Origin of the sequence: Anaerococcus tetradius ATCC 35098, from assembly GCF_000159095.1 — a bacterium.
GTDB classification, from domain to species: Bacteria; Bacillota; Clostridia; order Tissierellales; family Peptoniphilaceae; genus Anaerococcus; species Anaerococcus tetradius.
Map to the genome: position 1 here is coordinate 24,355 of NZ_GG666297.1, position 57,671 is coordinate 82,025.

Genomic DNA, 57,671 nt, shown 5'->3' on the forward strand with positions numbered 1-57,671 from the left:
CGAATACAAACTCTCTCTAACAAACATAAAAGAAGAAAACACAGAAATCTATCTCGACTACTACAAGGCAAGCGACAAAGGCTTTGCCCTCCAAAAAGAATACTCAACAAAAATCCCTTACCAAGAAAAACTAGACCTAGACCTACCAGCTTCCTACATCCTAAAACTAACAGTAAGAAGCAAGGTAAACAAAAAAGATACGAGCATAGAAAAATACGCTATAAACTCCAGAGAAGTTAAAAGCCCACGCTTCGTAAAAGAAGAAGATTCAGATGTTAGCAAGTATGCCTTAAAAAAATTTCCCTATATTAAGGGCTTTAATTTTTTTGTGATAAATTCTAGATCAAGTAAGCTAGTTTGGGAGATTGATGAAATATATAGGAACTTTACTTGGAATTATTCTTTCGAGCCTGATGTAGACATACAGATAAAGGCAGATGATGTAGATATTAGAACTGGCGATAGGAGGATAAATATTTCTATTAGTCCTAAGCTAAAAACAGATTCATCTTATGCGAGTAGGCAAGATTACTTAGTCGAAGATGGAGAATTTACTTTTCCATTAACGAGATATCTTGAATTCGTTAAGCTTAGGGCAAAGATAGGGGATGAAATTTTGACCCCTTCCATAGAAATAAATCCCCTTATAAAGGCTGCCACTTTAAAACTTACTAATATTAATCTAAAAGAGGGAGATAAATTAAATATAAGCTTTATCGTAAGATTGAAAAACCCTAGGAGGGAAGAAGGCTGGAAAGTATGGGTTAATGATGACATAGTATTTAAAACTTCTAGTAATGTTTATAGAATCACAGATAGGATACATACTAAGAAGATTAGGAATACGCAAATTCCAATAGATGATGACTACACTCTTGTTGCAAACTTCGTATATAAAAATTTTAAGGATGGTAATGAAGATTCTACACCGCCTCCAAGTGTGGGCGATACAGGAAGTATAAGTCTTCAAATTAAAGGGACTGATGGCAAATGGATTGATGTAGATCCTTCTTTTTCTGCCAAATATAGGGGGCCTGTGACATTTGATAAGCTCAAGTCGAATCTTGAATATAGGCTCAAATACAAAGTTTATGAGAAGCTCGCAAAAGAATGGGGAACAGATCAAGTAAGAATTATTCCCTTTGATATCAAAAAAGCGGATAGAAAAACTAAAAGCCTAACAGTGGATATAGTAAATGGAAATGTACTTGGTATTTTTAATAATAATAAGTTAGGTTTTAAGATTCCCCTAAGGATTAGCAAGGTTAATGAAAAGGGCTTGCCATTAAATGGTTCGAGATTTCATGCTAGAAAGATTATAAATGGAGAACCTCTTCTTATGCTAGATGAACAAGGAAAGCCAACTGGTGAACAATACTATCCCAAATACTACAAGGAGAAATTTGACGCTAGCTCACAAGCAAGTTCCAAGCCAGGCGATAACTACTTTAGAGGACTAAGCCCTGGAATTTATGAACTCTGGGAAGAAAAGACTCCGGATGAAAGCTATATAAAACCGTTAGATGAGGACGGCAAGGCTTTGAGATGGTATTTCAAAGTCCAAGCTAGAAAAGATAGGAATGGCAAGGAAAAAAAACCATCAGATGATAATTATCTGGAGATTGAATTTGATTTTGACCATAAATTTAAAGAAAGTGATGCTTGGAATACAGATTATCCAGAGGCTGATAGGGAAAAACTAATTGGAAAAACCATAAAGGGTATAGGAAGGGCTAGGAAAGATAAGGATAGAAAATTTTACAAATATATTGAAATTGTATCTGATGATGGACGTTCTAAACCAGCTGAGCCAGATTTACCCTACAAGAAGATTGATGAGCTTAGGGTAAGAAATTATAGGAAGAAGGCTAGGCTAAAGTTTTTCAAAATAGACGGAAAAAGCCACAAAAATATTAAAGATGCTGAGTTTACTTTAAGAAAGATTCAAAGTGAAGAAGTCGAAAAAGACGGCAAAAAAGTTGTCGAAGTTAAAGTTGATGCTAATAACAAACCGTTCTATGAATCAGTAAAAACGATAGATGAAGATAGAAGAGAGTCTACTGATGACAAGGTTAAAGAATATGCCCTAGCTAAATCAAGCGAAAATCTTGGTGTCGAATTTACGGGCATAGAAGAAGGGACTTATATCCTTGAAGAAGTAAGGGCAGCTGATGGCTACAAGCTAAGGGATTTTTTCTTAACCATAAGCTTTAGTCAAGACCAAGACGGTTCGTGGAAAGAACTTGTCAAGGGCTACAAGAAAGATGAGAATGGTAAATACATAGAAATGGATGAATCGGATGGCTTCTTTAATGTAGATAGGCAAGGAAACTTAGTAAGCATTGCCAACGAAAAGGAAAATATCGACTTCAAATTCAGAAAGCTATCAGACCAAAAAGATGAAGTAGGGGAGCAAATTCCCCTAAAGGGTGCAGGCTTTGTTTTAAAAAAAGTTAGGGATTCAATGAATGCCAATGCCAAAGCCTATGAATATTACGAAGATGACCTTGACGCTAAGGCTAAGGGGGCTTTGAAGAAATACTCTCATAATGGAGAAGCAATCGAATTTTATAAGTCGGGTTTGGTTCGAAAATTGAGCGATGCTTGTAAAGTCTATGATTTTGATGAAGCTGGGCAATTAATTAAACTTGATGGAAAAGATGCCAGTGAGAAAGATAAAAAAGATATAAGGGATAAACTTATACAAAAAGACTTAGGAGCAGCTACGATGGGAAAATACTACCAAACAGCTTCTTCCCAAGCTGATGGTAGTGTAAGCTTTAGCGATTTAGGAGAAGGTATCTATGAACTTATTGAAAATCAAATACCCACCGCTTACCTTGGTGCCAATAGACAATATTCATGGATTTTTAAGGTTGAGAAGAAAGATAAGGGGCTAGAAATAAAACATGACCTTAAAGTAGAAAAAGACTACTACCGACAATTTCCTAAGCTAGATTCCCAAATATCCTACAAGGAAGCCTATACTGATAATTCAAATGTTAAGGAGTCTTTGAATGATAAATTTTCCTACGAGATAACAAATACCAAGCTAAACAAAGACGAAAAGCCCATAGATGGGACAGAAAATGAAAACCAAGCTTTTAGCTATCCGTCTACAGGAGGACTTGGCACAAGCCCAGCCTTTACTATAATAGGACTAGCTATGATGACAGCAGGAGCGATTTACTTGGCAAGAAAGAAATTATAAAGAAAAAACTAGGAGTTTTCCTTCTGGAAATTCTCCTAGTTTTTTTAGAATAAGGTACTGTCGTGAGTTTCATCTCTCTTTTTGCCGAAGCCTAGCTTGCCTAAGATTAGTCCAAGGATGAAACAGACTAGGGATGGCAAGAACCATGTGAAGCCGAATTGAGCGAGGGGTAGGTTTTTGATTGCAGCTACTAGACCTCCTAGGCCAAAACTTTTGCCGAAGGTTTCGATTATTGCTGTGATTATTACCCCAGCTGCCATTAGGATGTAGGCCATATTGTAAGGCACTCTCTTTTCGAAGGACATATAAAATACTAGGGCTATGATTAGGGGATAGCCTATGTATAATACAGGAACTGCAAGGTTTATGATGGCATCTACTCCTAGGGATGATAGGAGGAAGCTTGATATTGTAACGAAAATAACAGTGTAATCGTATTTGATTTTGCCATTACTTAATTCTTCGATGAAATTACCTGCTGATGAGGTTAGGCCAACTGCTGTTGTAAGACAGGCTAGGCTTACTGCAAAGCTTAGGGCTATCTTTCCAAAGTTACCTAAAAGAAGGTCGACAAGTTTGATTAGAATTTCTACACGAGAATCATTCATACCAAAGATTGAGCTTGCACTAGCTCCAAGATATGTTAATCCGCCATAAACTATAGCAAGGGCTATAGAAGCAACAATGCCTACTGAGATTATGAAGCTTCTTCTTTCTTCTTTGCTAACTTTGCCATAACCCTTTCTCAATAAATCAGCTACTACTATTCCTGCAAAAAGGGGTGAGGCAAAGGCATCGAGGGTTTGATAGCCTTCGTAGAATCCTTTTACGAAAAATCCTTTTTTGATTTCTGTTTGGACAGGCGTGCCAATAGGAGTAATAATCGCCTTTACTATTAGTACAAAGAGGAAAAATAAGAGGGCGGGAGTTATGTACTTGCCTATAATTGTAACTACGTTACTTTCCCTATATGAAAGTGCGAAGGTTATTGCAAAAAATACGAAAGTTACAAGCCAGATTGAAACATTTGGTAGAAATGGCTTGAAGCCGACTTCATAAGTTGTCGCTGCTGTTCTTGGAATCGCAAAGGCAGGGCCAATACAAATTATTGCAGCAAGGGTTAGAATTTTAGAAAATCTTGGGCCTACACGTTTGCCTATATCGACCGCACGACCACCAGCCAAAGCTGTTATAAATACTGTTAAAATTGGAATGACAGGGTCCGCCAATAGAAAGCCTATCATAGTAGAAAGCCAACCGCTACCGGTGATTACTCCTAAATAGGGAGGGAAAATCAAATTTCCAGCACCAAAAAAAATAGCGAAAAGCGCTAATCCACTGACAAGAATGTCTTGTTTTCTTTTGTTCAAATTACTCTCCTTTATATTTATTCAAAACGGTGTAGTATTTATTATACCATCAAAATCTGAATGTACACTAGTAAATTACATTATTTTAACAAAAAATTTTTATTATTGCAGGAAAAAGGATTTAGGAGGATCTTAAGAAAATAAAAAATTATTGTTTAGAAAAATATAGATTTATTTGACATAGGATTTACTAGCTACAAATTTTCTGGCCTTTGAATTTAGGTTTTGCCCCTGTGGATTTGCATTAACTTATATTTAGAATAAATATTCGTAAATATAGCTAAAGATTTATAAAACAATAAAGGATAAAGTTTCTTTAAATTGCATATATATATCGATAAAAATACATAAAAAGTTGTTGCCATTATTGGCTAGTGCTATAATGATTTTGTTATTATTAAGACAAAGGGGCTGTTGCAGAATGAATAAATCGTCCCAATATCATTAGAAGAACCTCCAAGGAAAGTCTCACCTTGCCGACGGGCTAAATGCCTCCATCATCCGGAAGGCACTAATATGCCCACCGGCAAGGAGAGGCAAAAATTCCTAAGAGAACTTTCTAATGATGGGACGATGATTATTCATAATTCTGCAACAGCCCCTTTTTGGATGTAGGAAATTATTTATTAGGAAGAATGGCCTTGATTTAAGGCTCCATCGACGTTAGTTTGCAGATTAGAGCTTGAGATTTCCATCTCGCAAGGACTCGATTAAGCTCTGCCATTAATTTGCTTCGTTAATTGTGGGCAGACCATTAGAAATGACAGGGAAATACCATAGTGAGACAATAGAGTGGCGATTGCCATGCATCCTTAATGGAATGTTATAGGGAGCAATGAGATAATTTATTATAAGGGCCGACGCAAACGACGTAAAACCGACGCAAATTTTTGCGTCGGTTTTGTCTTTTTCTATATTTTCTTTTTTAGGATTCTCATTGCCCAAAGAATTGATATTATTGAGACTCCTACATCTCCAAATACTGCTAGCCACATATTTGCTAAGCCTAGGAGGCCTAGGATTAGGATTATGATTTTTATTAGCATTATGAAGATTACGTTTTGTTTTACTGTTGAGTTGGTTAGTTTTGCGATTTTCATTAGTTTTGCCATTTGCGAAAATTCACCATTTGCTATTAGGATATCGGAGGATTCTATGGCGAGATCTGATGCAGTTTCTCCCATGGATATGCCTACGTTGGCATTTTTTAGGACGGGTGCATCATTTATTCCATCTCCTACAAAGACAGTTGTTTCTCCTTGGTCTTGGTAGGATTTCATTATCCTAAGTTTTTCATCTGGCATTATTTCTGCATAGTAGTTTGTAAGATTGAGTTTTTTTGATGTCTCTGCTACAGCTTGGCGGCTATCGCCTGATACTATGGCGATTTCCTTGAAGTCTTCTTTTAGAGCCTTTATTGTTTCCTCACTTCTATCCTTGATGTCATCTTCTATATAGATGCTTGCTTGAAGTTTTTCGTCTACGGCAAGGTAGATGGCTCTTTCGTTTTTGTCTGAAAGACCAAGGTACTTATTAGATCCTACCTTGATTGTTTTTCCATCTTTGCTCTTTGCCACAAGACCCAGACCTTTTTCATTCTTGATTTCTAGGAAGAGGTCTTTTTCTTTTCTGTCTAGTTCATCTACAATGGCTTTTGCTATAGGGTGAGTGGACATGTTTTCTATGTTGTAGAGATAGTCGAGGATTTCTTCTTCTTTTAGGCCTTTTTCGATTTTGATTTCTTTTATTTTAAATTTACCTGTGGTAAGGGTTCCTGTCTTATCTGTTAGGAGGACATCTGCCTTGCCGAGACTTTCGAAGTATTGGCTGCCCTTAACTAGGATGCCATTTTTGCTTGCTAGTCCAAGTCCCGACATAAAGGATAGGGGAACTGATAATACTAGGGCACATGGGCAGGATAGGACTAGGAAGGTTGCTGCACGAAGAAAATAGTCTTGCCAGCTTCCGCCCAAAAATAGGGGAGGAATTATAGCAACAGCTAGGGCGAGACCCACTACTATCGGTGTGTAAACTCTTGCAAAGCGGGAGATGAATTTCTCGCTGTTAGATTTGCTTGAGGCTGAGTCTTCTATTAACTCCATAATCTTGGCTGCTACTGAGTCATCAAATTCTTTTTCGGCACGAATTTTGATTATTCCTTCTACTACTAGTGAAGAGGATATGGCTTCATCGCCTACTTCTACGGCTACTGGCATTGATTCGCCTGTAACTGATGATGTATCGAGGATAGCAGATCCTTCTATGACCTTGCCATCTACGCCGATTTTTTCACCATCACGAACGAGGATTATATCTCCTATTTCTATATCATCTAGGTCGACTTCTTCTGTTGAGCCATCAGGAAGAACTTTGTTAGCTATCTCTGGCACTAGGTCAAGAAGATTCTTGATGTTATCTCTTGATCTTTGGGTTGCTATTTCTTCGAAAAGTTCACCAAATGAGTAAAAGAGAATAACTGCGACTGCCTCTATGTATTCACCTATAATAAAGGCTGTAATAGTAGCAAGGGCCATGAGGAAGTTCTCATCTAGGGCCGAGCCCTTTTTTATACCTTGAAAGGCCTTATATATTACTTCTTTAGAAGCTAGGAGGTAGAGGATAAGAAAAGCCCACATCCTAAAACGTCCCAAAAAGTAAAACTTGCTCATAGCTTGAAGAAAGACTGTCAATAGGGCAAGGGCTATAAGTTTTAGGAAGGTGTCCCTATGCTTATCTGTAATATTGTTAAACATTTTTCCCTACCTCAAAAGGAGTTTGCAACCTGGCTCGATCCTATCTGCTATTTCATTAACTTTTGCCAAAATTTCATTTGCCATATTGTCATCTGCTATTTCTATTTTTGCTTTTTCAGTTAGGAATGATAGGCTTGCATCTATAACGCCTTCGATTTTTTTGATTTCGTTTTCTATTTTGTTGCCGCAGTTGGCACAGTCTAATCCTTGGATTTTTAATTTCATTTTCATAATTTACTCCTCTATATGTTCTAAACCTGTTTTTATAATTATTTTTACGTGATTGTCTGCTAATTCGTAGATGATGGACTTGCCATCTCTTTCACCTTTTACTAGGTTGGTCTCTTTGAGATATTTTAGTTGGTGGGAAATAGCTGATTGGCTCATGTCGATAGCTTCTGCTATGTCTCCTACGCTCATTGGTCCATCAAAGAGCCTGTACATTATCTTCATCCTTGTCGAATCTGAGAAGACTTTGAATAAGTCTGCTAAGTCGATTAGGGTGGTGTCGTCTATGTTTTTTAGTGAATTTCCCATGAGCCTCCTTTCATATGAATAGCTGTTCATATGAGTATTATATCATATATAAAAGCGATGTCAATAGGCTTATTGAATTTTTTATGAAAGTTGTCAAAAGGCTAGATGGATTGAAATGTAAAAGATTTTCAGTATATTTATATAGCAAGAAAGACGGATTTATATAAAAAGGAATCTTATATGAAATTTAATTTACAATCAAATTATAAGCCTAGAGGCGATCAGCCTATAGCTATAGATAAATTAACAAAGGGCATAGAGGATGGCAAGCATCACCAAATCCTAAGAGGGGTTACAGGTTCGGGTAAGACTTTTACCATGGCTAACATCATCCAAAATGTCCAAAGACCTACTTTGGTCCTTGCCCACAACAAGACCCTAGCCTACCAGCTTTTTACGGAGTTTAAGGAGTTTTTTCCAGACAATGCTGTAGAGTATTTTGTTTCTTATTACGATTACTACCAACCAGAAGCCTATGTTGCAGCTACTGATACCTACATAGCCAAGGATTCATCTATAAATGATGAGATTGACAAGATGAGGCATTCTGCGACTATGGCTCTTTTTGAAAGACGAGATGTTATAATAGTTGCTAGTGTGTCTTGTATTTACGGTTTGGGAGATCCTATAGAGTACCAAAAGCTTGTAGTTTCTCTAAGGCCTAGTCAGGAGATTAGCCCAGAGGATGTTATGAGGAAGCTAATTGATGTCCAATATGTTAGAAATGATGTGGATTTTTCTCGTGGAACTTTTAGGCGTAGGGGGGATATACTCGACATTTTCCCAGCTGGTTTTGATCAAAAGGCTATTAGGATAGAGTTTTTTGGAGATGAGATTGACGAGATAAGCGAGTTTGACGCTCTTACAGGTAAGGTTACTGCAAAAATTAGCCACGCCTATATTTATCCTGCCAGCCACTATGCAACTTCAAGTGAAAAGACCGAAAAGGCGATTGTTTCTATAGAAGAAGAGTTAGAAGAAAGACTTTTTGAACTTAATAGGGAAAATAAGCTTCTTGAAGCCCAAAGGCTTGAGCAAAGGACCAAGTATGATATAGAGATGCTTAGGGAGATTGGTTTTTGTTCAGGAATTGAGAATTATTCAAGACATTTAAGCCAAAGACCAGCAGGGTCTAGGCCTTATACTCTTATAGATTATTTCCCAGAAGACTTTATCCTTATGGTTGACGAATCCCACGTTTCTATTCCTCAAGTAGGGGGAATGTATGAGGGGGATAGATCCCGTAAGCAAAACTTGGTCGACTATGGCTTTAGGCTTCCTTCAGCCCTAGACAACAGACCCCTAAAGTTTTTTGAGTTTGAAGATTTAATCAAGCAAGCAATCTATGTTTCAGCAACACCTGGCCCTTATGAGTTGGAAAAGACCCATGGTCAGATGGTCGATCAGATTATAAGACCTACCGGCCTACTAGATCCATTAATCGAGGTAAGGCCAACCAAAAATCAGATTGATGATCTTATAGAAGAAGTTCACAAGACTATAGAGAAAAAGGAAAGAGTCCTTGTTACTACCCTTACCAAGAAGATGGCAGAAGACCTTACGACCTATCTTACAGAAAATGGCATCAAGGTTAGGTATCTTCATTCTGATATTAAGACTATCGAAAGAAGTGAGATTATTAGAGAGCTTCGCCTAGGAGAGTTTGACGTATTAGTTGGAATTAACCTCCTTCGTGAGGGACTAGATATACCAGAAGTATCTCTTATAGCAATTCTTGATGCGGACAAGGAGGGCTTCCTTCGTTCAGAAACTTCTCTTATCCAAACCATAGGTAGGGCTGCGAGAAACTCTGAGGGCAGGGTAATCATGTATGCTGACACTATTACCAAGTCCATGAAAAAGGCTATAGACGAAACTGAACGCCGTAGGAAGATTCAAGAGGACTTTAACAAGGTCCATGGCATAGTTCCAACTACAATTAAGAAAAATATTGCTGAAATCATCCAAATCACCAAGAAGAAGGAAGAAGAGGAGATTGAAGAGTTTAGCAAGGACGATATAGAAACAATATTAATCAACATGGAAAGCGAGATGTATAAGGCAGCTGAGGAGCTAGACTTTGAGCGTGCAGCAGCCCTTCGTGATCAGATTAAGGCTATGAAAGATAATTTTACAGGAGTGATTAATTGACAGAGATTAAAATAAAGGGAGCGAGGACTAACAATCTAAAAAATGTAGATATAAACTTGCCAAGGGATAAGATGATTGTCTTTACCGGTCTTTCTGGCTCAGGCAAGTCTACCCTCGCCTTTGATACTATATATGCAGAAGGACAGAGACGTTATGTAGAAAGTCTTTCCTCCTATGCTAGGCAATTTTTGGGGAATTTGGATAAGCCTGATGTGGATTCGATCGAAGGTCTTTCCCCATCCATATCCATTGACCAAAAGACGACTAATAGAAATCCAAGGTCTACTGTAGCGACAGTTACAGAAATCTATGATTATTATAGGCTTCTCTATGCCAGAGTAGGAGATGCCTATTGCCCAGTTTGTGGCAAGGCTATTGAGGCCCAGACCATAGATCAGATGGTTGATAGGGTAAAATCTTTAGCTGATAGAACTAGGATTCAAATTCTTGCTCCGGTTATTAGGGCTAAAAAGGGAACTCACAAGAAGGCCCTCGAAAATATCCAAAAGGACGGCTATGTGAGAGTTGTTATAGATGGAGAAAAGTACGAACTTTCAGATGAAATTGAGCTTTCCAAGACCAAGAAGCACGACATATCGGTAGTAGTCGATAGGATTGTAATTAAAGAAGGAATTGAGGCAAGACTAGCTGATTCTATAGAGACTGCCTTGGCTCTTTCTGACGGACTTGTGATAATTGATGTGATAGACGGAGAAGATATTCTCCTTTCATCAAAACTTGCTTGCCCAGAAGGTCATATAAGCCTTCCTGAGCTTACACCCAATATGTTCTCCTTCAATGCTCCAATAGGGATGTGTTCTGATTGCAATGGTTTGGGCTTTCATTTGCAAATCGATCCAGACCTAGTCTTGCCAGATCACAAGCTATCCATAAATGAGGGAGCTGTGGATTGCTATGCTACATCAACTAAGGGTTCTTACTATTATGAAATTATAAGAGCCATAGCAGACCATTACAAATTCCCTCACGATAAGCCGATAAAGGATGCTCCAAAGAAAATGATAGAGGATATCCTCCACGGGACAAAATACGACCTATCCTTTGTTTTTGACAGTCATTATTCTGGAAGCAAGAGATATACGGGACCTTTTGAGGGAGTAATTAAAAACCTCTACGACCGTTATCAAAGAACTAATTCTGATGTCCAAAAGAAGAAGTTTAGAGAGTATATGTCAGAAGAAGAATGTGAGACTTGTCACGGAGATAGGCTAAAGCCAGAGGTGCTTGCAATAAAAGTAGGAGATAAAAATATATCAGAACTAAGCAAGCTATCTGTTGAAAAATCGGTTGAATTTTTTGAAAATCTAAAACTCAGCCCGATGAAGGAAAAAATTGCCGAGCTTATTATAAAAGAAATCAAGGCGAGACTTTCCTTTTTAAAAGACGTAGGTCTAACTTATCTTACCCTAAACAGGGCGGCTGCCACCCTTTCTGGTGGAGAAAGCCAAAGAATAAGACTTGCCACCCAAATAGGTTCGGGCCTTGTGGGAGTTTGCTATGTCCTAGATGAGCCTTCCATAGGACTTCATCAAAGAGATAATGACAAGCTTATCAAAGCTTTGAGAAATCTAACTGATATTGGCAACACCCTAATCATAGTTGAACATGACGAAGACACTATGAAGGAAGCTGATTATATAGTTGATATTGGTCCTGCCGCAGGCATCCATGGTGGAGAGATTGTAGCTAAGGGTAGCCTAGAAGACATAATGAAGGCTAAAAATTCCATAACAGGAGCTTATCTTGCAGGCAGGAAGAAAATCCCAGTACCTAAAGAACGCAGGAAGAGCGATTCTTATATAGAAATAAAAGGAGCAGCTGCCAACAATCTAAAAAATATTGACGTAAAAATCCCTCTAGGAGTCCTAACAACAGTAACAGGAGTTTCTGGATCGGGCAAGTCTTCACTTGTAAATGAAATCCTCTATAAGGCTGCGACAAAAAAGATTAACAAGAGCAAAGTCAGAGCAGGCAAACACGAAGATATCCTAGGACTTGAAAAAATCGATAAGGTTATAGCAATCGACCAATCACCAATAGGAAGAACTCCACGTTCAAATCCAGCCACCTACACTAAGGTCTTTGATGCAATTAGAGATGTCTTTGCCATGACCAACGAGGCTAAGATGAAAGGCTACGATAAGGGAAGATTTTCCTTTAATGTAAAAGGAGGAAGGTGTGAAGCTTGTAAGGGAGATGGAACAATCAAGGTAGACATGATGTTTCTGCCAGATGTTTACGTTCCTTGCGAAGTCTGCCATGGTAAAAGATACAACAGGGAAACCCTCGAAGTCAAATACAAGGGTAAGGACATATCAGAAGTCCTCGATATGACTGTGGAAGAGGGGATAGAATTTTTCCAAAACCACCCAAGTATTGTAAGAAAACTTCAAACCCTCTATGATGTAGGACTTGGCTATATAAAAATCGGTCAGCCTTCCACAGAACTTTCTGGAGGAGAGGCCCAGAGGGTAAAGCTTGCGACAGAACTTGCCAAAGTATCGACGGGAAAGACCCTCTACATCCTAGATGAGCCAACAACAGGCCTTCATATGGCAGATGTCCACAAGCTAATAGAAGTCCTCAACAGACTAGTAGATCAAGATAACACAGTTGTAGTAATTGAACACAATCTAGATGTAATTAAAGTCTCCGACTATCTAATAGACCTAGGTCCAGAAGGAGGAGACGGAGGAGGAAGGCTAGTAGCAAGCGGAAGCCCAGAAGAAATAGCAAAAGTGGAAGAATCATATACAGGTCAATACCTAAAAAAGATTCTATAAGAGATTTATAAAGCCTAAGCGAAAGCTTGGGCTTTTGTAGTAGAGCAAGCAGAAAAACTACCGTCGAGGAGATATTCGACCGCCTTGTCATCCTGAGGAGCCTAGCGACGTGAGGATTTCTCCCCCACCTGTCATCCTGAGGAAGAAGCTTTGCTTCTGACGTGAGGATCTTTTTCTTTGACGTCTTATTGTTACTTGGCTCTTAGATTTACTAATCAGATTCCTCGTCGAAATCTACGATTTCTCTGTCGGAATGACATTATCATGTCATCCTGAGGAGCCTAGCGACGTTAGGATATTTTTGTTGTATAATAATCTTATGGAAATTAATAAGAAACGTTTTAATGATTTGGATTCATTTTTGAAAAGGAAATTTAATAAGAAGATATTGAAGCTTCCTCTAGATGGGGGTTTTACTTGTCCTAATAGGGATGGGACTAAGTCCTATGATGCTTGTATTTATTGCTCGGCTAGGGGTTCAGGTGAGTGGACTATGTCTAGCCATAAGAGTATTAGGGAGCAGATTTCTTATCAGAAAGAAAGACTCAGCAAGGCTGGGAGAGATGAGGCCTATATAGCTTATTTTCAAAATTTTACCAATACTTATGGGGAAGTTTCTTATATGAGAAAGATTTTTATGGAGGCCATAGAAGAGGATGATGTGGTGGGTCTTGCCATAGCTACTAGGGCGGATTGCCTAAATTCTTCTGTTCTAAAGCTTTTGGAGGACTTATCCAAAAAGACCTTCCTAATTGTCGAACTTGGTATGCAAAGTGTGAATGAGAAGACGATTTCTTTTGTTAACAGGGGTTATAGCCATGAAGAGTTTGATAAGGCTTTAGCAAAACTTGAAAAGATGGGAATAAATATCTTAGTTCATATTATAGTCGGCCTTCCTTACGAGACAAATGAAGATTATATGAATGATGTTTCTTATATCAATTCTAAGAAAATTTGGGGAGTGAAAATCCACAATCTTTATGTAGAAAAAAATACTAGGCTTTTGGATTTCTATGATAAAGAAGGCCTATCCTATGCAATGACTAAGGATACTTATGTGGGTATAGTGGTAGAGATGTTAAGAAGGATGAAGAAAAGCCTTGTTATTAATAGGCTTACTGGGGATGGACTTAGGGATGAGATAGTTTTTCCAGCTTGGTCTAAGAATAAGGCGGCAATTTTATCTAGTATTGACAAAGTTATGAAAGAAAATGATTTTAGACAGGGGGATTTATGTCAAGAAGATTAGAATCAAAGTTTTATGTTAATTCGTTGGAAGATGGCTTGTATCAGAACAAGAAAAAGACCTTGCTCTTGGTAGTTGACGAACAACCAAAACTTATGACTACTATGGAAAACGGTGAAAAGACTATTATTAACACTCTTAGCCTAGTTAAGGCCTTCAAGGAATACGACATGGCTTATCTTGCAACAGAACAATATCCAAAGGGCCTTGGCAGAAGTGATGATAGGCTTTTGGAAGAGATTGAAGAAGGAAAGATTTTTCCTAAGACACTTTTTGATGCTGCCATTGATGAAGTTAGGGAATTTATAGAAAAAGAAGGCATAGAAAAAGTCCTAGTAACTGGAGCAGAAGGCCATATTTGTATCTATCAAACAGCAAGAAGCTTCCTAGATATGGGTCTTGATGTATTTTTGGTAGAAGATGCTATTTCTTCATTTTCTGAAGGACTAAAGTTAACAGCTATGGGAAGTCTTGAAAAGATGGGAGCTGTTAGGGTGAATACAGAAATGATTTTGTTTGACCTTGCAAGAGATGCCAAGGATCCACATTTTAAATTTATTTCTGCCCTAGTTAAGAGCGCAAGATAGAAGGCTTTTACTAATGATTTTTTGCTTATTGCATAAGAATTAATATAGTTTTCTTTATTAAATAATTTATATAGCTAGGTAAGTATTTTAGCCTCCTTTGGATCATAGTAATTGTAGACTTTTTTATCATAGCTTATATTTTACTTAATTACCATCTTGTAGTAATTATCCATAAGTGATATAATTTATTCAAAAGGAGGCTCTATGAAAAGAGAATATAAATTATCATCAATTGTAATTATTCAGTTTATATCAATAATAGTAGCTTTAATTACGAGCGCTTTATTTACCTATATAAGCAAAGATTCAATAATCATTACCTTAATATCTGGTCTTGTTACATCAATAATAACGTTTCTATTTCAATTTGCTATTGTAAGCGGTCTTATAAGAAATAGGATGGGATCTGTTGGAGAATATCTCAACCAGATTAATCTGATTAATGGTAGAATTATCCTAATAAACTTCTTACTATCTTTACTTTTAAGCTTGGCCATAGGTCTTATGAGTCTTATGGGTGGGGGCATATTTATTGCATCCTTACTCGCGGATTCTGTTTCAAAGATAATTGGAAGCATGCTTATAGTGGGACTTATAATTATATGTTCGATGATTTTTTCTGTACTTATAAGCTACTTGAATTTCTATTGTGCAGATAAACTAGTAGGTTCTGGCAAGAAAGAAGGACTTGGCGAATCTATAAAGCATATCTTTAGGATTGGTAAAGACTTGTTTGTAAAGACAATTTTAGTTTATCTAAAATATATTATAGGTCCAGTTATTCTCTTAGGAGCTTTGATGACTCTTGCTATGATTTTTAACAAAGATTCTGGACTTGGAGGAATTTTATTAATTAGCCTTATAGTAATGCTTATTGCTATATATTCAATAGTTGCTCCAGCCATAGTAATGGCAAGACTTTCTGATAACTATCTTGACTATATCGAAGAAGAAAATCTATAAATGAAAATGCTAGTAAGTTTTTGACCTACTAGCATTTTTTTCTATTTAATTATTGGCGCCTTGCTTTCTTTTCTTAATACTTCCAAACGACTTATGGCATAAGCCCTCCTATCTTCTGGAGCTTTGGCCATTTTTTTCATCTTTGTTTTAGCAAAGAGGTTTGTGTAAGAACCATCTGCCCAGAAAATATTTCTCTTTAGATAGGCAGTTACTAGGGCGTAGATAGGATTTAAGAGATTTACGAAGGCGTAAGGGAAAAAGTTTAGAGGACTTACTCCCAAGGTTCTCATCTGATAGGCACCACATGCTGTCCATGGGAACATTACAGCCCACAAGGTACCTGCATCTTCTAGACTTCTTGATAACATATTTCTTGATAGACCCAATTCGTCATACTTATCTTCATACAAGGGAGCTGGAACTCCTATACCTAGGAATTGATCACACATGGTAGCATCACAGAAGATTGATGTTAGCATGGTAATAAAGACTAGGCCGCCAACAGAGTGGATTCTTTCTTTTAGGTGAGCGAAGAGCTTTTCTATAATACCTGCTCGCTCCAAGGCTCCTCCAAAGGAAACAGCAAGAAGAATCAAGTTTATAGTCCACATCTGATTATTCATGCCTCCCTTGGCTAGGGCCTTATCTACAAAGTCGTTGCCAGTTGCTATATCTGGGCCGTAGTGGAGGATAGAAAATATTTCTGCTAGGCTTCTTTGTTTTTGGAAAATCAAAGAAAATACTATACCGACAAAAACAGAAATCATAACCCCAGCAAGGCCTTCTATCCTAAGTACACATACTAGGATTATCAAAACCACAGGTAAGAGGACTAGGGGATTTAGGTTAAAGTTACTAGCAAGGGCTGTCTTTATTCCTTCTGCTATGTTTGTATCATAATTTACAACATTTGCCCTAAGACCTAGGATAGAGTAGAGGATAAGGGAAATTATAAAGACGGGCCCTGTTGTAGAGACCATGGCTGTAACGTGATCGAAAAGTCCAGTCTTAGCAACTCCTGCTGCAAGGTTGGTAGTATCTGATAGGGGAGAGAACTTATCTCCAATATAGGCCCCTGAAATAACCATGCCTGCAGTAATGGCAGGGCTAATGCCTAGACCTTGACCTATGGTCATAAAGGCTATACCGATTGTTGCTGTAGCAGTCCAAGATGACCCGCAGGAAAGACTAACTAAGGAAGTTATAATACAACCTACAGGTAAAAATAATTTAGGGCTTAGCAATTCCAAACCATAGTAAATTAGGGCTGGGATTGTTCCAGAAATCATAAAAGATGAAACCAAAAGCCCTACTGTTAAAAGGATTAGGATAGCATCAAGGGTTGTCCTTATTCGATCAATCATCCCATCGAGCATTTGCCTAAAAGATTTGCCACAGCGAAGTCCAACCAGACAGGCTACAATTATTCCGCATATGAGGGGAAGGTGGGCTGCATCGTAAATAGTTTGATCGCCATCTTTGGCGAAGACAAAAACATAAATCATCAAAAAAACCATTGTCAAAATGGGTAAGATTGCTTCAAATAAATTGGGTAGTCTTTCTTTCTTGACCTTTTCCATAAAAATAACTCCTTTTTATAATATCGTAATAAACTGATAAGTATATACTACAACTAATTGACAAAGTTGTCAACAATTAATTTCGTATATTAGCAAACTAGCAAACTAAATTACATATAAAGACTTATGCTTTCTTTTAGTTTGTATTTGTTATAGAATATTAGTAAGGATTTGATAAGTATTTTTTCGAAAGCATTTTGATAAATAAGTTTAGCCTTGGATATTATTTACATAAAAATTTAAGGGAACATCATAATTTTGACAAAATTTATTGAATATAGTTGATTTTAAAAGTATAAGTGCTATACTAAAGTAATCTAGAAGGAGTTATGAATATTATTATATTGGGGGCTGGTAAGGTTGGATCCTATTTAACAAGTGATCTGGCAGAGGATGGTCACGATATATTAGTCATAGATCACGATAAGGATGTTTTGGATAAACTTCTTGCTGCAAACGATATTATGTGAATTGTCGGAGATGGGCGTGACCCAGAAGTTTTAATCGACGCTAATGCAGCTAATTGTGATTTATTTATTGCTATAAGCTTATCTGATGACGTGAATCTAATAGCTTCAACTATGGCGAAGAAGATGGGAGCTAAGAATATCATCATAAGACTTAGGGATCCATATTATATTAAGCATAGGGAAATCATAGAAGAGATTACTTCTGCAACGATGATAGTAAATCCTGAATCTATAGCAGCCAAGGATATACAAAGGGCCCTAAAGTATTCTCATGCCCTCAATGTTGAAGGCTTTTTTAGAGACCAGGCCATAATGATGGAGATAGTTATAGGAGAAGGCTCAAGTCTTGCTGGATCTAGGATATCTGACCTTAATGCCTATTCAGCTAACTACCACACCCTAATAGGAATTGTTAATAATAATGGCAAGATTTCTATCCCCCATGGTTCTTATGTTCTTGAAAAGGGCGAAAAAATTTATGTAATTGGGGAAAAGGAAGGTGTGGATAGGTTCTACAAACAAGAAGCCCTAGATAGGTATAAGATAAAAAACGTCTTGATAATAGGGGCGGGTGCTATAACAGAGCATCTTACGGAGCTCTTGTTAGATAGGGGCTTTAGTGTAACGGTTGTAGAAATTGATAAGGAAAAGGCTGAAGGCTTTAGTGAGAGACATTCTGATGCTGTAGTTATTAATGCTGATGGGTCTGACCCAGATATCTTGGAAGAAGTAAGGGTTGAAAGCTTCGATGCTATGATTTGTTTAACTGGTATGGATGAAGAAAATATCCTAATTTCCTTGTTAGGAAAAAAATATGGTATAGAAAAAATTATAGCAAAGGTAAATAGGACCAAGCTTATCAAAATGACAGGAATACTAGATATAGATACTACCTTCACTCCAAAGAGGGCAGCAAGTGATGTGATAAATAGGATTATTAGGTCAAAGGAAAACGCCAGAGGTTCATCAATAACTTCTCTTTATAGGCTAGAAGATGATGAAGTCGAGGTAATAGAATTTGCAGCAATAGAACATTCAGAAATTTTAAATAAGAAGCTAAAGGATTTAGATATAAGAGAGGATACCCTAATTGCCTGCATCAAACACGAAGAGCTTGATGGAGCTATAGAAGTGCCAAATGGGGATTCTATGATTTCCCTTGGAGATAGGGTTTTGGTGATTACTACCAACCACTCTTTCCAAACCATAGATGACGTATTGGAGTAGATATGAATGGATCAATAATAAAATATACCATAGGTAAGCTTTTGCAAGTCTTGGCAATGCTAATGACTGTGCCTTTACTTGTAGGGCTTATATATAGGGAGAATTTTTCAGATATAAGAAACTTTATAATACCAATAGTAATTGCCTTACTTGTGGGGACAATCTTAATCAAGAGAGGTTCTAATAGGGGGCATATTTTCACCAAGGAGGCCATGTTTATAACGGCTTCTTGCTGGTTGATATTTTCAATTATAGGAGCAATTCCCCTCTACCTAACAGCTTCCAATTATCCAAGTCCTGTAGATGCTTTTTTCGAAATGGCAAGTGGTTTTACGACCTGTGGGGCATCGGTTGCAAATAATGTGGAACTTTTACCCCATTCCATCTTGTTTTGGAGGTCTTTTTCCCACTTTATAGGAGGAATGGGGATTTTGGTCTTTACCCTCGCGATTTTACCAAAGACTAACAAGGAATCATCATCCCTAATGCAGGCAGAAGTGCCTGGGCCAACCTTTGGCAAGATTACCCCCAAATTATCACAAACAGCAAGAGTTTTGTATCTCATGTACATAGTTTTAACTATTATTACTGTAATATTCTTGCTTTTAGGAGGTTTAAATCTTTTTGATGCAGTAATTCACGCTATGGGAACAGCAGGAACGGGTGGTTTTTCCAACAAGGCTATGTCAGTAGGCTTTTATAATTCAAGATATGTAGAAATAGTCTTATCAATTGCTATGCTCGCTTTTGGTGTTAATTTCAATATCTATTATTTTGCTATAATAAAATCGGCTAGACAGGCCCTAAAGAGTGAGGAGCTTTGGTGGTATCTTGCCATAGTTGGCCTTTCTGCTATACTAATATTTTTTAATATTAGATCCATGTATGATAGTGCTTTCTATACAGGAGTATCATCATTTTTTACAGTATCATCAATTATCACTACGACTGGTTATGTTTCACTCGATTATGGAACTTGGCCCTTGTTTTCAAGACATATCCTAATCTTTTTGATGTTTGTCGGAGGCTGTGCGGGATCGACTGCAGGCGGAATCAAGGTTTCAAGATTTGTAGTCTTGTATAAATCAGCTATCAACCAAATAAGAAAGGCCTTAAACCCCCTTAGGGTAAGTGTAAGCAAGATGGATGGCAAGAGAGTTGATAAGGAAGTAGAAGAGTCAATCAATAGATACATCTTAGTCTATATCTTCCTCTTTATAATCTTCATGCTTGTAGTAACTCTAGATACTAACAATTTCGAGGCGGCCTTTTCAGCTGTAGCTACAACCTATAACAATGTTGGTCCAGGTCTTATTGACTTTGGGCCTATAACAAGCTTTGCTGCTATGAGCAAGCTATCAAAATTAACATTAAGCTTTGCCATGCTTTTTGGTAGGCTTGAGCTTTATCCGATGATTCTCTTATTTGCAAGAGATACCTATAGCAATGTGAGAAAATAACACTAAAAAGACTGTGAGAAAAACTCATGGTCTTTATTGTTTTCTAAGTCTTATATAGCTGTGGTCAGGGCCTTCTTTGCTAATACTTTTTTAAAAAGGGTATAATGCATGTATGATTAAACTAATAACAATTGATGTGGACGGAACCCTAGTTACTCCACTAAAAAAATTAACGAAAATAAATAAAGACGCAATAAAAAAAGCAAAAGATAAAGGAATCCATATAGCTTTAGTTAGTGGCAGGCCTTTTCACAGTATGATTCACCTAATTAAGGAGCTAAAGCTAACAGAAGAAGGCCATTTTACTATCTGCCAAAATGGCTCCTATATTTTTGATAATGTTAGCCAGAAGCCGATTTCTGGTACCTATCAATATCCAAGGGACTTGATGGAAGTAGATAAGCTTCTTTCTGGCTACAAATTAGAACTATCTTGTATGGATGATGTGGGCTTTTATTCTAAAAGACAAATTCCAAACTTCTATACCATAATTGACGCAAAAATAAATAGGATGCCGATTCAGACGGTTTCCTACAAAGATTGGCAAGAGGATAAAAAGTTTGGAAGATTTTTGATTTTGGGAGGGGCAAGTGAGATAAAAAGATTTATCAAAAATATGCCCGAAAAGCTAAAAACTGACTATTATTCGGTTCAAACAGCTCCATTTTTGATTGAAGTTATGAATAAAAACACCAACAAGGGTTTTGCTACAAAGCTTATGGCAGACAAGCTCGGTATAGGGATGGATGAAGTTATGGCAATTGGTAATGAGAAAAACGACATACCTATGCTTGAAAAAGCTGGTTTTGCAGTAGCCATGGAAAATGCTGTTGATGAATTAAAGACCCATGCTGATTTTATTACAAGGTCCAATAGGAAGTCGGGCGTAGGCTATGCTATCGAAAAACTTTTGGCTAATGATTGTAAGATTTTTGTCTAGCTTGTCTAGGGAAAACCATTTGACAAAGCCTAGTTAAAAGCTTACAATTTAAGTGTAATCAAATAAAGCAAGGGAGTTCTATATGATCTGAGAGGAGGGTGAAGCCCTCGACCTTACCTGATTTGGATAATGCCAACGTAGGAAAGCAATAATATATATGTGAATGACTTGTTTTATCTAGCGATAAGGAAGTCATTTTTTGTTTATAAGGAGGTTTTATGAAAGTAACACTAACAATAGCTGGCTCTGATTGTTCAGGTGGAGCTGGTATTCAAGCAGATTTAAAGACTATGAGTCTAAATGGAGTATTTGCCGAATCTGCCATAACAGCTCTTACAGCACAAAATACTATGGGAGTTACAGGGATAATGGATGTAAGTCCTGACTTTTTGGAAAAGCAAATTGATGCAGTATTTACAGATATTAGACCAGACTCAGTAAAAATCGGCATGGTTTCTGATAAGAATCTCATAAGGGCTATAGCAGGAAAGCTTAAGCAATATAAGGCGGAAAAAATCGTCCTCGATCCTGTAATGGTTGCAACATCTGGGGCAAAGCTTCTAAAAGACGATGCAATAGATGCCCTAAAGGAAGAACTTTTTCCGCTAGCTAGCCTTATTACACCAAACATCCCAGAAGCTGAGCTTATTTCAGATATGAAAATAAAAAGCGAAGAGGATATGAAAGAGGCAAGTAAGCTTATCTATGACAAATACAAGGTTAATGTACTTCTGAAAGGAGGTCATGCTATTAATGATGCCAACGACTATTTGTATGCTTTTGGCAAGGGGGTTTGGATTAAGGGAGAAAGAATCAACAATCCTAACACTCATGGAACAGGTTGCACCCTATCATCTGCTATTGCTTCAAACCTTGCCAAGGGATATGAGCTAGAAGAGGCTATAAGAAAAGCGAAAAAGTACTTGGAAGGCTGTTTGAAAGATGGACTTGATTTAGGAAAAGGGTCAGGTCCAATGAATCATGCCTTTGACATAAAAGATATTTACAAAAAATAAGGAAGTCTTATGGAAAAGAAAACAAGTATATATGATAACGCCTTGATTTGGTTCGGGGCTGGAGTTTCTATCGCAGAAATTCTTACGGGAACTTATTATGTCTCTATGAGCTTTAAAGAAGCCATGCTTGCAATCCTCATAGGCCATCTTTGTGGTTTTATCCTCATGAGCCTATCAGGACTTATTGGAGCAAAAACAGGGCTATCTGCCATGCAAGCTACTAAGCTTAGCTTTGGACAAGTTGGTGGTATATTTTTTGCAAGCCTAAATTTCCTCCAACTAGTTGGTTGGACAGCCATCATGATTTATGATGGAGCTATATCTTCTGGGGAACTTTTTTCTACAGGAAGTAAAATTTGGGCAATAATAATTGGTTTGTTGATAATAATTTGGATAGGGATAGGAATTAGTAATCTTGGTAAGCTAAACACTGTATCAATGATAGCCCTTTTCGCCTTGACTATACTTATGTCAAGAAAGTCCTTTACATCTAGCCTATCTAGCAATCTATCAGCCGATGCCCTATCCTTTGGTCAAGCCATAGAACTTGCCATAGCCATGCCTATGAGTTGGCTTCCTTTGATATCAGACTACACATCAAAGGCAGAAAAGCCAGTAAAAGCAAGTTTTGTTTCAACAGGAATCTATTCTCTAGTATCTATTTGGATGTACACAATAGGCCTTACTGGAGCGATGGCTACTGGACAGACAAGTCTATCAGCAATATTTTCCTATTCAGGAATAGGAAGTCTTGCCATAGTCATAATTATTTTATCAACAGTAACAACTACTTTCCTCGATGCCTACTCAGCAGGAATCTCCTTTGAGGCAATTAAGGAAGGGGCAAAGGCAAAGATGGTCGCAATAATTGTAAGTGCCATAGGAATCCTAGGAGCCTTGCTCTATCCTATGGATGATATATCAAACTTCCTCTACCTAATAGGCTCAGTATTTGCTCCAATGATAGCGGTTCAAATTGCAGACTTTTTCATCAAGAAGGATAAAAGTAGTCTTGATACAAAAATAAATATAGTTTCTTGGGTCATAGGCTTTATAATCTACAGGATTCTCCTTAAACTAGATATAGTTATAGGAGCGTCAGTTGCATCTGTCATCCTAACTATCCTAGTAAGCTTAATCTTGAGAAAAATATTTACAAAGTCTAGGCTAAGTGATTGACAAAAAGCTCTTTTAGTAGTATCATATTCGAGTCAACTTAAAGTTTCTTTTATGGAGCTTTTCGATGAAATCGCAAATCCTGAAGGCGATTAAAAAATGTCAGGACGAGTAAAGCCGCCACCTACTAAGAGCGGTGTCTAAATATAGTAGGCGAAAAATTTATAGGAGGAATTTTATGAAATATCAAAAAACATGGACTGCAACTCCTGATCAAATCGACAGAAAATGGTATGTCGTTGATGCAGAAGGCATGGTTCTAGGTAGACTAGCAAGCCAAGTTGCAGCAATCTTGAGAGGAAAGAACAAAGCAACATTTACTCCACACTATGATACTGGAGATTATGTTATAGTAATTAATGCTGACAAAGTCATTCTTACAGGTAACAAAGAAGACCAAAAAGAATACCAAAGATACTCAGGTTACAGTGGCGGACTAAAGATTACTAAATTCAAGGATATGAAAGCTAAAAAACCTGAATATATAGTAACACACGCAATCGAAGGTATGCTTCCACACAACAAACTAGGTAGAGCTATGGCTAAGAAGCTTAGAGTGTATGTAGGTGCTGAGCACAATCACGAAGCTCAAATGCCTGAAGTTTTGGAATTAAATTAAGGAGGGCTTAGATGGCAGAAATTATTCAATCAACAGGAAGAAGAAAAACATCTGTAGCTAGATGTACTATGGTTTCTGGTAGCGGAAATATCCTAGTAAACGGAAGAGACCTAGACGAATACTTCAACTATGAAACATTAAAAGTAATAGCAAGATCACCACTTGCTTTAACAGAAAACTTAAACAACTACGACATTAAACTAAACGTTAATGGCGGAGGATATACAGGTCAAGCTGGAGCAATAAGACATGCAATCGCAAGAGCACTTCTAATTGCTAACCCTGACTATAGACAAGCCCTAAAAAGAGCAGGTTTCCTAACAAGAGATTCTCGTAGAAAAGAAAGAAAGAAACCAGGTCTCAAGAAGGCAAGAAAATCATCTCAATTCTCAAAGAGATAATTACGACAAACAACCGCAGGATTTTTCTTGCGGTTTTTTTATTTATTCTAAAAAATAAAGGAAGGAAGCTTATGCAGAAGATAAATTATGATCTCAAGATGGAAGAGATTATCAAGGAAAATAGGAAAAATGGCAAAAAGCCAAGCCTGTTGATACAGGTTTGTTGTGCACCTTGCTCAACTGCTGTACTAGAAAGAATCTATGATGACTTTAAGATTGATTTATTTTACTACAATCCTATGATTTATCCGGCAAGTGAACTTACAAAGAGGGTTGAGACCCTAGAAAAGCTAAAAGAAGAACTAAAGATAAGTTCCAAAATCATATTTCCTGCCAATGATATAAATGATTTCCATGAAATCGCAAAAATCAGAAAGGATGACCACGAGGGAGGCAAGGCTTGCTATCTTTGCTATAAGCTAAGGCTAGAAGAGGCTTGCAAGTATGCCTTGGCCCATGGCTATGAATATTTTTCTACAACTCTTTCTATATCTCCCTACAAAAATAGTCAGTGGCTTAACGAAATAGGAGGAAATTTGGAGGAAGTCTATGGGGTGAAATACCTATATTCTGATTTCAAGAAGAAAAATGGTTACAAGAAATCTATTGATTTATCCAAGGATTACGGTCTTTATAGGCAAGATTATTGTGGCTGTATCTTCTCTTTTAAGGAGATGGAAGAAAAACATAGGCAGGGATAGTAATTTTTCTTCTGATAAATTTTTGTTAATAGAAGTTTGCTTTTTTGATAATTGGGTAATATTCTAATAGGAGAGGATTATGAAAGATTTATTGCTTATCAAAAAAATACAAGCTAAAGACGAATCTAGGGACTTTGTTCCCGTAACTTTTGATTTGGATGAAAGTTTCGAGAAGTCTCTTGCCGTGGGTATTTTTGATGAATTAAATAAGAAAAACATAATAAAAACTAATAGATTTACTATTAGGGAGCATTCTTTTACTATTGAAATCCTCCCTATCTCAATCACAAGGGTAATTGAAGAAATTATCAAAAGAGGTTTGTACATATATGGAGTTTATACTCTATATGATAACTATTTAGAAGAAGGAGAATTAAAATAATGGATAAAAAAATTTTAGACCTAATCAATGAACAAATGAACTTTGAGTTTGAATCAGCTTATATCTACAAGGCTATGGCTGCCTATACTGATGATTTGGACCTCGAAGGCTTTACAATTTGGATGGACCAACAAGTATCTGAGGAATTAATCCATGGAGAAGGAATGAAGAATTTCCTTCAATCAGTTGGCTACAAACCAGTATATAAGGCTATTCCAGAACCAAGAGCTGACTATGCTTCTGTTTTAGATGTTATGAAAGCTGCCCTTGAACATGAAAAGGAAGTTTCTAGAAGAATAAATAACATAGCTAAAGAAGCTAATGGAGTTGATGAAAGGGTTAGAAGTTTTATCCAATGGTATATTGATGAGCAAGTAGAAGAAGAAGAAACCTTCAATAAAATAGTTACAAGACTAGAAAGAGTTGGAGATGATTGGCATTCAATTTATATCCTAGATACTGAATTAGGAAAAAGACCAGCACCAACAAATACTCCAGCTAATGCTCAATAGCTTACGATAGAAATAAAAAATAAGAATATTTTCGCCCAAATTAAGGAAGAAGGAGCTTATGTTGAAAAGTTTGCTTTTTAAGATGAGCCTATGTTTTTCGATAAGAAAAAATTATCTTTGGGCGATTCTTTGAAAAATAGGGGCGGCATACATGAGTGCGCTCCTATTTTTTTGATGATAATTTGTTAAGGAGCTTCCTAGTCATGGTTTTGGAAGGAAGATAGAAATTATAGGGAAAGAATATGTAGGCTCTTTTACCCTATGGACAGATTTTTTAGACTCTTATATTTGTATATAAGCAAGCTACGATGGCAAGTCTTTTTTTGGATGATAAGCTAAGTCCCTGCTATTTAGGAAAAAATCAAAGCTTCATCCAAGAATTTAAAATCATAATAAGGAACCTTGAGATTTAAAAAAATTAAGTTAAGATAATAAAGTTTACTTGCGGAAATATTAAGAATATGTATAATAGAATTAAGAATATATAAAAGGAGTTACTTATGATGACAATAGCAGCACTAATACTATTTCTAGTCTTCGGCGGAGGAATGATAAAGTTTATATTTAAGTTAGGCTTTGGGATAATAGGCATAGTCCTTTCTGTAATATTTTTGCCAGTAATAATTATCCTAGCTGTCATCGCCTTGCCTTTAGCAATTATTGGAGGCTTAGTCGGTCTTGTCCTAAAACTCTTGCCTGTTATATTAATTGGAGGCTTGGGATATTTTGGATACAACTATTACAAAGAAAATTACCAAACTTGGTAAAAAGGCTTAGCTTTGTCTAAGTCTTTTTTAGTTAAGAAAAAAGAGCGAGAATCGAGTGATTCTCAGCTCTTTACTTATTTAAAATAAATTTTTCGATTGCTTCGCCAACTGCGCCTTCTTCGTTAGTCGCTTGGGCAACGTAGCTAGCAGATTCCTTGACTTGGAGGTGGGCGTTAGCTACAGCTACTGACCTGCCTGCTTCTTCTAGCATAGCTACGTCGTTGTAATTATCTCCAATAGTAAGAACATCATCAAGGCTTATAGCATAATACTCACATACTTTCTTTAAGGCATTAGCCTTATTTACTCCTTTGGCGTTAATTTCCATAAACATATCTGATGAATAGGCAACTTCAACATCGTAGTTGGTAAGATAGGCTATGTCTATTTCAAGACCTTGCAGATAGTTCATATCCTTGTTTTTTAGGATTGCCTTTAGGATGAGCTTATCTTTGAGAAAGTCAATATTATTATCACCAAGAGGAGTAATTTGAGTTTCTGCATAGGAGTCGCTATCAAGGTTAAGTCCGTACTTGTTATCAATGGTATAGATATAGCAAGTTTGATTATTGGCATAGGCATAGTCGAGAATGGTCTTTGCATAATCGTATTTAAGGCCTTGGGAATAAACAATCTCACCTGTCTTTATATTCATAATTACTGCTCCATTACAACAAATAATGAAACGATTATCCCTCACTAGACCAGCCTTCTTAGGTATATCAAACAGTTCATAAGTTCCACGACCTGTTGCAAGCATAACTATTACGCCCATATCTTGGGCCTTTTTTATGGCATCCACATTTCTTTGTGGAACATTTTTGTCGTGATCAACAAGAGTTTCATCAATATCTGATGCTACTAATTTAATCATAGCTCACCTATTTATTTTCCTTCAGAAACTTGATTATATCTTCTGATTCGTAGAGATAAACTCCATCGTGGTAGAGGCATGGTACTTGTCTTTTGCCTCCTTTATCAATCAATTCAAGCATGGCATCTCTATTTTCATTTATATCAACAATTTCTAATACTATATTTTCTTCTTTCATAAAATTTTCTACTTTTTTGCAATAAGGGCATACAGTTCCTACAAATAATTTATAGTCTTTCATAAATTTCACCTCTTTTTTTAAAAACTTTCATAAAATCTTCAATATGGTATATTATACTTATTATAAGATAATTTTAAAGCTTGTAATTTTTAAGCTTAAACAAAGGTGGTTACATGAAAAATAAAATTTTATCTTTTATAAGATTTATTCTTGTAGTGGTTATCTTAGTGTGTTTAGTTATACTAGGAAGAAGGGGCTATGATTATTGGACAAACATTAAAAACAATAAGCATATAGCAGGTCTTATAGAAGAAAGTGAAAAGCAAGCAGGAGATGACAAAGATAAGGATGCTAATCTAGATCCAGAAGCTAAGTTTAAGAAACTTGAAAAACAAAATCTTTATCTACTAAAGAAGTTCAAGGAAGAAAATAAGGATGTTGTAGCAGTTATAGAAATTCCGGGAACAGCTATCAAATATCCAGTCCTTCATGCAGATGACAATCAATTTTACCTAAGAAAGGGTCTTAATAAGCAATACGACATAGCAGGATCTATCTTTATGGATACAAACAATTCGCCAGACCTAAGTGATGATAACACTGTAATTTATGGTCACCATTTGGAGCTAGAGTCAATGTTTACTCCTCTTGATCAGTACAGAAAGCAAGAATTCGCCGAAAAACATAGGACTTTGTATGTTACAACCGAAGAAGGCCTAAGAGAGTATCAAATATTTTCTGCCTATGGTATCCCTTCTGATTATGATTATAGGACCTTGGAATTTATGTATGATGCAGACAAAGTCCCATATTTTAAGAAATTGAAAGATAACTCAGAAGTAAAACTTGAAACTAGGGATTTCACAGAAGATGACTCAATCATAACCCTATCAACTTGCCAATACGACTACTACGATCAAAGGTTAGCAGTGCATGCAGTTAGGATAAGATAGTGGATAGATACCAAGAAGAAAATAGAAGAGAAATAAAGATTACAGAAGACGAAAGAGGGCTTATCCTTAGGGAAAGCTCCTTTGACCCAACCCACATTTTCGAATGTGGTCAATGCTTTAACTTCCACATAGAAGATGACGGATCCTACACAGCAGTCTTTATGGGAAAAATCATTAATGTCTTAAAGCTAGAAGATGGCCTAAGTCTTATTAGAAATGTAAGTCTTTGTGACTTTTATGATATCTTTTATGATTACTTTGACCTAGGGACTGACTATGAAAAAATCAAGGAGAAAGTCGCCATTGATCCAATAATGCAAAAGGCTACAGCCTATGGTAGGGGAATAAGGATTCTCAACCAAGAGCTTTTTGAAACAACCATATCCTTCATAATTTCTGCCAACAATCAAATTCCAAGAATAAAAAAGGCGGTTAGGATTCTTTCTGAAAGATATGGAAAATATATTGGCGACTACAATAATAGGAGCTACTATTCTTTTCCAAGGCCAGAAGATCTTATGAATGTCGATCCAGACGAACTAAGAGAATATGCTAGGGTTGGCTTTAGGGATAAGAGAATAGTTCAAGCAAGCAAGATGATTTATGAAGGTCATTTGGATTTTTCTAATGATAAAAACTTAGCCAGTGATAAACTTCAAAAGAAATTAATAGACCTACCAGGCATAGGTCCTAAAGTTGCCGATTGTATCATGCTTTTTGCCTATCATAAGAGGGAAACCTTCCCGGTGGATGTGTGGATAAAAAGAGTTATGGAAACCCTATTCATAAAAAAAGAAGTTCCAAAAAAACTAGTCGATGATTATGCAAGAAAATACTTCGGAGACTTGGCAGGCTATGCTCAACAATACCTCTTTTATTATGGAAGAGAAGAAAAAATTGGAAAATAATAAGCTCCTCCTAGGGCTTGGGTCTTAGGAGGAATTTCTAAATTTAAGAAAAATATGGTTGACAAATCATGCAATATGTGATATTTTATTAGTACAAATGTAAGCGGTTGCAAGAAAAACTTACAGATATATTTTTAGAAAAAGATGGAAATTACTTAGAAGAAAATTTTTTCTATAAGATATAGGAAAGGGTTTTATTAACTGGCCGTTAAGGAGGATTTATGGATATATATGATATCGCCAAGGCTTCTGGTTATTCAACGGCTACGGTTTCTCGTGTTATAAATAAACAAAATAATGTCAGCAAGAAGGCTAAGGATAGGATTGAAAAAGTAATCAAGGAAAATGGCTACACGCCAAATAGGATTGCAAGATCTCTTGCCAAGAAATCCAGCCAGCTAATTGGGATTATGGTTCCGGATATAAGGAAATTTTTCGAGTCTCAGTCAGCTTATGAGTTAGAAAAAATACTTGAAGCATCTGGATTTTCTACAATCTTGTGTGTTACAACCGATGATATTAGAAAGAAGAAATCCTATTTGGACCTACTTATAGAAAATCAAGTAGAGGCTATTATTGGAGTAGGTTCAACCTATGAGCAAGATGAGTTCTACAAGAGCCTAGTAGAAGTTAGTAAAGATATTCCTATGGCAATGTTAAATGTAAGCCCTACCATAAATAGTGATAGGATTGTAAATGTATATATAGATGAGATTAATGCTATGGATCAGGCTGTGAGTCTTTTTAAGAAAAAAGGCTACAAGAAGCCCCTTTATGTTTCTTTAGACAGGGGCTTTCAGACTAGATCCTACATTGCGAAGAAGGCTGGTTTTATTGAAGCCTTATACAAATATTATGACGAGGTAAACTTTGTTGAGTATAAGATAAAAAGTGTAGAAGTTTGTGATATCAATCCTCTTATAGATTTTATTGAAGAGAACGATTTTGATTCTATACAATTTGAGCTTGATAGCCTAGCTGTTGTTTTCTACAAGCATTATGTAAATGCAGGAAACAAGGTTCCAGAAGATTTGGCTATTATAGGTTTTGATAATATTGACGCTACTGAATATACCAATCAAAGGATAAGTACGATTGATCAGAGGATTAGAAGGCAGGTGGAACTTGCTTTGGACAATCTTTTTAAACTTATGAAGGGAGAGGAAAGTGAAAATGACTTGATGATAAAAGCAGAACTTGTTGAAAAAGAGACTATATGATATGAAAGGAGAGATTATGAAAATTAGATTTAAGACAATAGTGATGGCTGTTATTGTTGCTCTTATCTTAACATCTTGTGGATCTGGCAAAAAAGATCAAGACAAGATTATAATAAGAGTCGGCCACAACCAATCTCAAAACCATCCAACCCATTTGGGCCTTTTGGCTTTTGAGAAATATGTAGAAAGTAAACTTGGAGATAAGTATGACGTGCAAGTCTATCCATCAGAGCTTTTGGGTTCACAAATAGACATGGTTCAACTTACTCAAACCGGAGCAATCAATATATGTGTTGCATCCAATGCTATTCTTGAGAGTTTCAATGATGTATGGGAAATATTCAACTTACCATACTTATTCGCATCAAGTGAAGCCTACCATCATGTTATGGACGATCCCGAAATCGTTCGTCCTATCTTTGAATCAACTAGAGAAGGAGGCTTCGAGGGAGTAGCCTGGCTTGATGCTGGATCTAGGTCTTTTTATACAAAGAATAAACCAATCAATTCACCAGCTGACCTAAAGGGATTAAAGATTAGAGTCCAACAATCACCTACCAATGTTAGAATGATGGACTTGTTAGGTTCTTCTGCTTCTCCTATGGGCTTTGGTGAGGTTTATACAGCCCTTCAATCAGGCATAATTGATGGAGCCGAAAATAACGAGATGGCTTTAACTGATAATGGCCATGGTGAAGTTTGTAAGTATTATTCTTATGATATGCACCAAATGGTTCCAGATATTGTTATAGCTAACTACCAATGGCTAGAAAGTTTACCAAAAGAAGACAGAAAGGTCTTCGATGAGGGCTTTAAGATTTTAAATCAAGTCCAAAGAAAAGAATGGAATACAGCAGTAGAAAATGCGAAAAAGAAGGCTAGTGAACAGTTAGGAGTAGAGTTTATCTATCCAGACCAAAAGCCATTCGTAGATGCTGTAGCTCCACTAACTAAGGAAGCCTTGGAGAAAAATAAAAAACTAGCTCCTTACTATGATGCTATCCAAAAATATAACAAAGAATTCCCAGCTAAGGAGGGCTGATATGAGAAAAGTTTTAGATAATATATTAAAGTTTTTGACAGGTATTAGCCTTTTAGTTATGTTTATCCTAGTAGTTTGGCAAGTATTCACCAGATATATCCTAAACACCCCATCTACTTGGTCAGAAGAGCTAGTTGCCTATCTTTTCGCTTGGTCTACTCTTTTTGGAGCAAGCCTTGTAGTTAGCGAAAAGGGACATATGAACATACCTGTTATAGCAGAAAGAAGTAATCCAAAGATTCAAAAAGTCCTTGCGATTTTCTCAGAGCTAATGATACTTATCTTCTCCCTAGCAGTTCTTACTGTAGGAGGAATAATTATCACCAAGCTTGCCCTAAATCAAACCACATCTTCACTAAAGATTGCTGTAGGTTATTTCTATATCCCTCTACCAATTACAGGACTTATCAACATAATCTACACCCTATTAAATATATCTGATATCCTAAAAGGCAAAGTAACTTTTGTTAAGGCCAAATCAACAGAAGAGATTGCTTCAAACATGGCAAATGATACAGAAGAAGTAGCAAAATATGAAGGAGGAAATCTATGAGTGCAAATGCCCTAGCCATAATATTAATATCTTTAGTTATACTCTTGGCTACAGGAGTGCCAATAGCCTTCTCCATCGGTATAGCATCAATCATTACAATCATAACAACAGTACCAGCAAATGTAGCAACCCTAACAGCAGCCCAAAGAAGCTTTGTCGGCATGAGCTCCTTTACCCTAACTGCCATACCTTTCTTTATCCTGGCGGGTAATCTCATGAATGAGGGCGGTATAGCAAAAAGACTAGTCGACTTTGTAATGGCAATCCTAGGCAAGCTTCCAGGAGCTTTACTCGTAACAAATGTAGGAGCTAACGCTCTTTTCGGTGCTATATCAGGATCAGCTTCAGCAGCGGCAGCAGCAGTAGGATCTATGGTTAAAGCAGGAGAAGAAAAACAAGGCTATGACAAGGCAGTATCTGCATCTACTAACGGTGCATCTGCTCCAGCAGGTCTATTAATACCACCATCAAATGCCCTAATCACTTATTCTCTAGTGTCAGGCGGAACCTCAGTAGCAGCCCTATTTTTGGGAGGCTACATACCTGGACTTATCTGGTCAATAGCGTGCATTATAGTTGCAATAGCAATAGCAAAGAAAAAAGGCTACAAGGCAAACGAAGGAAAGTTTTCCTTTGCAGTTCTAGGAAAAGCGACCCTAAGAGCTCTTCCATCCCTAGGTTTAATAGTAGTAGTAATAGGAGGAATCGTTGCAGGAATCTTCACAGCGACAGAAGGATCTGCCATATCAGTTCTTTACTCCCTAATCCTTGGCTTTATCTACAAAAACTTAAACCCACAAAAGGTATGGACTATAGTTGTAGAATCAGCTAAGATGAGTGCCATAGTAGTTTTCCTAATTGGTCTATCAAACATCCTTTCTTGGGTAATGGCCTTTACTGGAATCCCACAAATGGTAGGAGAAGCTCTCCTAAAGGTATCTGATAATAAATATGTGATTTTCCTAATTATGAATATAATCCTTCTAATATCAGGAACCTTCATGGATGTAACACCAGCTATCCTAATCTTTACTCCACTATTTTTGCCAATAGCTACACAATTTGGTATGCATCCAGTTCAATTCGGTCTAATGATAGTTTATAACCTATGTATAGGAAACATTACACCACCAGTTGGTAACACCCTATTCGTAGCCATCAAGGTAGGAGATACTAGCCTATCTAAGGTTATGCCATATATGTTAAAGTTCTATCTTGCAATACTTATAGGACTCTTACTAGTAACCTATTTACCAATGACATCTCTAATCCTTCCAATAAAGGCTGGATTAATATAAGAAAAATGAGTTTGGGGAAATTTTAAAGGAGAGAATATGAATCGTAAAATTGTAACTTTGGGAGAGCTTACTTTGAGACTTTCACCATTTGATTTTGAGAGATTTGTCCAAACTGACAAATTTGAAGTAATATTTGGTGGGGCTGAGGCTAATGTAGCCATAGCCCTCGCCAATCTTGGCGATGATGTTAGATACCTAACAAAACTTGTAGAAAACGAAATGGGTCAAGCCGCCCTAAACAATATAAGTAGGTTTGGTATAGATACCGATTACATAGTTAGGGGAGGAGAAAGGCTTGGGATTTATTATGCAGAAAAAGGAGTCGGCCTTAGATCGCCAAAGGTAATATACGATAGGAAAAATTCCTCCATGGCAAAGGCAAAAATAGAAGAATTTGACTGGGATGGAGTTTTTAAGGATGTAGGTCTATATTTTACAACTGGCATAACAGCAGCCATATCAAAAGAAGGTAGGGACCTTGTCCAATATTCCATAAAAGAGGCAAAAAAAAGAGGTCTAGTGGTTGTCTTTGACCTAAATTATAGGGCGAGTCTTTGGTCTCTAGATGAGGCTTGCGAATTTTATGATAAAGTTCTACCAATGGTTGACATCCTAATAGGAGTTTTGCCTACAAGACATGAATGTTTTAAGGGGGACTTCAACCATGAATGTCTAAGCCAAATGCTTAAAGAAATTCACGACAAATATCATATTAAATACACAATATCATCAATCAGAAACTCTTTTTCAGCATCTATAAATTCACTTTCAGCTGGCATGTACAATGGCAGGGAATACCTAAAAAGTCAGACCTATAAGTTTGATATTGTAGATAGGATAGGGGGAGGAGATGCCTTTGCAGCAGGGCTAATCCATGCCTATGTCAATGGCTACGACATCCATGATGCCCTAGACTTTGCCATAGCCCTATCAGCGCTAAAACATTCCATAATCGGTGACTACGCTCTCTTTACAGAAAAACAGGTAGGAAGGCTAGTAAGTGGTGATAAACATATGCTATCCTTCTCATGATGTTGATAAATTAAAAGAGTTTAAAATCTTAAAAGATAAAATTTATTAAAAATTTCCACAAAAAAAGCCCGACTAGGGCTTTTTTACATATTTTCGTTTTCAACTCTCAAAGTTTCATCTAGGAGGCTTAGGTAGTATTTTTTGGCCACTTCTATATCAAAAATTGACGAATCGTTAAAATAATCTGCTATTTCATCTATGAGATTTTTGATTTTTTCATCTTCTCCATATTTATCTTTGAGCTTTTCTGCTTTTTCTATTAATTGGTTGATTTTGTGGATTAAACCCATGGTCTTTGCTTCCTTGTCATTTTCTTTAAGGAGTTGTCTAAGGGTCCACTTTACGTTATTTTCTGTGATGCCGGCCTTGTGTTGAACATTTGCTTGGTTTTCTCTTAGATTATCTATGAGATTGAAAAGTTCTTCGTTTCCAAAACCGTTAAATAGGATGAAGTCGAAGTCCAGTATTTCATCATCACTTACTTCAAGTTTTTCGCTATCGTAGCCTTCAAAGCCCAAAAGGTGACCGATTGTGTAATCAAGATGGTCTTTTCCAACTTCTATTATTCTAATGCCATTTTCATTAGCGATTTTCTTAAATCTATCGTATTTTTCCATATCTATTGGATTATAATATAATATTTCTGCCATATTTACCTCTCTTTACTTATACATTATAAATATACTAATATGAAAGGAATAAGACAAACTTTATATTTTACTTATTGTGGGTATAAATAAATTAAGAACTTGTACGGAGGCAAAGATGACAGACTTCAAAGACAAACTAAATGAACTTTACAAAAAACAAGTAGAAGTTGATAATTTTATTAAAGAAGCTAGGGCCTTATTAGTAAGCCTTAAAGTCCATGCCATAAAAGTTGGCAAAAATGCAGATTTTACTGCTAGCAGATTTCTAAGGGGAAACTTCTTAGGTAATGTCCTTAGGTCTAATAAAAATAACAATGTAAATAAAAATATAGCTAGGGTTCAAGATGAGCTTTTGTTCTTCCAAAAAAAACTCTTGGTTTTTGATGAAAAGCTTGCAAAAAGTATCCATCTCCCTAGTTTAACAAGCGACTATTATCCAGTAGGAGGCAAGCTTTCTGATATAGGCTTTAGGATGAAGCTAAGATTAAAGGAAGAAGACATAAGAAAGACCCAAAGGTCAATGGAAAAGATTTTAAGAAGGCTAGTAGTAGAAAGAAAGAAAATTGCCTACGATATAAAAAAAATCAAAGAGAACAAAGACTTATAGATTATTGGACTGGATAGAAAATATAAACTCCATGGCTTAGATTCTAATATTTTCTAGCAGTCCCTTTTTATTAAAAAATTTATTTTAGATTAATATAGATATAGAAGGGAGCTTATATGATTAAAGTAACAAATTTCACAAAGATTTATTCAAATTGCAAGAAGGCTGTTGATGATATTTCTTTTACTGTAAACGATGGCGAAATTTTTGGATTTTTGGGACCGAATGGGGCTGGTAAGTCAACGACAATCAAATCTATAGTAGGCATAAATTCCAAATCATCTGGAGAAATTAGCATAAATGATTTAAGGCTTGAAGATGACGATAAGGCCTACAAGAGCGAGTTTTCCTATGTTCCAGACAATCCTGACCTTTTCGAAAACTATTCTGGCTATGAATACATAAATTTTATTGCAGATATCTATGGCATAGATACGGATACTAGGAGAAAAAGACTTGACTACTACCTAGGATATTTTGACCTAAAAGATGCAATGGATGAGCAAATTTCAAACTATTCTCATGGTATGGCCCAAAGGCTTGCCCTAATTGGTGCATTGATCAATGACCCTAATGTGATAATTCTAGATGAACCTATGGTAGGCCTTGATGCCAAGTCCGCCTACAATCTCAAACAAATCCTAAGACAAAGGGCAGCAGATGGCAAGATCGTCTTCTTCTCAACTCACGTCATGGAAATAGCCCAAGAGCTTTGCGATAGGCTTGCTATAATCAATAAGGGAAAAATTATAGCAGTTGGAACTTTTGATGAAATAAAAGAGACTTCTAATAAAACAGGAAGCCTTGAGGAAATCTTCTTGGAGCTTACTGATGAATAACATAAAAACAATAATCAAATACGCTTTCAAGGAACAGTTTTTTCCGTATTTTCCATCTAAAAGGCCCCAAGGTCTTCCCAAAAATTACCTCCTAAGGCTCATATCCATCCTCTGGTCATTTCTTTTCTTAGGCTTTATGTATTATATAGTAATGGGAGCAGCCCTAGCTATATTTATAGAGATTGGTAAAGAAGATATGTATTTTACGATCTTTGGTATGCTTACAAATACGATTGTAATATTTATATATGGGATAAAAATGTATGGTGATTTCTTTAATGAGAAATCTATAGAAAACTATGTCCCTATGCCAATTGGCCAAGGAGAACTCTTTTTAGGAAAGATAATCGGGGCAGTCTTGTCATTTTTCGACTTTTTCCTATTTTTCCTCTTGGGTCTAGTCCTATATTTTTCACAAAAAGCTATGGATGTAGGAACGCTGATTTTAGGAATCATTAATTTCTTTCCTATGATTGCAATTCCCTATAGCATACTTGCCATTATCCTTCTTATCATAAAAAGATTTACTAATGTAAATAGATACAAGAAAGTATTCAAAAATCTAGGATATCTAGTGATGTTTGCGATAATTGGAACTATTTATTATTTCTCCTTCCAACAAAATAAGGGAGGATCTAATGATAATTTTGATAGATTAGCAAATGGTCTAGTAAATACTTTCGGCAAAAACTCTGGCGTATCTAATATTTTCTTTAATGCCAAACTATTCGGCCTATCTCTTACAGGAAGTCTTTTTCAAAGGCTTATAGCAAGTCTGAGTCTTCTTGGCCTTGCCCTAGGCTTACTCTTTATAGCTTATAAGCTTGCCGATAAAAATTACTATAAGGCAGTTTTTGATAGGGCCATCACAAGTGAAGGGGCTAAGAAAATTAAGAAAACAAAAAAATCAAAGAGAGTTCCTATCAAAAAATCGAGCCAAGTTAAGGCTCTAGTCAAAAGGGATTTGAGGATCCTAACAAGCAATCTCATGTTTGTCTATACGCCTATGATTATGGCCCTAGTCTTTAGCATGATGGCAATAGGACAAAAAAATACCATAATAAATGATTTTGGAAAAGAGCTTGAGATAAATCCTCAAGCGAGTGTTTATGTCTTTGCCATAGCCCTAGCGATAGGACTAATTATTTGGATAAATGGCAATCTTACAAGCTCTTGCCTATCAAGAGAAGGCAAGGGATTTTATCTAATCCAAAGCCTACCGATAGATGCCAAAAGTCATCTTAGGGCAAGATTAATATCTGCCATGCTTGTATCAAGTCTTATCAATCTAATAATAAGTCTAGTAGTAGGAATTACCTTAAAACTAGGACTTGTAAATATTCTTATGATAATGATAGGTTTAAGCTTATCAGCCCTAGCATCTAATATAGTAGGCCTTCTTATGTCGACTGTAGGAATTAACACCAGCTGGAAAAATCCAAAAGAACTCGCCCAAGGGGGAATAAGGGCAATAATCTATTACATCATAAGCATGGTCTTTGTAATAATTCTTGTTGGAGTTTTCATTTTGCTGATGAATATAACAAAAGGAAATCTACTAATAAGTCTAATAGTCCCAATGCTTATACTTGTAATTCTAACACTAATCTTTTATATAATTGCCCTAGGACGATACAAAAATGGTTTTATGGATGTATGATAGCTACTAATAAGCCCAAGTGATTTATGCTTGGGCTTAACTTATCTTATATAATTTAGGGTGTATAATAAACTTATTAGAATTTAAGGAGCTTATATGAAATTTAATGAAATAGTATATAAAAGACCTGATTTTGATGGTCTTATTAAGGAAATATCTGGACATTTGGATGAGCTTGAGACAGCAAGAAGCGAGGAAGACTTCTTCGATAGTCATAAGAAAATTAACGATAGTTTTCTTTTAGTTGAAGAGCTTTATAATATCGTAATTATTAGAAATTCAATTAACACCAAGGACGAATTTTATGATAAAGAACTTGAGTGTTTCCATGAAAATATGCCACGCTTTGACGAATTAAGACATAGACTTGGCTCAATTAGACTAAAAAGTGCTTATAGAAAAAGTTTTGAAGAAAAATTTGGCAAGACTATAACAATGAGAGATGAGCTTCAAAGGGATATTTTCGATCCAGCTATCATGGAAGATAGGGTAGAAGAATCAAAGCTAGTAAACGAATACTACAAGCTAACAGGTGGAGCAGAAATTAATTTTAGGGGAGAAGTCAAAAACATTTCTGGTCTCTTAGCCATTAGTCAAGATAAGGACAGGGCTACAAGGAAGGAAGCCTTCGAAGCCCTCAATGCTTGGTTTTTTGCTAATATTGAAAAACTTGACAGTATTTATGATCAACTAGTAAAGATTAGAACAAGAATTGCCAAGAAACTCGGTTTCAAATCCTACACAGCTGTAGCCTACAAGCAGATGGGAAGACTTGACTGGGATAAGGAAGATGCTAAAAAATATAGGGAGCAAATAGCAAAATATATAGTTCCACTTAGCCAAAAAATCTATGCCGACCAAGCAAAGAGGATAGGAATTGAGAATATGAAATACTATGACCTTCCCCTAAGTTTTCTTTCTGGTAATCCAAAACCAGTAGGAGATGAGAAAGTTCTAGTAAAAGAAGCTCTAGAAATGTATAAGGACCTATCCAAAGAAACAGGAGAGTTTTTTACGGCCATGATAGACATGGGAATGATGGATCTAACCACCAAAGATGGCAAGGCTCCAGGTGGCTACATGACTAGCCTTCCTATAACAAAGATGCCTTTCATCTTCTCAAACTTTAACGGAACCAGTGGCGATGTCGATGTCCTAACTCACGAAGCAGGCCACGCCTTCCAAGGATATCTTACCAGAAATATGTATCCAGCAGAAAACAACGACCTAGCCATGGAAATAGCCGAAACACACTCTATGAGCATGGAATTTTTTACCCATCCATGGATGGAAAAATTCTTCGGAAGAGATACTGAAAAATACTATTATGATCACATAGCAGCTGCCATCAAATTCATTCCTTATGGGGCAAGCATAGATGAGTTCCAAGAATTTGTCTACGAAAATCCAACAGCAACTTCTGAAGAAAGAAGAGCAAAATACAGGCAAATAGAGAAAAAATACCTCCCACACCTAGACTATGACGGAAACGAATACTTGGAAAATGGAGGCAGATGGCAAAGACAACTTCATGTTTATACAGATCCCTTCTACTACATCGACTACACTATAGCCCAAATAAACGCCTTCCAATACTTTATAAAAGATATGGAAAATCACGATAAGGCATGGGAATCATATATAAACTTATGTAAAATTAGCGCAAGCCTTCCAAGCAAAGAAGCCCTAAAAGAAGTAGGCCTATCAAGCCCCTTCCAAGAAGGCACCATAGAAGAAATAATCCCTAAACTAACAAAATACCTAGATAGCTTGGATAAGGAAAAAATAAAATAAAAAGCAAAAGCTGATGGTGGAATAATTTATCCAGCCCATCAGCTTTATTTTTTTCTAAGAAATCCACCTAGCAAGACTTATCTTCAAATATTACTACAACAGCGCCTTCTTCTACTGAGATTTGGAAGTTTTCTTTCTTTGTTTCGTTGGATACTCCAAGGGCGTCTTCTATTTTTAGCTTATAATCTTCTAGTTCGTAGAATAGACCTTTTAGACTTAGTCTCGTCTTATCACATAGGGAAAAGATTGAAACGTAGAAGTCCTTGTCTTTATATTCATAAGAAAATTTAGAGTCGACTATAAAGACTTCTTTTTTTTGGGATTTTAATTTGATAGTTAAGCCTTCTTTTTTGTAATGATACATACTTCTAATATTGGCAAGGGTATGGCTTTCCCTACCACCAAGTCCACCATAGATTACTATATTTGTATAGCCTTTTTTTCTTGCAAATTCTATTGCAGCTACGGTATCGGTGTAATCTTTGATGGGGTTTAGGCTTATTACCCTGCTAAGATCAGGTTTAGTTGATGAGTCAAAATCTCCTATTATATAGTCGACTTCTATATTTTCTTTTTCTATTAGTTTATATCCCCTGTCTGCTGCTATTATCAAGTCGCCTTTTTCTTTTTTATCGAAGAAGCCATCGTAGCTTCCTCCTCCTATAATGTAGCAAGTTTTCATTTTTCACCTCTCCTCTAAGTTTATTATAAAATGTTCTTTTGAGCAATTTTTTATATTTGACGAAAAACTTTTTTTATGTGGTAAAATATACTTGTAAAGTAGGAAGGAGTTAGTATGGGAAAACTTGACAAGAAATCCGAGGATTTATTAAGAGTAATATGTTATGGAATTATCCTATTTTTTGCTTTTTGGTATTTCCCTGTTATCAAGAAGTTATTGGTTCAAGTTGTTGGTGTGATGGAGCCTTTTATTATAGGCGGGATGATTGCTTATGTGGTTAGTATCCCTATGAATTTCTTTGAAAGGAAATTAGAAGAATACTTTCCTAATGAAAAATACAAGAAAAAATTCGCAGGATTTTCTTTGGGTATTTCATGTATACTTATTATTTGTGCTTTAATCTTGTTTTTAAATATCCTTATACCAAGAATCATAACGGTCATATTTTCGTTTTTTAATAGATGGCCGGAATTTATTAGAGAAACCTACGATACCTTAAACAATCACAGCTTAACTAGACCTTATGCAGATAAGTTCTATGACTATGTCAACTCCTTTGGCTGGTATGAAGTTAGAAATGCTGTTATGAACTTTATTTCCGGAAAGAAAACTGACCTTTTTAGTTTTACAACAGGTATTCTAAACTCGGTCGGCTCATCCATCTTTACTATCTTTACGATTATTGTCTTTTCTATTTTTGTCCTAGTTTATAAGAATATGTTAAAGACAAATGGAACAAGGATTATGTATGCTATCCTAAGTGAAAAGAAGGCAGACTATCTAAATAAGGTATTTTCTCTATCCTATAACACCTTCAAGGATTATATCTTCTCAAGGTTGATAGCTGTTGTTACCCTATCAGGTCTAACTTTCTTGGGAATGTTTATAATGAAAATACCTAATGCTGGAATTATTTCGCTTTTCGTTGGGGTATCCGACCTAATCCCTATCTTTGGTCCTATTACAGGAGCAGGTCTATCTGCTGTTATTATATTTCTGGAAAGTCCAATCAAGGCCTTAATATTCGTAATTTATGATGTAATTATCCAACAAATCCAAGAAAATATAATCTATCCAGCCATAGCTGGTGAAAAAATAGGACTTCCAGCAGTTTGGGTGCTTGCCTCTATTACAATTGGTGGATCGCTTTTTGGCATTTGGGGTATGCTTATAGGTATTCCTGTAGCTTCAGTAATCTATACACTCTTTCATGAGTTTATTGACAATAAGCTAAAGGAGAAAAATATTTCTGATGAGATGATAGAAATAAAAAAGAACAAGCAATATACAATAGAGGATATAGATACTCATGAAGTTGACTAGATCAGAATTTGGAAAATTTGTGCCAGTCGTAGACGCTAACTCAATGTATTATGGCGGTTTTCAAAACTCTCTAGAAAAAAAGGGGGTTGGGAAGTTTTACAGGGATCGTTCATGTGTAGTTACAGCAATGACTAATGTCTACTTCTATCTCTTTCATAAGGAAAAAATCTTAGACATAGACCTTTACAACGAATATCATTACTATTTTTATAGGAGGCTTAGACCCCATGTAAATGGGATAGCCACAGTAAAATCCCTAGATAGGAGACTTAATAGGGTCAGGGATGATATGGCTATTAAACTTTCATCAAAGACCTTGACTGAAACTTTGATAAACAGAAGACCCCTAGCTAGGAAGATCGACTTCATAGAAGAAGCTCTAGCTAATGATAGTCCGCCCATAATCATAAACTGGTTATCAAAAGATATAGAAGTAATGCGTCATCATGGTGTGTGTATCACTGAGCTTAATAGGCTAGGCGATAAGCATGAAGTAGTTGTATCCAGTTGGGGAAGAATTTATAGATTTTTCCTAGAGGACTTCCAAAAACAAGCAAGAACTTATAGTGGTTTAATTTATTTTAAGGAGAGATAATGCAAAAACAAGCAAGACTCAGCAGAGGAAATGGAGTTATCCTACCAATTTTCTCCATTCCTTCTAATTATGGTATAGGAACTTTCGGCAAAAAAGCCTACCAAGCAGTCGATTTTATAGCCGATTCAGCTATTAAGTATTGGCAAATCTTACCCCTAGGGCAAACTTCCTATGGTGATAGCCCCTACCAATCATTCTCATCTTTTGCTGGCAACCCTTACTTTATCGACTTGGATATGCTAATAGAAGATGGTCTTTTGGAAAAAGAGGAGCTAGAAAATCTTAATTTTGGCGATAATAAAAGATATGTAGACTATGGCATCCAATACAATCTACGCTACAGAATCTTGGAAAAGGCCTATGATAAGGCAAAAGACCTAAAGGCTACAGAAATTGCAGCATTCAGAAAAGAAGAAAGTGAATGGATTGAAGATTATGCTCTCTTTATGGCTATCAAAAGAGAGAAATTTGATGTAAGTTGGCTAGAATGGGATGATGAACTTAAAAATAGGGACAAGAAGGCTTTAGCGGAATTTAAGAAGAAAAACGAAGATACGATAGGCTTTTATGTTTTTATCCAATATGAATTTTTCAAACAATGGAAGAAGCTTAAAGAATATGCTAACAGGAAAAGAATTAAAATCATTGGAGATTTGCCTATCTATGTAGCTATGGATTCTTGCGATGCTTGGGTTAACTCTAACATTCTAAAACTTGATCCAGATACTAAAGAGCCTTTGATAGTTGGAGGTGCTCCACCAGATGCTTACTCGGAAGATGGTCAACTTTGGGGCAATCCTGTTTACGACTGGGAAAAAGTAGGAGCAAGCGATTATGATTTTTGGATAAAAAGGATAGGAGCTTGCCTAAGGCTTTATGATATTCTAAGGCTTGATCACTTTAGAGGTTTTGAAGCCTACTATGCTATACCAGCTACTGACGATAATGCTAGATATGGCAAGTGGGAAAAAGGAAAGCCTTATGAGCTATTTGATAAGATAATCAAAACCTTCCCAGATGCCTTGTTTATAGCAGAAGACCTTGGATATATCACAAAAGAAGTAGATGATTTAAAGAATCACTACAACTTCCCTGGCATGAATGTAATCCAATTTGCCTTTGGAGAAAACTTCGACAGCAATTACCTACCTCACAACTATGTCAGAAACTCAGTTGTCTATTCTTCAACCCACGACTCCGATACCCTTCAAGGATTTTTGGATGTAGCTGATGAAGATTTGACAAAGTTAGTTGATAAGTATTTTGGCCTAGAAGATGGTGATGATAAGCTTTGGAAGATAAACAGAGCTCTTATGGCATCAGTTTCTGATATAGCAATGTTTGAAATACAAGACTTTTTGGGTTATGGTAATGATGCTAAGATTAATAGCCCTTCAACTCTCGGTAATAACTGGAAGTGGAGGAGCATTGATGAAGATTATGATGAAAAATTAGCGAAAAGAATAAAAGAAATGTCAAAAATTTATGGGAGATATGATAATGGACAAATTGAAAAAGAATAAGTTTATTGAAAACTACATCGAAAACTTGCAAAGAATTACCCTCAAATCTTTTGAGGATACATCTGATAAGGATAGATACGATGCCTTATGTGATTCTATCATGGAGCTAATCAACGAAGAGTGGAGAGATTGCAAGAGAAAAACTAGAAACCAAAGAAAGGCTTACTATTTTTCAGCAGAATTCTTAATAGGTAGGTCTTTAGGTAACAACCTAATCAACCTAGGAATCTATGATGAAGTAAAAGAACTTCTTAGCGAAATAGGCATAGACTTTGAAGCTATCGAAAACTACGAAGATGACGCAGCCCTAGGTAATGGTGGACTTGGAAGACTTGCGGCTTGCTTTATGGACTCTGCTGCAACCCAAGGTCTTAACCTAGTAGGTTATGGGGTTAGATACAGAGAAGGAATCTTCAAACAAAAAATCGAAGAAGGCTTCCAAGTTGAACATGGTGATAGCTGGATTAAGGATGGAGATGGTTGGTCAATCAGAGTAGACTCCGATGCTAAAATCGTAAGATTTAGAGACCAACAAGTTAAGGCTGTTCCATTCGATATGCCAGTAGTTGGTTTTGAAAATGGTGTAGTAAATACCCTAAGACTATGGCAATCTGAGCCATTCGAAGAATTTGACTTTGCTAAGTTTAACAACTACGAATACGACGAGGCGGTAAGTGAGAAAAACCGTGCAGAAGATATAACAAGAGTATTATATCCTAATGATATGCAAAGAGCTGGTAAGGTTCTAAGACTTAAACAACAATACTTCTTCTGCTCAGCATCTATCCAAGATATGGTAGAAAAATACAAAAACGACTATCCAGAAGACCTCAAGTTTGAAAATTTCAGCAAGTATCATGTTATCCAACTTAACGATACCCACCCAATTATAGCTATACCTGAACTAATCAGAGTTCTAGTTGACGAAAATGGAATCTTCTTTGAAGATGCCCTAGCTATAACAAGAAAAGTCTTCGCCTTTACCAACCACACTGTCCTTCAAGAAGCTCTTGAAAGATGGGATAAGGACATCATGCTTGAAGTAAATCCAAGATGTCTTGAAATAATTGAAAAAATCAACGATATCTTAGTTGATGAATTTAAGGCTAAGGGATATTCAGACGACCAAATCGACCCATACAGAATTGATAGATTTGAACAAATTCACATGGCTAACCTCGCAATTTATGTAGGATTTTCAGTAAATGGTGTAGCTGCCCTTCATACAGAAATCCTAAAAGACGATACCTTTAAACACTGGTATAAGCTAAGACCTGAAATGTTTAACAACAAAACTAACGGTATCACTCCAAGAAGATGGCTAGTTTACTCAAATAGAGAACTATCAAGCTTCATCACAGGAAAACTTGGTACAGAAGATTGGAAATATCAACTAGACCTCCTTAAAGGTCTTGAAAAATACGCCGATGATGAAAAAGTCCTAGAAGAATTGTGGAATATCAAACAAACAAAGAAAAATGAACTTGCTAGATATATCCTAGAAAAAGAAGGAATCAAGATTGATCCAAAATCAATATTCGACATTCAAATCAAGAGAATCCACGAATATAAGAGACAACACCTTAACATCCTTCACATAATCTACCTCTACCACAAACTAAAGAAAAATCCAGACATGGAATTTACCCCAACAACCTTTATCTTTGGTGGTAAGGCTGCCCCAGGATACTTTAGAGCCAAGGGTATGATTAAACTTGCCAATGAAGTAGCAAGAGTTGTAAATGCTGATCCTGACGTAAACAAAAAGCTAAAGGTAATCTTTGTAGAGAACTACAGGGTAACTTATGCAGAAAAACTCTTCCCAGCAGCAGATATTTCTGAGCAAATTTCTACAGCAGGAAAAGAAGCATCTGGTACAGGAAATATGAAGTTCATGTTAAATGGTGCCCTAACTCTAGGTACTCTTGATGGAGCAAACATCGAAATCTTTGAGCATGCTGGAGAAGAAAACAACTACAGGTTTGGTGCGACAGTAGAAGAGCTAAACGAAATCATGGATACCTATAATCCAGTAGAATTCTACTCAAAAGACCCTGACATCAAAGACGTAGTAGACAGTCTAGTAAGTGGAGAATTTAAGGATAATGAATCATATATGTTCCTAGATATCTACAACGAACTAATCAAGCCACAAGAAGGTCAAAGAGGAGATACTTACTTCCTCCTAAAAGATTTCAAGGCTTATGCAAAGGCTCACGAGAAAGTAAATAGAGAATACAAGAATAAGATGGAATGGTCAAGAAAATGTCTAATCAACATTGCTAACGCAGGATTCTTCTCATCAGATAGAACTATCCTTGACTATGCAAATGACATTTGGAAAATCGATCAAAACAGATAAATATGAATGCAGAAAGCATATTTGGATTATTGATACCATTTATAGGCACAAGCGCTGGCGCCGCTTGTGTCTATATAATGCGTGATCAATTAAATGAAAAAGTACAAAAAGGTCTGTCGGGTTTTGCAGCAGGAGTAATGGTTGCGGCAAGCGTTTGGTCACTCCTAATACCTGCCATGGATATGGTAGAGGCGATGAAAAGGATGGCTTGGCTTCCAGCAAGTACTGGCTTCATAGTTGGAATAATCTTCCTACTATTCCTGGACTCAGTAATCCCTCACCAACATATAGACTCAGACTCACCAGAAGGTTTAAATAGCGAAAGTCTAAGAAAAACAACCATGATGGTCTTGGCAGTTGTGATACATAACATTCCAGAGGGAATGGCAGTAGGAGTATCCTTCGCAGGAGCGATTTATGGACATGGCACAGTAACTATGGCAGGTGCTATGGTCTTAGCCCTAGGCATTGCTATCCAAAACTTCCCGGAAGGAGCTATAATTTCCATGCCCCTAAAGGCAGTAGGAGTTAACAAGCACAAGGCCTTTGTTTATGGTGTCCTTTCAGGGGCAGTAGAGCCTATAGCAGCGGTAATTACAATCATCCTATCAGGAGTAATGATTCCAATTCTACCCTACCTCCTTAGCTTTGCAGCAGGAGCTATGTTTTATGTAGTAGTAGAAGAACTTATACCAGAAGCAACAGGAGAAGGAAAAGCCCACACCAATGTTGGAACCCTTGGTTTTTCCGCAGGTTTTGTAGTGATGATGATTTTAGATGTAATGCTTGGATAGATGAATTATCCTAAGAATATAATCATAGCCCAAGGCTTAGATTAATTTTTAAGCCAGGGGCTATTTTTGATTTTAAATAAGTTTTTAAAATTTATCTTGATCTAAGCTAATATATTTTATGAGGGTAAAATAAGTCTATGTAAGGATTTTTGCTTGTAGTTTTTCTAGTATTAGAAAAGCTTTGATAAATGTTTGTGGATTTTTAAAATATGAGTTATAAAAAAATTTTACTGAGCCTACTTTTTTCCTTGCTACTTATAGCTGGTATTAAAGATGGGGATAAAGACAGCTTTGGGTCTGTCGAGGCAGGCTCTGTTAAGGATCATAGAGAAATTAACAAGAAGGAAAAGCTTGGGCAAACTAATAATAATCAAAAAAAGCTCGAAGAAGACGAAGAAGCTTTGTCAAAGCTTCGCTCCAAGGCCATAGAAGAGCTTGGCGGGCTTAAATTTTTGGATGGAAAAAGCCTCATAGCTTATACTTCGGCTATATATTCTAAAAAAGACCCCAAGGAGATTGAAAATATAATTGGCCAAGCAAAAAAGGCTAATGATAAATCTAGGAAAGAAAAGGAAGATGCCTTTATGATAGATCTTCATTATCAAAAGGCGAAAGTAGTAAAAATAGTTGATGGAGATACCCTAGTGGTCGATTTGAAGGGAAAGACTTATAAGCTTAGGATGATTGGAATTGATACACCTGAAACCAAGCACCCCTACAAAGACGTGGAATTTTTTGGCTTAGAAGCATCTCGATTTACTAAAGAAAATCTAGACAATGTAGAAGTCTATCTAGAAAAGGACGTATCAGAGATTGACAGATACCAAAGACTTTTAAGATATGTATGGCTAAAGCTACCAAAAGATCCAGAAAATCCAAGCTATGAGGAAATAAAAAATCAAAGCTTTAATGGCATCCTCCTAAAAGAAGGCTACGCCAAGGCTTCAACCTTTCCTCCAGATGTTAAATATAGCGAATATTTTTATAAGATAGAAAAAGAAGCGAGAGATGAATCTAGGGGTTTGTGGAATGAAGGGCTAAGAAAGGCTTTTGAAGAGAAAAAATTAACTGGAAGCGATAAATTAGGGACTGGAAAGAAAAAAGGCAAATGGCTTCAGACTGCTAAGAAAATAACTAGGGGCAATAGAACTTATCTAGCAGATACGACCGACGGGCCAATAAAAGCTAACAAGAAATCTGGCAAGTACCATGTTAGGGGGCAGAAGGGTTACAATAAGATATCTGTTGATAATGTCGAGTGGTTCGATTCAGAAGAAGAAGCAGAAAAAGCTGGCTATGTTAAAGCCAAAAGATAATCTTAATTAAAAGAGTGGGATTTACATTAAATCTTACTCTTTTTTAATAATCATAAGTTATGTAGGCAATTTTATTGAGTTAATCTTAGTTAGTTAAGCTTTATTAGATTAGAACTTGATGGGATAAAAAGTATAAAAATCCTCCTTCTTCCTACAAAAAAACTTCCAAAACAGTACATTAATAAAAGGAGGAAGTATGAATTTTTTGGAAAATATTATTACATCTTTGATGTTAATTCGAGTTACAGATATTATTGATATCGCAATTATAGCCTATGTTATTTATAAACTTTTTTCACTTTTAAGAAATACTAGGGCTGAGCAAGTTCTAAAAGGACTTATTTTTGTACTTATCTTTGCTTCTATTGCTGACTTATTAAATTTGAATACAGTTTCCTGGGTAATGAATCAGTTCTTGACTGTAGCCCTCGTCTTTATCATAGTTGTCTTTCAACCTGAGCTTAGAAGTGCTCTAGAAAGGCTTGGTAGGGGCAGGAGTCTTTTTTCAAATGATAAAATTCAAAGAGATGAGAGAAGTATAAATGAGTTGGTTTCAGCTATGAGTTCTCTTTCTAGGCAAAAAATAGGCGCCCTAGTTGTCCTCGAGCGTGAGGTAGGACTTGCTGATATTATAGAAAGTGGAACTAAGCTTGATGCTGATATTTCAAGCGAGCTATTGATTAATATTTTTATCCCAAACACCCCCCTTCACGATGGGGCAGTAATTATTAGGAAAAATACCATTGCGGCAGCAGCCTGTTACTTGCCTTTGTCATCTTCTAACACAATCTCCAAGGAGCTTGGTACAAGACATAGGGCAGCTATTGGAATTTCTGAAAAAAGCGATTGCCTAGTTGTTATCGTTTCAGAAGAAACTGGAAATATTTCTGTTGCAGAGAATGGAAAAATCAACAGATATTTTGATGAAGAGTCTCTAAGAATCAGACTAAAAAATGACCTAGTAAATAATGAAACAATTGCTAGTGCCATCAAGCAAAAGAAGGGAGAGGCTAATGAAAAAGAAAAATGATACTCAACTTATCATCCTATCAGTCCTTCTAGCTATTGTAATGTGGGCTTTTGTTATCACATCTACCAATCCTTCTGTTAGCAGGACTTTCAGAAATGTACCTATACTAGTAGAACATAAGGATGAGCTTGAAGCCAAGGGCTATACTATAATAGGTCTTGATGAAGTCGGAAATGTCAATATCAGAGTTGAAGGTTCTAGAAGCAAGATTATAGGAATAAAGCAACATGATATCCAAGCGAGCATAGATGTCCTAAATGTCAAAGAAGGGATTCAATCAGTTGATGTAAAGGTAGATGCTCCAAGTGGGGTAAATATTTCTCTAATAGATCCAAATGATATAAATATAAATGTCCAAAAGATAGTAGAAAAAACAATTCCAGTTAACCTAGTCATAAAAGATAGTCTAAAAGATGGGAAGTCTGTAGAAGTCAACGAACAATCCTTAAAGGAAATAAAGGTAAGAGGACCTGCCTCTGAGATTAATAAAATAGATAGGGTAGATGCTATAATTGATGATGCCAACTATCTTGACGGAAAGATGCACAATCTAGCCATCCACGTCTTGGATAAGGCGGGTAAGGAAGTTAATAATGTTGATAAATCAGCTGATGATATCAATGTATCCTTTACAGTAGCAGAAACAAAGTCTGTAAAAATTAGACTAAATACTTATGGAGAAGTTGCTGATGGCTACGAGATTAAAAATGCTATGGTTTCTCCATCTGATTGCGTTCTAAAGGGCAATGGACAAGTTCTTAAAGAGATTGATGAAGTTACAACCTTCCCTGTCAATGTATCAAATCTAAAGTCAAACAAAACAGGGGAAGTAAGGCTAAATTTAGCCGAAGGAGTAACCCTTTATGACGGTTCTAATCCAGTCAACTACAAGATTGAAGTAAACAAAAAAGACAGACAATGATAAGGCTAAAGACAAAAATACCCTACGAGAAAATTATAAATAGGCTAAAGGAAAATGGCTTTGAGGCCTATCCAGTAGGAGGTTGTGTTAGGGATAGCCTCCTAGATTTGGAAATATCAGATGTAGATATAACAAGCAATGCAAGACCTGAAGAAATAGAAAAAGTCTTTAGCTCATCAAAGCTAATAGACATAGGAAAAAAATTTGGAACTATAAAGATTATAGACTTTGGCTATGAATTTGAAGTAACGACCTTTAGGGCTGAAAGTGCCTATAGGGATCGTAGGCATCCAGAAAAAATTAGCTTTGCTGATAATATATATGATGATTTAAAAAGACGAGATTTTACCATAAATGCCATGGCCTTTGATAGAGGAGAGCTTATAGATCCCTTTGGTGGAAGGCTTGATTTAGAGAAGAAAATAATTAGGGCGGTAGGAGATGCCAAAGAAAGAATTGACGAAGACCTCCTTAGGTCTATGAGAGCAGTAAGATTTGCTAGTCGCCTTGGCTTTACCATCGAAGAATCCTTAATGGAAGCTATTAGAGCTAAGGCCTGTGAGATAAATCTTATATCTAAGGAGAGGATAGGAGAAGAGCTTTCCAAAATATTGATTTCTGATAGACCTTCTTATGGTATTAGGCTATTGGATGTGGCTGGTATTCTTTCAGAAATCCTTCCAGAGCTTTACAAAACTAAGGGCTTTGACCAACATTCAAGCTACCATCAGTATGATGTTTATGAGCACAGTCTCCATGTCCTAGCCAATACCAGCAAGGACTTAGTAACTCGCTTTGCTGCCCTCTACCATGATGTCGGCAAAATCGACACTTTCTTTCTTGATGAAAGAGGCGAGGGAAGGTTTTTCGGCCATCAAAAGCTTTCAGATCAGATGCTAAAAAAGAGATTAAGGGCTTTAAAGTTTTCCAATAAATTCATAGAAGATGCATCTATGCTTGTAGCCCGCCACATGGATTGCTCAAATTCCTATAGCAAAAAATCTATAAGGAAGTTACTTAGAAGGATGGGAGAAGTAAATCTTAGGAGGCTTTTTGACTTACAAAGGGCAGATATTAGAGCGACAAATCATCCAGATACAAGTAATATCGACCTAGGAGAAGAGCTTCTCTGTGAAGTTTTAGCTGATGACTTGCCAAAAAAAAGGTCAGATTTAGCTATTAACGGCTCTGATCTTCTAGCTTTGGGCTATCCTCAAGGCAAAATTATAGGAGAGCTTCTTTCAAAGATTGAAGAAGAAATATTAGAAGAAAAATTAAAAAATGAAAAGTCAGCCATCGTGGAATTTTTAACTAGAATGGGTAAAAATCTTGATAGCTTGACATATAAGTAGTATATTATTTCAATGAGTAAGAACACCAGGAGGAAAAAATGACAGAATTAAAATCACACGAAAATAATATAGCAAAATTTGAATTTGATGTGCCATATGACGAATTTAAGAAGGCGACAGATACTGTATATAAGAGAAACAAATCTAGATATAGGGTAGATGGCTTTAGACCAGGCCACGTTTCTAGAAAAGTTCTAGAAAAAATGTATGGTCCAGAAATCTTCTATGATGAAGCAATCAAGCTTGTATTCCCAGAACCATACGAAAAAGCAGTAGAAGAACTTGCTCTAGAAGTAATCGACCAACCATCAGTAGACCTAGACGATATCGAAGTTGGTAAGGACATTACTTTCAAGGTAGAAGTTGAAACTAAACCACACCCAGTTCTTGGAGATTATTCAAAACTTATAGTTGAAGAAGTTCCAGTAGAAGTAACTGACGAAGATATAGAAGCTGAACTTAAAAAACAACAAGAAGAAAATGCCAGACTAATCCCAGTAGAAGATGGTAAGGCTGAAATGGGAGATACAGTAAATATCGACTTTGACGGCTTCCTAGAGGGAGAAAGATTTGAAGGTGGAAAGGCTGAAAATTACGACCTAGTTCTTGGATCAAATACCTTTATCAAGGGCTTCGAAGACCAAGTTGTAGGACACCTTGCTGGAGATAAGTTTGATGTCAATGTAACTTTCCCAGAAGATTACCAAGCCAAAGAATTCCAAGGAAAAGATGCGAAATTCGAAGTTGAAATTAATTCTATCACAAGAAAAGAACTTCCAAAACTAGATGATGAATTTGCAAAAGACATTTCAGAATTCGATACACTTGAAGAATTGAAAAATAGCCTAAAGGAAAAACTTGTAAAGGAAAAAGAAGAAAGAGCTAAAAGCATCATCCAAAATCAAGCTGTTGAAGCCCTAGTTAAAAAATCAGAAGTTAGCGCACCAAATGGTCTAGTAAACTCTGAAATTGACTTCGAACTACAAAACCTTGACCAAAGACTTCAACAAATGGGTATAAGCCTTGCTCAATATGTTGAAATGACAAAAATGGATATCAACCAAATCCGTGAACAATACAGGGCTCAAGCAGAAGCTAGAGTTAAGGCAAATCTAGTAATTGATGAAGTTGCTCTTAAAGAGAACATAGAAGTTACAGATGAAGAAAAAGAAGCTGAAATCAACGAAGCAGCAGAAAACTATGGAGTAGAAGATAAAGAGAAATTCAAAGAACTCTTTGCTAAAAACGTATCTGACAAGACTCTAGAAGAAAATATCAAGAGAAGAAAAGCTGTTGAACTTCTAGCATCTAAGGCAGAAGCACTTCCTCACGAAGAGTACCACAAGGCAGTTGGCGATGACCACGATCACGACCACGATCATGAGGAAGGCGAAGACAAATAAGCTCCATATTAGATAAGGAGAAATAATGATTGCTAAAAATTATTTAGTACCAACAGTTGTAGAACAAACCAATAGGGGCGAGAGAGCCTATGATATATATTCAAGACTTCTAAAGGATAGGATAATCTTCCTATCTGGAGAAGTTCGTGATGAAATAAGCGATATAATAATAGCTCAACTACTCTTTCTCGAAAGCGAAGATCCAGATAAGGATATCCAATTTTATATAAACTCTCCAGGTGGAGTTGTAACAAGTGGTCTTGCCATATATGACACTATGAACTATATAAAACCAGATGTATCAACTATCTGTATTGGTCAAGCTGCATCAATGGCAGCAGTCCTTTTATCATCAGGAGCAAAGGGCAAGAGATATTCCCTACCTAGCTCAAATATTATGATTCACCAACCTTCTGGTGGGGCCCAAGGTCAAGCAAGCGACATTGTTATACAAGCTGAACAAATAATTAAGATAAAAGAAAAACTCAACAAAATTCTATCCGACAATACTGGTCAAAGCCTAAAGAAGATAGAAAAAGACACCGATAGGGATTTCGCAATGACTGCCGAAGAAGCGTTAAAATACGGTCTTATCGATAAAGTAATTGAAAGTAAGTAGGGTTAAATGTCTGATTACGAACAAAAAGATGTAAGATGTTCTTTTTGTGGTAAGGATAGCTCACAAGTAAAAAGAATAATAGCTGGTCCTAATGCTTATATATGCAATGAGTGTGTCGACTTGTGTAAGGAGATCATCTCCCAAGAAACAGATTCCCAAGGCTCTTTTAGTGGAGATGTTGAACTATCAACACCAAAAGAGATTAAGGAATTTCTCGACTCCTATGTTATAGGTCAAGACGATGCCAAAAAGACCCTCTCTGTTGCAGTATATAACCACTACAAAAGAATTAATAGTAATGAAGAAGACTCAGAAATAGAGCTTCAAAAATCGAATATCCTTATGCTAGGCCCAACTGGTTCAGGTAAAACCCTACTAGCTCAAACCCTTGCTCGTAAGCTTAATGTTCCATTCGCAATAGCAGATGCTACAAGCCTAACTGAGGCAGGATATGTGGGTGAAGATGTTGAAAATATCATCTTAAAGCTTGTTCAAGCAGCAGACTATGACATAGAGCTTGCTGAACGTGGTATAATCTATGTAGATGAGATAGATAAGATTACAAGAAAGAGTGAGAATCCTTCTATAACTCGTGATGTATCGGGTGAAGGAGTCCAACAAGCCCTCCTAAAGCTAATAGAAGGTACTGAAGCCAATGTTCCTCCACAAGGTGGCAGAAAACATCCTAGCCAAGAGTATATCCAAGTAGATACAACAAATATCCTCTTTATCTTAGGTGGGGCCTTTGATGGAATTGAAGATATAATCAACAGAAGATTGTCAGAAAAGACAATTGGTTTTGGGGCAAGTGTTAGCAAAAATGCCAAGGCAAGCTTAAAGGAAGTTAATACAGAAGACCTCCTTAAATATGGTCTAATACCAGAATTTATTGGTAGGGTTCCTATTATTGTCAGCCTTGATGCCCTAGAGATTGATTCTCTAGTACAAATCCTAAAAGAGCCAAAGAACTCCTTTGTAAAACAATATCAAAAGCTCTTCGAGCTTGATGGAGTAAAGCTTACATTTGAAGATGATGCCCTCTATCAAATTGCAAAGAAGGCCTTTGATCAAAAAACTGGAGCTAGGGGACTTAGAACTATTATGGAAAATCTCCTCCTAGATCTTATGTTTGAAATACCATCAATTGATGATTTGGAAGAAGTAATTGTCACAAAAGAATCTGTAGATGACAAGGAAAAATTAGTTTATAAGAAAAGATAAAGGGGATGGGTGATTGAACTCACCCCTTTTATAGCGAGGTAAAACATGACAGATGTTTATGAAATAAGTGAAAATAAATATCCACTAATTCCCTTGAGGGGCTACTGGCCAATGCCAACTACCTTCCTTAGTTTCGATTGCAAAAGAAGTATATCGGTAAAGGCTGTCGAAGATGCAAGGCTTAGAAATACAAGTCTATTTTTGGTTAACCAAAAGGACGTATTCGAGGATAATCCAAAAATTGAAGACTTGTATGAGTATGGGATAATAGCTACTATCAAAGAAACCTTCGACCTTCCTAATGGAGTAAGTAGGATTTTTGTAAACCCTATAGGAGTTGGTAGACTAAAGGATGTTGAGGTTTCAGAAGGCTTTCTCAAGGGAGAAATTGAAGAATACAAGTACCTAGAAGACTTAGAAAAAGAGGATATGAATCTACTTTCCCTAAAGAAAATCCTTATAGATGACTTTAAGGAATATATCAACCTAGAAAATACTGGCCTAGATGAAATAGCCTATAGCCTAATAGAAATCGACAACTTTCACAGGCTAGTTGATGTTATAAGCTTTCATCTAGAACTTGCTCCTAAAGAATACTACCAAATCCTTTCAACTCTCGATACAGAAAAGAGGATGTTAGTTCTCCATGAGATATTGAGAAAGGAAATAAGTCTTAAAAGACTCTCCCAAGATATAGAAAAAAAGGTTCAAGATTCAATCAACAAGAGCCAAAAAGACTATTATCTTAGAGAAAAGATGGAAGTCCTAAAAAAGGAAATCAACGAAAATAGCGGGGAAGCCAAGTCCGAAGCCGACTATTATAGGAAAAAAATAAAAAATATCAAACTAGATAAGGAAAGCAAGAAATCTCTAGAAAAAGACATAGAAAGAATCGACTCTCTTCCAGAGATGAGTCCTGACTACGGTGTTCTATCTGCCTATCTAGACTTTGTCGTTTCCCTACCATGGAATAAGAAAACCAAGGATGTAATCGACATAAAAAGGGCTGAGAAAATCCTAGACGAAGACCACTATGGTCTTAGAGATGTCAAAGAGAGAATAGTCGAATCTATTGCAGTTAGACAAAAAAACAAAAATTCCAAAGGCTCAGTAATCTGCCTAGTTGGCCCTCCGGGAGTTGGTAAAACTTCCATAGCCAAGTCCATAGCCCGTGCTCTCGATAGGGAATTTGTCTCCATGCGTCTAGGAGGCGTAACTGATGAATCCGAAATCAGGGGTCATAGGAGAACCTATGTGGGAGCTATGGCAGGAAGGGTTCTTGCTAATATAGATAGAATTAATGTCAAAAACCCAGTCTTCTTGTTAGATGAGATAGACAAATTAGGATCTGACTTTAGGGGTGATCCATCAAGTGCCCTCCTTGAAGTCCTAGACCCTGAACAAAATGACAAATTTATAGATAGGTATTTGGACATACCTTTTGACCTATCAGATGTATTTTTCATTACAACCGCTAATGATGCAAATGAAATTCCAGATGCCCTCTACGATAGACTTGAAGTAATAGAACTATCAGGCTACACCATGGGTGAGAAAGAATCCATAGCCAAGAAATATCTAATAAAAAAAGAAATGGCAAATAACGGACTAAATTCCGAAGAAATTCAAATCTCAGATGCTGTAATAGAAAAAATCATCAAATCCTACACCAGAGAAGCTGGAGTAAGGGAGCTTGAAAGACTAATTGCCAAGATTTGTAGACGTGCAGTCAAAGAAATCCTAACAGGCAAGGATAAGGTTCGTGTAAGCATGACCAACTACAGCAAGTATCTCGGTAGGGAGAGATTCTTCGATGATGCAATCGAAAAAGAAAATCAAGTCGGCCTTGTAAATGGACTAGCTTGGACTTCTGTTGGAGGATGCATGCTATCAGTTGAAGCAAATGTAATGGATGGTAAGGGCAATGTCGAAATGACAGGATCTCTGGGAGATGTCATGAAAGAATCTGGCCAAGTTGCCATGGCTTATATCAGGTCAAACGCAAGTAAGCTCGGCATCCGTGGGAAATTTCATGAAAATAAGGA

49 protein-coding genes, 1 pseudogene and 1 riboswitch (1 of these 51 running past the window's edge) are annotated in these 57,671 nt (G+C 36.5%); of the genes and pseudogenes, 41 read left to right on the plus strand and 9 right to left on the minus strand.

The window, feature by feature from the left end:
- On the plus strand, positions 1 to 3,211 hold a 3,211-nt coding region (locus HMPREF0077_RS05405), incomplete at its 5' end, for an LPXTG cell wall anchor domain-containing protein (protein ID WP_004836969.1).
- Positions 3,212 to 3,255: 44 nt separating this feature from the next.
- On the opposite strand, the gene brnQ is transcribed toward HMPREF0077_RS05405, so the two are convergent.
- The 4 genes from brnQ to HMPREF0077_RS05425 form a co-directional block, all read right to left on the minus strand.
- Entirely contained in the window at positions 3,256 to 4,581 is a 1,326-nt protein-coding gene (gene brnQ / locus HMPREF0077_RS05410; RefSeq protein WP_004836970.1) for a branched-chain amino acid transport system II carrier protein, read from the minus strand.
- Positions 4,582 to 5,492: 911 nt separating this feature from the next.
- Entirely contained in the window at positions 5,493 to 7,334 is a 1,842-nt protein-coding gene (locus HMPREF0077_RS05415; protein WP_004836971.1) for a heavy metal translocating P-type ATPase, read from the minus strand.
- A 6-nt stretch (positions 7,335 to 7,340) separates the two neighbouring features.
- Entirely contained in the window at positions 7,341 to 7,565 is a 225-nt protein-coding gene (locus HMPREF0077_RS05420; protein WP_004836972.1) for a cation transporter, read from the minus strand.
- 3 nt (positions 7,566 to 7,568) lie between these two features.
- Complete coding sequence (locus HMPREF0077_RS05425; RefSeq protein ID WP_004836973.1) at positions 7,569 to 7,871, minus strand: ArsR/SmtB family transcription factor; 303 nt, start codon at positions 7,869 to 7,871, stop codon at positions 7,569 to 7,571.
- Between the two features lie 180 nt (positions 7,872 to 8,051).
- Between HMPREF0077_RS05425 and uvrB the strand changes: the two genes are divergently transcribed.
- The 5 genes from uvrB (at position 8,052) to HMPREF0077_RS05450 (ending at position 15,622) form a co-directional block, all read left to right on the plus strand.
- The gene (uvrB, locus tag HMPREF0077_RS05430; protein WP_004836975.1) at positions 8,052 to 10,022 is read left to right on the plus strand and encodes an excinuclease ABC subunit UvrB; all 1,971 of its coding nucleotides are present in this window, start codon (positions 8,052 to 8,054) and stop codon (positions 10,020 to 10,022) included.
- Positions 10,019 to 12,826 (plus strand): excinuclease ABC subunit UvrA, encoded by a 2,808-nt coding sequence (uvrA, locus tag HMPREF0077_RS05435; RefSeq protein ID WP_004836976.1) that lies wholly within the window; start codon positions 10,019 to 10,021, stop codon positions 12,824 to 12,826. Before uvrB ends, uvrA begins: the two co-directional genes overlap by 4 nt.
- 361 nt (positions 12,827 to 13,187) lie before the next feature.
- Positions 13,188 to 14,075: a tRNA modification radical SAM protein MnmL/YtqA gene (gene mnmL, locus HMPREF0077_RS05440; RefSeq protein WP_248596438.1), complete on the plus strand. Its 888-nt coding sequence runs from the start codon at positions 13,188 to 13,190 to the stop codon at positions 14,073 to 14,075.
- Positions 14,060 to 14,659: an isochorismatase family protein gene (locus HMPREF0077_RS05445; RefSeq protein ID WP_004836978.1), complete on the plus strand. Its 600-nt coding sequence runs from the start codon at positions 14,060 to 14,062 to the stop codon at positions 14,657 to 14,659. Before mnmL ends, HMPREF0077_RS05445 begins: the two co-directional genes overlap by 16 nt.
- Positions 14,660 to 14,863: 204 nt before the next feature.
- The gene (locus HMPREF0077_RS05450) at positions 14,864 to 15,622 is read left to right on the plus strand and encodes a hypothetical protein (protein WP_004836979.1); all 759 of its coding nucleotides are present in this window, start codon (positions 14,864 to 14,866) and stop codon (positions 15,620 to 15,622) included.
- A gap of 41 nt (positions 15,623 to 15,663) precedes the next feature.
- Here HMPREF0077_RS05450 and nhaC read toward each other — a convergent pair whose 3' ends face one another.
- Positions 15,664 to 17,202, minus strand: coding sequence for a Na+/H+ antiporter NhaC (gene nhaC, locus HMPREF0077_RS05455; RefSeq protein WP_004836980.1), 1,539 nt, complete (start codon positions 17,200 to 17,202; stop codon positions 15,664 to 15,666).
- A 329-nt stretch (positions 17,203 to 17,531) separates the two neighbouring features.
- Between nhaC and trkA the strand changes: the two are divergent.
- The 11 genes and pseudogenes from trkA to HMPREF0077_RS05510 all read left to right on the plus strand — a co-directional run bounded on the left by trkA (position 17,532) and on the right by HMPREF0077_RS05510 (position 26,873).
- A pseudogene (gene trkA / locus HMPREF0077_RS05460) lies at positions 17,532 to 18,899 on the plus strand (Trk system potassium transporter TrkA).
- 2 nt (positions 18,900 to 18,901) lie between these two features.
- The gene (locus tag HMPREF0077_RS05465; RefSeq protein WP_004836983.1) at positions 18,902 to 20,359 is read left to right on the plus strand and encodes a TrkH family potassium uptake protein; all 1,458 of its coding nucleotides are present in this window, start codon (positions 18,902 to 18,904) and stop codon (positions 20,357 to 20,359) included.
- A 112-nt stretch (positions 20,360 to 20,471) separates the two neighbouring features.
- Entirely contained in the window at positions 20,472 to 21,299 is an 828-nt protein-coding gene (locus HMPREF0077_RS05470) for a Cof-type HAD-IIB family hydrolase (protein WP_004836984.1), read from the plus strand.
- A gap of 59 nt (positions 21,300 to 21,358) precedes the next feature.
- Positions 21,359 to 21,461: riboswitch (TPP riboswitch) on the plus strand.
- A 56-nt stretch (positions 21,462 to 21,517) separates the two neighbouring features.
- Positions 21,518 to 22,315, plus strand: a complete 798-nt coding sequence (gene thiD / locus HMPREF0077_RS05475; protein WP_004836985.1) for a bifunctional hydroxymethylpyrimidine kinase/phosphomethylpyrimidine kinase — start codon at positions 21,518 to 21,520, stop codon at positions 22,313 to 22,315.
- A 9-nt stretch (positions 22,316 to 22,324) separates the two neighbouring features.
- Positions 22,325 to 23,494, plus strand: coding sequence for a putative hydroxymethylpyrimidine transporter CytX (gene cytX, locus HMPREF0077_RS05480; RefSeq protein ID WP_004836986.1), 1,170 nt, complete (start codon positions 22,325 to 22,327; stop codon positions 23,492 to 23,494).
- A gap of 175 nt (positions 23,495 to 23,669) precedes the next feature.
- Positions 23,670 to 24,110: a 50S ribosomal protein L13 gene (gene rplM, locus HMPREF0077_RS05485; protein ID WP_004836987.1), complete on the plus strand. Its 441-nt coding sequence runs from the start codon at positions 23,670 to 23,672 to the stop codon at positions 24,108 to 24,110.
- Positions 24,111 to 24,121: 11 nt separating this feature from the next.
- The gene (gene rpsI / locus HMPREF0077_RS05490; RefSeq protein WP_004836988.1) at positions 24,122 to 24,511 is read left to right on the plus strand and encodes a 30S ribosomal protein S9; all 390 of its coding nucleotides are present in this window, start codon (positions 24,122 to 24,124) and stop codon (positions 24,509 to 24,511) included.
- 71 nt (positions 24,512 to 24,582) lie between these two features.
- Positions 24,583 to 25,212 (plus strand): epoxyqueuosine reductase QueH, encoded by a 630-nt coding sequence (locus HMPREF0077_RS05495; protein WP_004836989.1) that lies wholly within the window; start codon positions 24,583 to 24,585, stop codon positions 25,210 to 25,212.
- Positions 25,213 to 25,291: 79 nt separating this feature from the next.
- On the plus strand, positions 25,292 to 25,594 hold the full coding sequence (locus tag HMPREF0077_RS05500) for a hypothetical protein (protein ID WP_004836990.1): 303 nt from the start codon (positions 25,292 to 25,294) through the stop codon (positions 25,592 to 25,594).
- Positions 25,594 to 26,106: a ferritin gene (locus HMPREF0077_RS05505; protein ID WP_004836991.1), complete on the plus strand. Its 513-nt coding sequence runs from the start codon at positions 25,594 to 25,596 to the stop codon at positions 26,104 to 26,106. Before HMPREF0077_RS05500 ends, HMPREF0077_RS05505 begins: the two co-directional genes overlap by 1 nt.
- Before the next feature lie 500 nt (positions 26,107 to 26,606).
- The gene (locus tag HMPREF0077_RS05510) at positions 26,607 to 26,873 is read left to right on the plus strand and encodes a hypothetical protein (protein WP_155811735.1); all 267 of its coding nucleotides are present in this window, start codon (positions 26,607 to 26,609) and stop codon (positions 26,871 to 26,873) included.
- A 70-nt stretch (positions 26,874 to 26,943) separates the two neighbouring features.
- On the opposite strand, the gene HMPREF0077_RS05515 is transcribed toward HMPREF0077_RS05510, so the two are convergent.
- Both HMPREF0077_RS05515 and HMPREF0077_RS05520 read right to left on the minus strand, forming a co-directional pair.
- Positions 26,944 to 27,747: a Cof-type HAD-IIB family hydrolase gene (locus tag HMPREF0077_RS05515; RefSeq protein ID WP_004836993.1), complete on the minus strand. Its 804-nt coding sequence runs from the start codon at positions 27,745 to 27,747 to the stop codon at positions 26,944 to 26,946.
- Between the two features lie 7 nt (positions 27,748 to 27,754).
- Positions 27,755 to 27,988 (minus strand): glutaredoxin family protein, encoded by a 234-nt coding sequence (locus HMPREF0077_RS05520; protein ID WP_004836994.1) that lies wholly within the window; start codon positions 27,986 to 27,988, stop codon positions 27,755 to 27,757.
- Between the two features lie 113 nt (positions 27,989 to 28,101).
- Between HMPREF0077_RS05520 and srtB the strand changes: the two genes are divergently transcribed.
- The 7 genes from srtB to HMPREF0077_RS05555 all read left to right on the plus strand — a co-directional run bounded on the left by srtB (position 28,102) and on the right by HMPREF0077_RS05555 (position 34,934).
- Positions 28,102 to 28,881, plus strand: a complete 780-nt coding sequence (gene srtB, locus HMPREF0077_RS05525) for a class B sortase (RefSeq protein ID WP_004836995.1) — start codon at positions 28,102 to 28,104, stop codon at positions 28,879 to 28,881.
- Entirely contained in the window at positions 28,881 to 29,789 is a 909-nt protein-coding gene (locus tag HMPREF0077_RS05530) for a DNA-3-methyladenine glycosylase family protein (protein WP_004836996.1), read from the plus strand. Before srtB ends, HMPREF0077_RS05530 begins: the two co-directional genes overlap by 1 nt.
- Before the next feature lie 221 nt (positions 29,790 to 30,010).
- Positions 30,011 to 31,009 (plus strand): LacI family DNA-binding transcriptional regulator, encoded by a 999-nt coding sequence (locus HMPREF0077_RS05535; RefSeq protein ID WP_004836997.1) that lies wholly within the window; start codon positions 30,011 to 30,013, stop codon positions 31,007 to 31,009.
- A gap of 16 nt (positions 31,010 to 31,025) precedes the next feature.
- Complete coding sequence (locus tag HMPREF0077_RS05540) at positions 31,026 to 32,051, plus strand: TRAP transporter substrate-binding protein (RefSeq protein ID WP_040349499.1); 1,026 nt, start codon at positions 31,026 to 31,028, stop codon at positions 32,049 to 32,051.
- A 1-nt stretch (position 32,052) separates the two neighbouring features.
- Positions 32,053 to 32,604, plus strand: coding sequence for a TRAP transporter small permease (locus tag HMPREF0077_RS05545; protein WP_004836999.1), 552 nt, complete (start codon positions 32,053 to 32,055; stop codon positions 32,602 to 32,604).
- Complete coding sequence (locus HMPREF0077_RS05550) at positions 32,601 to 33,902, plus strand: TRAP transporter large permease (RefSeq protein WP_004837000.1); 1,302 nt, start codon at positions 32,601 to 32,603, stop codon at positions 33,900 to 33,902. Before HMPREF0077_RS05545 ends, HMPREF0077_RS05550 begins: the two co-directional genes overlap by 4 nt.
- A gap of 36 nt (positions 33,903 to 33,938) precedes the next feature.
- Positions 33,939 to 34,934 carry a sugar kinase gene (locus HMPREF0077_RS05555; protein WP_004837001.1) on the plus strand — a complete coding sequence of 332 codons (996 nt, stop codon included), beginning with the start codon at positions 33,939 to 33,941 and terminating at the stop codon, positions 34,932 to 34,934.
- An 83-nt stretch (positions 34,935 to 35,017) separates the two neighbouring features.
- On the opposite strand, the gene HMPREF0077_RS05560 is transcribed toward HMPREF0077_RS05555, so the two are convergent.
- Positions 35,018 to 35,584, minus strand: coding sequence for a DUF3783 domain-containing protein (locus HMPREF0077_RS05560; protein WP_004837002.1), 567 nt, complete (start codon positions 35,582 to 35,584; stop codon positions 35,018 to 35,020).
- 115 nt (positions 35,585 to 35,699) lie between these two features.
- On the opposite strand from HMPREF0077_RS05560, the gene HMPREF0077_RS05565 reads away from it, so the two are divergent.
- The 4 genes from HMPREF0077_RS05565 (at position 35,700) to HMPREF0077_RS05580 (ending at position 40,484) form a co-directional block, all read left to right on the plus strand.
- Positions 35,700 to 36,191: a hypothetical protein gene (locus HMPREF0077_RS05565; protein ID WP_155811736.1), complete on the plus strand. Its 492-nt coding sequence runs from the start codon at positions 35,700 to 35,702 to the stop codon at positions 36,189 to 36,191.
- 116 nt (positions 36,192 to 36,307) lie between these two features.
- Positions 36,308 to 37,030 (plus strand): ABC transporter ATP-binding protein, encoded by a 723-nt coding sequence (locus HMPREF0077_RS05570; RefSeq protein WP_004837004.1) that lies wholly within the window; start codon positions 36,308 to 36,310, stop codon positions 37,028 to 37,030.
- A complete protein-coding gene (locus HMPREF0077_RS05575; protein ID WP_004837005.1) occupies positions 37,023 to 38,690 on the plus strand; it encodes a hypothetical protein in 1,668 nt (555 codons plus the stop codon). The genes HMPREF0077_RS05570 and HMPREF0077_RS05575 overlap by 8 nt, the downstream gene beginning before the upstream one ends.
- A gap of 96 nt (positions 38,691 to 38,786) precedes the next feature.
- Positions 38,787 to 40,484 (plus strand): M3 family oligoendopeptidase, encoded by a 1,698-nt coding sequence (locus tag HMPREF0077_RS05580; protein WP_004837006.1) that lies wholly within the window; start codon positions 38,787 to 38,789, stop codon positions 40,482 to 40,484.
- 67 nt (positions 40,485 to 40,551) lie between these two features.
- Here the strand turns inward: HMPREF0077_RS05580 and HMPREF0077_RS05585 are convergent, their stop codons facing one another.
- A complete protein-coding gene (locus HMPREF0077_RS05585; RefSeq protein ID WP_004837007.1) occupies positions 40,552 to 41,166 on the minus strand; it encodes a thiamine diphosphokinase in 615 nt (204 codons plus the stop codon).
- Between the two features lie 114 nt (positions 41,167 to 41,280).
- Here HMPREF0077_RS05585 and HMPREF0077_RS05590 point away from each other — a divergent pair, with 114 nt between their 5' ends.
- The 13 genes from HMPREF0077_RS05590 to lon all read left to right on the plus strand — a co-directional run.
- Complete coding sequence (locus HMPREF0077_RS05590) at positions 41,281 to 42,489, plus strand: AI-2E family transporter (protein ID WP_004837008.1); 1,209 nt, start codon at positions 41,281 to 41,283, stop codon at positions 42,487 to 42,489.
- Positions 42,476 to 43,084: a hypothetical protein gene (locus tag HMPREF0077_RS05595; RefSeq protein WP_004837009.1), complete on the plus strand. Its 609-nt coding sequence runs from the start codon at positions 42,476 to 42,478 to the stop codon at positions 43,082 to 43,084. The genes HMPREF0077_RS05590 and HMPREF0077_RS05595 overlap by 14 nt, the downstream gene beginning before the upstream one ends.
- On the plus strand, positions 43,084 to 44,607 hold the full coding sequence (gene malQ, locus HMPREF0077_RS05600) for a 4-alpha-glucanotransferase (protein ID WP_004837010.1): 1,524 nt from the start codon (positions 43,084 to 43,086) through the stop codon (positions 44,605 to 44,607). Before HMPREF0077_RS05595 ends, malQ begins: the two co-directional genes overlap by 1 nt.
- Positions 44,585 to 46,969, plus strand: a complete 2,385-nt coding sequence (locus HMPREF0077_RS05605) for a glycogen/starch/alpha-glucan phosphorylase (protein ID WP_211204683.1) — start codon at positions 44,585 to 44,587, stop codon at positions 46,967 to 46,969. The genes malQ and HMPREF0077_RS05605 overlap by 23 nt, the downstream gene beginning before the upstream one ends.
- A gap of 2 nt (positions 46,970 to 46,971) precedes the next feature.
- Positions 46,972 to 47,763 (plus strand): ZIP family metal transporter, encoded by a 792-nt coding sequence (locus HMPREF0077_RS05610; RefSeq protein ID WP_040349500.1) that lies wholly within the window; start codon positions 46,972 to 46,974, stop codon positions 47,761 to 47,763.
- Between the two features lie 209 nt (positions 47,764 to 47,972).
- A complete protein-coding gene (locus HMPREF0077_RS05615; protein ID WP_004837013.1) occupies positions 47,973 to 49,079 on the plus strand; it encodes a thermonuclease family protein in 1,107 nt (368 codons plus the stop codon).
- A 196-nt stretch (positions 49,080 to 49,275) separates the two neighbouring features.
- On the plus strand, positions 49,276 to 50,109 hold the full coding sequence (gene cdaA, locus HMPREF0077_RS05620; protein WP_004837014.1) for a diadenylate cyclase CdaA: 834 nt from the start codon (positions 49,276 to 49,278) through the stop codon (positions 50,107 to 50,109).
- On the plus strand, positions 50,093 to 51,031 hold the full coding sequence (locus tag HMPREF0077_RS05625) for a CdaR family protein (RefSeq protein WP_004837015.1): 939 nt from the start codon (positions 50,093 to 50,095) through the stop codon (positions 51,029 to 51,031). The genes cdaA and HMPREF0077_RS05625 overlap by 17 nt, the downstream gene beginning before the upstream one ends.
- Positions 51,028 to 52,383: a CCA tRNA nucleotidyltransferase gene (locus HMPREF0077_RS05630; protein WP_004837016.1), complete on the plus strand. Its 1,356-nt coding sequence runs from the start codon at positions 51,028 to 51,030 to the stop codon at positions 52,381 to 52,383. Before HMPREF0077_RS05625 ends, HMPREF0077_RS05630 begins: the two co-directional genes overlap by 4 nt.
- Positions 52,384 to 52,421: 38 nt before the next feature.
- Positions 52,422 to 53,786: a trigger factor gene (tig, locus tag HMPREF0077_RS05635; protein ID WP_004837017.1), complete on the plus strand. Its 1,365-nt coding sequence runs from the start codon at positions 52,422 to 52,424 to the stop codon at positions 53,784 to 53,786.
- Positions 53,787 to 53,811: 25 nt separating this feature from the next.
- Positions 53,812 to 54,405: an ATP-dependent Clp endopeptidase proteolytic subunit ClpP gene (clpP, locus tag HMPREF0077_RS05640; RefSeq protein WP_004837018.1), complete on the plus strand. Its 594-nt coding sequence runs from the start codon at positions 53,812 to 53,814 to the stop codon at positions 54,403 to 54,405.
- A 6-nt stretch (positions 54,406 to 54,411) separates the two neighbouring features.
- Complete coding sequence (gene clpX / locus HMPREF0077_RS05645) at positions 54,412 to 55,626, plus strand: ATP-dependent Clp protease ATP-binding subunit ClpX (protein WP_004837019.1); 1,215 nt, start codon at positions 54,412 to 54,414, stop codon at positions 55,624 to 55,626.
- A 45-nt stretch (positions 55,627 to 55,671) separates the two neighbouring features.
- On the plus strand, positions 55,672 to 57,671 hold the 5' portion of the coding sequence (gene lon, locus HMPREF0077_RS05650) for an endopeptidase La (protein ID WP_004837020.1). 331 nt of this gene lie beyond the right edge of the window; 2,000 of the gene's 2,331 nt are visible here — the first part of the coding sequence; it begins with the start codon at positions 55,672 to 55,674; its stop codon lies off the right edge, out of view.

Bases quoted from the DNA above. Each gene is read 5' to 3' on its own strand.
- HMPREF0077_RS05605 (WP_211204683.1), top strand. From the start codon at position 44,585: ATGGACAAATTGAAAAAGAATAAGTTTATTGAAAACTACATCGAAAAC.
- HMPREF0077_RS05550 (WP_004837000.1), top strand. From the start codon at position 32,601: ATGAGTGCAAATGCCCTAGCCATAATATTAATATCTTTAGTTATACTC.
- HMPREF0077_RS05630 (WP_004837016.1), top strand. From the start codon at position 51,028: ATGATAAGGCTAAAGACAAAAATACCCTACGAGAAAATTATAAATAGG.
- thiD (WP_004836985.1), top strand. From the start codon at position 21,518: ATGAAAGTAACACTAACAATAGCTGGCTCTGATTGTTCAGGTGGAGCT.
- uvrB (WP_004836975.1), top strand. From the start codon at position 8,052: ATGAAATTTAATTTACAATCAAATTATAAGCCTAGAGGCGATCAGCCT.
- HMPREF0077_RS05500 (WP_004836990.1), top strand. From the start codon at position 25,292: ATGAAAGATTTATTGCTTATCAAAAAAATACAAGCTAAAGACGAATCT.
- HMPREF0077_RS05445 (WP_004836978.1), top strand. From the start codon at position 14,060: ATGTCAAGAAGATTAGAATCAAAGTTTTATGTTAATTCGTTGGAAGAT.
- HMPREF0077_RS05450 (WP_004836979.1), top strand. From the start codon at position 14,864: ATGAAAAGAGAATATAAATTATCATCAATTGTAATTATTCAGTTTATA.
- cytX (WP_004836986.1), top strand. From the start codon at position 22,325: ATGGAAAAGAAAACAAGTATATATGATAACGCCTTGATTTGGTTCGGG.
- HMPREF0077_RS05520 (WP_004836994.1), bottom strand. From the start codon at position 27,988: ATGAAAGACTATAAATTATTTGTAGGAACTGTATGCCCTTATTGCAAA.
- HMPREF0077_RS05515 (WP_004836993.1), bottom strand. From the start codon at position 27,747: ATGATTAAATTAGTAGCATCAGATATTGATGAAACTCTTGTTGATCAC.
- HMPREF0077_RS05495 (WP_004836989.1), top strand. From the start codon at position 24,583: ATGCAGAAGATAAATTATGATCTCAAGATGGAAGAGATTATCAAGGAA.
- HMPREF0077_RS05510 (WP_155811735.1), top strand. From the start codon at position 26,607: ATGATGACAATAGCAGCACTAATACTATTTCTAGTCTTCGGCGGAGGA.
- HMPREF0077_RS05470 (WP_004836984.1), top strand. From the start codon at position 20,472: ATGATTAAACTAATAACAATTGATGTGGACGGAACCCTAGTTACTCCA.
- HMPREF0077_RS05505 (WP_004836991.1), top strand. From the start codon at position 25,594: ATGGATAAAAAAATTTTAGACCTAATCAATGAACAAATGAACTTTGAG.
- HMPREF0077_RS05615 (WP_004837013.1), top strand. From the start codon at position 47,973: ATGAGTTATAAAAAAATTTTACTGAGCCTACTTTTTTCCTTGCTACTT.
- malQ (WP_004837010.1), top strand. From the start codon at position 43,084: ATGCAAAAACAAGCAAGACTCAGCAGAGGAAATGGAGTTATCCTACCA.
- HMPREF0077_RS05585 (WP_004837007.1), bottom strand. From the start codon at position 41,166: ATGAAAACTTGCTACATTATAGGAGGAGGAAGCTACGATGGCTTCTTC.
- HMPREF0077_RS05540 (WP_040349499.1), top strand. From the start codon at position 31,026: ATGAAAATTAGATTTAAGACAATAGTGATGGCTGTTATTGTTGCTCTT.
- HMPREF0077_RS05420 (WP_004836972.1), bottom strand. From the start codon at position 7,565: ATGAAAATGAAATTAAAAATCCAAGGATTAGACTGTGCCAACTGCGGC.
- HMPREF0077_RS05580 (WP_004837006.1), top strand. From the start codon at position 38,787: ATGAAATTTAATGAAATAGTATATAAAAGACCTGATTTTGATGGTCTT.
- srtB (WP_004836995.1), top strand. From the start codon at position 28,102: ATGAAAAATAAAATTTTATCTTTTATAAGATTTATTCTTGTAGTGGTT.
- HMPREF0077_RS05535 (WP_004836997.1), top strand. From the start codon at position 30,011: ATGGATATATATGATATCGCCAAGGCTTCTGGTTATTCAACGGCTACG.
- HMPREF0077_RS05610 (WP_040349500.1), top strand. From the start codon at position 46,972: ATGAATGCAGAAAGCATATTTGGATTATTGATACCATTTATAGGCACA.
- HMPREF0077_RS05590 (WP_004837008.1), top strand. From the start codon at position 41,281: ATGGGAAAACTTGACAAGAAATCCGAGGATTTATTAAGAGTAATATGT.
- HMPREF0077_RS05555 (WP_004837001.1), top strand. From the start codon at position 33,939: ATGAATCGTAAAATTGTAACTTTGGGAGAGCTTACTTTGAGACTTTCA.
- clpX (WP_004837019.1), top strand. From the start codon at position 54,412: ATGTCTGATTACGAACAAAAAGATGTAAGATGTTCTTTTTGTGGTAAG.
- HMPREF0077_RS05545 (WP_004836999.1), top strand. From the start codon at position 32,053: ATGAGAAAAGTTTTAGATAATATATTAAAGTTTTTGACAGGTATTAGC.
- HMPREF0077_RS05565 (WP_155811736.1), top strand. From the start codon at position 35,700: ATGACAGACTTCAAAGACAAACTAAATGAACTTTACAAAAAACAAGTA.
- clpP (WP_004837018.1), top strand. From the start codon at position 53,812: ATGATTGCTAAAAATTATTTAGTACCAACAGTTGTAGAACAAACCAAT.
- rpsI (WP_004836988.1), top strand. From the start codon at position 24,122: ATGGCAGAAATTATTCAATCAACAGGAAGAAGAAAAACATCTGTAGCT.
- nhaC (WP_004836980.1), bottom strand. From the start codon at position 17,202: ATGGAAAAGGTCAAGAAAGAAAGACTACCCAATTTATTTGAAGCAATC.
- HMPREF0077_RS05595 (WP_004837009.1), top strand. From the start codon at position 42,476: ATGAAGTTGACTAGATCAGAATTTGGAAAATTTGTGCCAGTCGTAGAC.
- HMPREF0077_RS05560 (WP_004837002.1), bottom strand. From the start codon at position 35,584: ATGGCAGAAATATTATATTATAATCCAATAGATATGGAAAAATACGAT.
- HMPREF0077_RS05625 (WP_004837015.1), top strand. From the start codon at position 50,093: ATGAAAAAGAAAAATGATACTCAACTTATCATCCTATCAGTCCTTCTA.
- HMPREF0077_RS05575 (WP_004837005.1), top strand. From the start codon at position 37,023: ATGAATAACATAAAAACAATAATCAAATACGCTTTCAAGGAACAGTTT.
- HMPREF0077_RS05465 (WP_004836983.1), top strand. From the start codon at position 18,902: ATGAATGGATCAATAATAAAATATACCATAGGTAAGCTTTTGCAAGTC.
- HMPREF0077_RS05415 (WP_004836971.1), bottom strand. From the start codon at position 7,334: ATGTTTAACAATATTACAGATAAGCATAGGGACACCTTCCTAAAACTT.
- HMPREF0077_RS05570 (WP_004837004.1), top strand. From the start codon at position 36,308: ATGATTAAAGTAACAAATTTCACAAAGATTTATTCAAATTGCAAGAAG.
- HMPREF0077_RS05425 (WP_004836973.1), bottom strand. From the start codon at position 7,871: ATGGGAAATTCACTAAAAAACATAGACGACACCACCCTAATCGACTTA.
- cdaA (WP_004837014.1), top strand. From the start codon at position 49,276: ATGAATTTTTTGGAAAATATTATTACATCTTTGATGTTAATTCGAGTT.
- rplM (WP_004836987.1), top strand. From the start codon at position 23,670: ATGAAATATCAAAAAACATGGACTGCAACTCCTGATCAAATCGACAGA.
- tig (WP_004837017.1), top strand. From the start codon at position 52,422: ATGACAGAATTAAAATCACACGAAAATAATATAGCAAAATTTGAATTT.